At 73.3% G+C, this 56,835-nt stretch carries 49 protein-coding genes and 1 riboswitch (2 of these 50 only partly in view); of the genes, 15 read left to right on the plus strand and 34 right to left on the minus strand.

Annotated features, from left to right (window positions below; all coding sequences use genetic code 11):
- Both BJ981_RS26965 and BJ981_RS26970 read right to left on the minus strand, forming a co-directional pair.
- Window positions 1-520, minus strand: partial view of a cytochrome d ubiquinol oxidase subunit II gene (locus BJ981_RS26965; RefSeq protein ID WP_184614970.1) — the 5' portion only. 287 nt of this gene lie to the left of the window's left edge; 520 of the gene's 807 nt are visible here — the first part of the coding sequence; its start codon is at window positions 518-520; its stop codon lies beyond the left edge, outside the window.
- A 31-nt stretch (window positions 521-551) separates the two neighbouring features.
- Window positions 552-1,736, minus strand: a complete 1,185-nt coding sequence (locus tag BJ981_RS26970) for a cytochrome ubiquinol oxidase subunit I (RefSeq protein ID WP_184614972.1) — start codon at window positions 1,734-1,736, stop codon at window positions 552-554.
- A gap of 84 nt (window positions 1,737-1,820) precedes the next feature.
- Between BJ981_RS26970 and BJ981_RS26975 the strand changes: the two genes are divergently transcribed.
- Window positions 1,821-2,162 carry a PadR family transcriptional regulator gene (locus BJ981_RS26975; protein WP_184614974.1) on the plus strand — a complete coding sequence of 114 codons (342 nt, stop codon included), beginning with the start codon at window positions 1,821-1,823 and terminating at the stop codon, window positions 2,160-2,162.
- Between the two features lie 36 nt (window positions 2,163-2,198).
- Here the strand turns inward: BJ981_RS26975 and BJ981_RS26980 are convergent, their stop codons facing one another.
- Window positions 2,199-2,891 carry a permease prefix domain 1-containing protein gene (locus tag BJ981_RS26980; RefSeq protein ID WP_184614976.1) on the minus strand — a complete coding sequence of 231 codons (693 nt, stop codon included), beginning with the start codon at window positions 2,889-2,891 and terminating at the stop codon, window positions 2,199-2,201.
- 129 nt (window positions 2,892-3,020) lie between these two features.
- On the opposite strand from BJ981_RS26980, the gene BJ981_RS26985 reads away from it, so the two are divergent.
- Window positions 3,021-3,605, plus strand: coding sequence for a GNAT family N-acetyltransferase (locus BJ981_RS26985; RefSeq protein ID WP_184614978.1), 585 nt, complete (start codon window positions 3,021-3,023; stop codon window positions 3,603-3,605).
- 57 nt (window positions 3,606-3,662) lie between these two features.
- On the opposite strand, the gene BJ981_RS26990 is transcribed toward BJ981_RS26985, so the two are convergent.
- Both BJ981_RS26990 and BJ981_RS26995 read right to left on the minus strand, forming a co-directional pair.
- Window positions 3,663-4,775 (minus strand): Vgb family protein, encoded by a 1,113-nt coding sequence (locus BJ981_RS26990; protein ID WP_184614980.1) that lies wholly within the window; start codon window positions 4,773-4,775, stop codon window positions 3,663-3,665.
- A gap of 177 nt (window positions 4,776-4,952) precedes the next feature.
- Complete coding sequence (locus BJ981_RS26995; RefSeq protein ID WP_184614982.1) at window positions 4,953-5,582, minus strand: hypothetical protein; 630 nt, start codon at window positions 5,580-5,582, stop codon at window positions 4,953-4,955.
- A gap of 692 nt (window positions 5,583-6,274) precedes the next feature.
- On the opposite strand from BJ981_RS26995, the gene BJ981_RS27000 reads away from it, so the two are divergent.
- Both BJ981_RS27000 and BJ981_RS27005 read left to right on the plus strand, forming a co-directional pair.
- Entirely contained in the window at window positions 6,275-6,859 is a 585-nt protein-coding gene (locus tag BJ981_RS27000) for a hypothetical protein (protein ID WP_239139401.1), read from the plus strand.
- Entirely contained in the window at window positions 6,852-7,952 is a 1,101-nt protein-coding gene (locus BJ981_RS27005; RefSeq protein WP_184614984.1) for a hypothetical protein, read from the plus strand. The genes BJ981_RS27000 and BJ981_RS27005 overlap by 8 nt, the downstream gene beginning before the upstream one ends.
- A gap of 60 nt (window positions 7,953-8,012) precedes the next feature.
- Here the strand turns inward: BJ981_RS27005 and BJ981_RS27010 are convergent, their stop codons facing one another.
- From BJ981_RS27010 to BJ981_RS27045, 8 genes are all read right to left on the minus strand, one after another.
- Entirely contained in the window at window positions 8,013-8,390 is a 378-nt protein-coding gene (locus BJ981_RS27010; protein WP_184614986.1) for a 4Fe-4S dicluster domain-containing protein, read from the minus strand.
- Window positions 8,387-9,961 (minus strand): FAD-dependent oxidoreductase, encoded by a 1,575-nt coding sequence (locus BJ981_RS27015; RefSeq protein ID WP_184614988.1) that lies wholly within the window; start codon window positions 9,959-9,961, stop codon window positions 8,387-8,389. Before BJ981_RS27015 ends, BJ981_RS27010 begins: the two co-directional genes overlap by 4 nt.
- Window positions 9,958-10,941: an ABC transporter substrate-binding protein gene (locus BJ981_RS27020; protein ID WP_184614990.1), complete on the minus strand. Its 984-nt coding sequence runs from the start codon at window positions 10,939-10,941 to the stop codon at window positions 9,958-9,960. The genes BJ981_RS27015 and BJ981_RS27020 overlap by 4 nt, the downstream gene beginning before the upstream one ends.
- Window positions 10,938-11,282, minus strand: coding sequence for a 4Fe-4S dicluster domain-containing protein (locus BJ981_RS27025; RefSeq protein WP_184614992.1), 345 nt, complete (start codon window positions 11,280-11,282; stop codon window positions 10,938-10,940). The genes BJ981_RS27020 and BJ981_RS27025 overlap by 4 nt, the downstream gene beginning before the upstream one ends.
- Window positions 11,279-12,919 (minus strand): FAD-dependent oxidoreductase, encoded by a 1,641-nt coding sequence (locus BJ981_RS27030; protein ID WP_184614994.1) that lies wholly within the window; start codon window positions 12,917-12,919, stop codon window positions 11,279-11,281. The genes BJ981_RS27025 and BJ981_RS27030 overlap by 4 nt, the downstream gene beginning before the upstream one ends.
- Window positions 12,916-13,695: an ABC transporter ATP-binding protein gene (locus tag BJ981_RS27035; RefSeq protein WP_184614996.1), complete on the minus strand. Its 780-nt coding sequence runs from the start codon at window positions 13,693-13,695 to the stop codon at window positions 12,916-12,918. The genes BJ981_RS27030 and BJ981_RS27035 overlap by 4 nt, the downstream gene beginning before the upstream one ends.
- A 34-nt stretch (window positions 13,696-13,729) precedes the next feature.
- Window positions 13,730-14,584: an ABC transporter permease gene (locus BJ981_RS27040; RefSeq protein WP_184614998.1), complete on the minus strand. Its 855-nt coding sequence runs from the start codon at window positions 14,582-14,584 to the stop codon at window positions 13,730-13,732.
- A gap of 301 nt (window positions 14,585-14,885) precedes the next feature.
- A complete protein-coding gene (locus tag BJ981_RS27045) occupies window positions 14,886-16,370 on the minus strand; it encodes a pentapeptide repeat-containing protein (protein ID WP_184615000.1) in 1,485 nt (494 codons plus the stop codon).
- A gap of 208 nt (window positions 16,371-16,578) precedes the next feature.
- Here BJ981_RS27045 and BJ981_RS27050 point away from each other — a divergent pair, with 208 nt between their 5' ends.
- Together BJ981_RS27050 and BJ981_RS27055 are read left to right on the plus strand one after the other, a co-directional pair.
- Complete coding sequence (locus BJ981_RS27050) at window positions 16,579-19,011, plus strand: ExeM/NucH family extracellular endonuclease (RefSeq protein ID WP_184615001.1); 2,433 nt, start codon at window positions 16,579-16,581, stop codon at window positions 19,009-19,011.
- A gap of 175 nt (window positions 19,012-19,186) precedes the next feature.
- A complete protein-coding gene (locus tag BJ981_RS27055) occupies window positions 19,187-19,567 on the plus strand; it encodes a DUF8711 family protein (RefSeq protein WP_184615003.1) in 381 nt (126 codons plus the stop codon).
- A gap of 71 nt (window positions 19,568-19,638) precedes the next feature.
- Here the strand turns inward: BJ981_RS27055 and BJ981_RS27060 are convergent, their stop codons facing one another.
- The 5 genes from BJ981_RS27060 to BJ981_RS27080 form a co-directional block, all read right to left on the minus strand.
- Window positions 19,639-20,835 carry a cytochrome P450 gene (locus tag BJ981_RS27060; RefSeq protein WP_184615005.1) on the minus strand — a complete coding sequence of 399 codons (1,197 nt, stop codon included), beginning with the start codon at window positions 20,833-20,835 and terminating at the stop codon, window positions 19,639-19,641.
- Between the two features lie 35 nt (window positions 20,836-20,870).
- A complete protein-coding gene (locus BJ981_RS27065) occupies window positions 20,871-22,241 on the minus strand; it encodes an NAD(P)/FAD-dependent oxidoreductase (protein ID WP_184615007.1) in 1,371 nt (456 codons plus the stop codon).
- Window positions 22,231-22,440, minus strand: a complete 210-nt coding sequence (locus tag BJ981_RS27070; RefSeq protein WP_184615009.1) for a ferredoxin — start codon at window positions 22,438-22,440, stop codon at window positions 22,231-22,233. The genes BJ981_RS27065 and BJ981_RS27070 overlap by 11 nt, the downstream gene beginning before the upstream one ends.
- 185 nt (window positions 22,441-22,625) lie before the next feature.
- Window positions 22,626-22,970 carry a hypothetical protein gene (locus BJ981_RS27075; RefSeq protein ID WP_184615011.1) on the minus strand — a complete coding sequence of 115 codons (345 nt, stop codon included), beginning with the start codon at window positions 22,968-22,970 and terminating at the stop codon, window positions 22,626-22,628.
- Window positions 22,971-23,033: 63 nt separating this feature from the next.
- A complete protein-coding gene (locus BJ981_RS27080) occupies window positions 23,034-23,885 on the minus strand; it encodes an SDR family oxidoreductase (protein ID WP_184615013.1) in 852 nt (283 codons plus the stop codon).
- Between the two features lie 129 nt (window positions 23,886-24,014).
- Here BJ981_RS27080 and BJ981_RS27085 point away from each other — a divergent pair, with 129 nt between their 5' ends.
- Complete coding sequence (locus tag BJ981_RS27085) at window positions 24,015-24,977, plus strand: LysR family transcriptional regulator (RefSeq protein ID WP_184615015.1); 963 nt, start codon at window positions 24,015-24,017, stop codon at window positions 24,975-24,977.
- Window positions 24,978-25,079: 102 nt separating this feature from the next.
- A complete protein-coding gene (gene trxA / locus BJ981_RS27090; protein ID WP_184615017.1) occupies window positions 25,080-25,478 on the plus strand; it encodes a thioredoxin in 399 nt (132 codons plus the stop codon).
- A gap of 66 nt (window positions 25,479-25,544) precedes the next feature.
- Here the strand turns inward: trxA and BJ981_RS27095 are convergent, their stop codons facing one another.
- Window positions 25,545-26,885, minus strand: a complete 1,341-nt coding sequence (locus tag BJ981_RS27095) for a class II 3-deoxy-7-phosphoheptulonate synthase (RefSeq protein WP_184615019.1) — start codon at window positions 26,883-26,885, stop codon at window positions 25,545-25,547.
- Window positions 26,886-27,180: 295 nt separating this feature from the next.
- Between BJ981_RS27095 and BJ981_RS27100 the strand changes: the two genes are divergently transcribed.
- Entirely contained in the window at window positions 27,181-27,753 is a 573-nt protein-coding gene (locus BJ981_RS27100; protein WP_184615020.1) for a hypothetical protein, read from the plus strand.
- Between the two features lie 147 nt (window positions 27,754-27,900).
- Here the strand turns inward: BJ981_RS27100 and BJ981_RS27105 are convergent, their stop codons facing one another.
- The 9 genes from BJ981_RS27105 to BJ981_RS27145 all read right to left on the minus strand — a co-directional run bounded on the left by BJ981_RS27105 (window position 27,901) and on the right by BJ981_RS27145 (window position 38,403).
- On the minus strand, window positions 27,901-28,899 hold the full coding sequence (locus BJ981_RS27105; RefSeq protein WP_184615022.1) for a phosphotransferase family protein: 999 nt from the start codon (window positions 28,897-28,899) through the stop codon (window positions 27,901-27,903).
- 123 nt (window positions 28,900-29,022) lie between these two features.
- Window positions 29,023-29,913, minus strand: coding sequence for an aldose 1-epimerase family protein (locus BJ981_RS27110; RefSeq protein ID WP_184615024.1), 891 nt, complete (start codon window positions 29,911-29,913; stop codon window positions 29,023-29,025).
- A 290-nt stretch (window positions 29,914-30,203) separates the two neighbouring features.
- Window positions 30,204-31,400, minus strand: coding sequence for a cytochrome P450 (locus tag BJ981_RS27115; protein WP_239139402.1), 1,197 nt, complete (start codon window positions 31,398-31,400; stop codon window positions 30,204-30,206).
- A gap of 108 nt (window positions 31,401-31,508) precedes the next feature.
- The gene (locus tag BJ981_RS27120) at window positions 31,509-32,528 is read right to left on the minus strand and encodes a LacI family DNA-binding transcriptional regulator (RefSeq protein WP_184615026.1); all 1,020 of its coding nucleotides are present in this window, start codon (window positions 32,526-32,528) and stop codon (window positions 31,509-31,511) included.
- Window positions 32,529-32,556: 28 nt separating this feature from the next.
- Complete coding sequence (locus BJ981_RS27125) at window positions 32,557-34,014, minus strand: GH1 family beta-glucosidase (protein WP_184615028.1); 1,458 nt, start codon at window positions 34,012-34,014, stop codon at window positions 32,557-32,559.
- On the minus strand, window positions 34,011-34,883 hold the full coding sequence (locus BJ981_RS27130) for a carbohydrate ABC transporter permease (RefSeq protein WP_184615030.1): 873 nt from the start codon (window positions 34,881-34,883) through the stop codon (window positions 34,011-34,013). The genes BJ981_RS27125 and BJ981_RS27130 overlap by 4 nt, the downstream gene beginning before the upstream one ends.
- On the minus strand, window positions 34,880-35,845 hold the full coding sequence (locus BJ981_RS27135) for a carbohydrate ABC transporter permease (protein WP_184615032.1): 966 nt from the start codon (window positions 35,843-35,845) through the stop codon (window positions 34,880-34,882). The genes BJ981_RS27130 and BJ981_RS27135 overlap by 4 nt, the downstream gene beginning before the upstream one ends.
- A gap of 112 nt (window positions 35,846-35,957) precedes the next feature.
- Complete coding sequence (locus BJ981_RS27140) at window positions 35,958-37,298, minus strand: ABC transporter substrate-binding protein (RefSeq protein ID WP_184615034.1); 1,341 nt, start codon at window positions 37,296-37,298, stop codon at window positions 35,958-35,960.
- A gap of 388 nt (window positions 37,299-37,686) precedes the next feature.
- Complete coding sequence (locus BJ981_RS27145) at window positions 37,687-38,403, minus strand: CHAP domain-containing protein (protein ID WP_184616432.1); 717 nt, start codon at window positions 38,401-38,403, stop codon at window positions 37,687-37,689.
- Window positions 38,404-38,414: 11 nt separating this feature from the next.
- A riboswitch (cyclic di-AMP (ydaO/yuaA leader) is annotated at window positions 38,415-38,566 on the minus strand.
- Window positions 38,567-39,269: 703 nt separating this feature from the next.
- Here BJ981_RS27145 and BJ981_RS27150 point away from each other — a divergent pair.
- The gene (locus tag BJ981_RS27150; protein WP_239139404.1) at window positions 39,270-40,256 is read left to right on the plus strand and encodes a hypothetical protein; all 987 of its coding nucleotides are present in this window, start codon (window positions 39,270-39,272) and stop codon (window positions 40,254-40,256) included.
- Between the two features lie 14 nt (window positions 40,257-40,270).
- Window positions 40,271-41,536 carry a DUF6716 putative glycosyltransferase gene (locus BJ981_RS27155; protein WP_239139405.1) on the plus strand — a complete coding sequence of 422 codons (1,266 nt, stop codon included), beginning with the start codon at window positions 40,271-40,273 and terminating at the stop codon, window positions 41,534-41,536.
- Here BJ981_RS27155 and BJ981_RS27160 read toward each other — a convergent pair.
- Window positions 41,520-44,807, minus strand: coding sequence for an ATP-binding protein (locus BJ981_RS27160; RefSeq protein WP_184615040.1), 3,288 nt, complete (start codon window positions 44,805-44,807; stop codon window positions 41,520-41,522). The genes BJ981_RS27155 and BJ981_RS27160 overlap by 17 nt on opposite strands.
- Before the next feature lie 101 nt (window positions 44,808-44,908).
- On the opposite strand from BJ981_RS27160, the gene BJ981_RS27165 reads away from it, so the two are divergent.
- The gene (locus BJ981_RS27165) at window positions 44,909-45,550 is read left to right on the plus strand and encodes a hemerythrin domain-containing protein (protein WP_184615042.1); all 642 of its coding nucleotides are present in this window, start codon (window positions 44,909-44,911) and stop codon (window positions 45,548-45,550) included.
- Window positions 45,551-45,570: 20 nt separating this feature from the next.
- On the opposite strand, the gene BJ981_RS27170 is transcribed toward BJ981_RS27165, so the two are convergent.
- The 4 genes from BJ981_RS27170 to BJ981_RS27185 all read right to left on the minus strand — a co-directional run bounded on the left by BJ981_RS27170 (window position 45,571) and on the right by BJ981_RS27185 (window position 51,518).
- Window positions 45,571-46,839 (minus strand): polysialyltransferase family glycosyltransferase, encoded by a 1,269-nt coding sequence (locus tag BJ981_RS27170; protein WP_184615044.1) that lies wholly within the window; start codon window positions 46,837-46,839, stop codon window positions 45,571-45,573.
- 19 nt (window positions 46,840-46,858) lie between these two features.
- Complete coding sequence (locus BJ981_RS27175; protein WP_184615046.1) at window positions 46,859-47,803, minus strand: glycosyltransferase family 2 protein; 945 nt, start codon at window positions 47,801-47,803, stop codon at window positions 46,859-46,861.
- A gap of 70 nt (window positions 47,804-47,873) precedes the next feature.
- On the minus strand, window positions 47,874-49,931 hold the full coding sequence (locus BJ981_RS27180) for an N-acetylneuraminate synthase family protein (RefSeq protein ID WP_184615048.1): 2,058 nt from the start codon (window positions 49,929-49,931) through the stop codon (window positions 47,874-47,876).
- 231 nt (window positions 49,932-50,162) lie between these two features.
- Window positions 50,163-51,518: a sensor histidine kinase gene (locus BJ981_RS27185; protein ID WP_184615050.1), complete on the minus strand. Its 1,356-nt coding sequence runs from the start codon at window positions 51,516-51,518 to the stop codon at window positions 50,163-50,165.
- Between the two features lie 223 nt (window positions 51,519-51,741).
- On the opposite strand from BJ981_RS27185, the gene BJ981_RS27190 reads away from it, so the two are divergent.
- Entirely contained in the window at window positions 51,742-53,040 is a 1,299-nt protein-coding gene (locus tag BJ981_RS27190; RefSeq protein WP_184615052.1) for a right-handed parallel beta-helix repeat-containing protein, read from the plus strand.
- A 152-nt stretch (window positions 53,041-53,192) separates the two neighbouring features.
- Window positions 53,193-53,822 (plus strand): ACT domain-containing protein, encoded by a 630-nt coding sequence (locus tag BJ981_RS27195; RefSeq protein ID WP_184615054.1) that lies wholly within the window; start codon window positions 53,193-53,195, stop codon window positions 53,820-53,822.
- Window positions 53,823-53,846: 24 nt separating this feature from the next.
- On the opposite strand, the gene BJ981_RS27200 is transcribed toward BJ981_RS27195, so the two are convergent.
- Entirely contained in the window at window positions 53,847-55,136 is a 1,290-nt protein-coding gene (locus tag BJ981_RS27200; protein ID WP_184615056.1) for an ABC transporter ATP-binding protein, read from the minus strand.
- Between the two features lie 416 nt (window positions 55,137-55,552).
- Between BJ981_RS27200 and BJ981_RS27205 the strand changes: the two genes are divergently transcribed.
- A protein-coding gene (locus BJ981_RS27205) for an extracellular solute-binding protein (RefSeq protein WP_184615057.1) crosses the window boundary here: on the plus strand, window positions 55,553-56,835 show its 5' portion. Its footprint extends 7 nt past the window's final position; only the first 1,283 of its 1,290 coding nucleotides appear in the window; the start codon lies at window positions 55,553-55,555; the stop codon falls past the right edge of the window.

Here is a 56,835-nt window from a genome sequence, read left to right on the forward strand (position 1 = left end):
GGGCGTGGACGGCGAACACGGCGGCCACGACCGCGCCGTACAGCAGGCTGGCCACGTCGAAGGGCTGATCGGGCAGGCCCCTGACCAGCGCGGCCAGCGCCACACCCCAGGACAGGGCCAGGCCCCACGATCCGGCGCACAGCACCGCGTCCCAGAAGCCGCGCCAGCGGTCGCCGTCCAGGCGGCGGCGGAACCACAGGCCCGCGTCCCGCAGGATCCAGGACACCAGCAGCAGCACCACGACGGGGTAGAGGCCGTTGATGACCGTGCCCTCCAGCGCGGGGAACGCGCCGAACAGCGTCCCGGCCAGGGCGACCAGCCACACCTCGTTGGCCAGCACGTAGGGGGCGATCGCGGCGACCAGGCGGTCGCGCTGCCGGGCCCGGCCGCCGGGTTCCCCGGCGCGCTCGCCGGCGCGGGCGAGCCAGGGCAGCGTCATGCCGACGCCGATGTCGAAGCCTTCCAGGGCGAAGTAGCCCACGAGCAGCACGGCCAGGACCGCGAGCCAGATGATCTCCATGGGGGGAGCTCCTAGGGGTTGTCGGGGGCCGTCACAGGGCGAGCGCCGGGGCGGGGGAGGGGGCGCCCTCCTCGGCCGCGCCGAGCGCGACCTGCCCGGGGCCCCGCCGTACGGCCCGCGCGATCAGCAGGTAGTCGACGATGGCGAGCATGCCGAGGACGCCCGCGAAGGCGGCGAACGAGAGCGTCACCATGCCCGTAGTGAGGCCGGGCGACATGGCGTCCTGCACGCGCAGCCTGCCGTAGACGAGCCACGGCTGGCGGCCGATCTCGCGGGCCAGCCACCCCGAGATGGCGATCAGGAAGGGCAGTGGCGTCATGATCATGAGGATCGGGTGGATCCACCGCGAGCGGGCCAGGACGTCGCGGATCAGCAGCGGCAGCAGGACGAGGAACACGATCAGGTGCAGGATGTTGGCGAACCCGATCATGAAGCCCAGGGCCACGCCCGGGGCCGTGCCGTTGAACTTGCCGGGCTGCAGGTCGCCGATCGCGCCGAACTGGGCGTAGCCGGCGCCGACGGCGATGACGATGCCGATGTTGGCCCACACCACGCCGGTGCGCAGCGACCTGCGGAAGAACTCCTGCTCGGTGGTGCGGCGGAACAGGTGGTAGGCGCTCGCGCCGATGATCACGAGGCTGCCCGTGACCAGGCCCGCACCGATGACGTGCGGGAACGCCGCGACCAGGCTGGGGTTGGACAGGAGGGCGCCGAAGTCGGTGAGGGCCAGGCGGCCGTCCTTCAGGACGGTGCCCGCGGGGTTCTGGAGGAAGGAGTTGGCGACCATGATCCAGAAGGCGCTGGCGTAGGCGGTCAGGGTGACCAGCCAGATGCACGCCAGGTGCAGCTTCTTCGGCAGGCGGTTCCAGCCGAAGATCCACAGGCCGAGGAAGGTGGACTCCAGGAAGAACGCCACCAAGGTCTCGATCGCCAGCGGGGCCCCGAAGACGTCGCCCGCGTAGTGCGAGAGCCCGCTCCAGGTGAGGCCGAACTGGAACTCCATCACCAGCCCGGTGAAGACGCCCACCGCGTAGTTGATCACATAGATCTGGCCCCAGAACCGCGTCATCCGCTCGAACACCGGTTTGCCGGTGAGCACGTACCGGGTCTGCATGATCGCCACGAGGGGGGCCAGGCCCAGGGTCAGCACGACGAACAGGAAGTGCAGGCTTCCCGTCACCGCGAACTGGGACCGGGCGAGGTCGAGCACGTTCATCGTCACGTCCTTAGTTGTGCCTGTCTACATATAGACAGTCTACATGTAGACTGGCGTCATGAAGCGGCTCGATAGGCTCCCCGGATGAACACCGACGCGCTCCGCGGGCACATGGACGCTCTGCTCCTGTCCGTCCTGGAGCACGAGCCCCTGCACGGGTACGCGATCATCGAGGCCCTGCAGGTCCGCAGCGGCGGCGCGCTCACCGTCCCCACCGGCACCGTCTATCCGGCGCTGCGCCGCCTGGAGCGCCTGGGCTACCTCGTCAGCGAGTGGGCGACCGTGGGCGGGCGCAGGCGCCGCACCTACCGCCTGACGCCGGCGGGGCGGGCGGCGCTGGCGGGCGAGCGCTCGGCGTGGCAGGCGTTCACCGACGCCATCGGCAGCGTCCTCGCGCCCCGCTCCTCGCAGGACGGGGCCCGATGACCGGCGCCCCGCCGCGGCGTGGCCGGCCCGCGGCGGTCAGGCGGCGGGCTGCGGCGCGGGCGCGCGGCGCGTGACCAGCAGGCACCGCGTCGCGCCACACAGCAGCCAGCCCGCGACGGCGTAGCTGAACAGCGACGCGGCCGCGCCCGGCAGGAAGGTGGTGGTGTCCTCCAGCACGGTGCCCCGGCCGTACGTCAGCGCCGCGGACATGCCGATGATCGCGGGCACCTGGATCCACAGCAGCACGCCGATCGCCCGGGTCAGCATCATCGGCCTGCGGAGCCTGCGCGGCCCCCGGGTGAAGGCCAGCAGCATCAGGGCGCCGACGACGCCCATCGCGAACTGGAAGACGTCCAGGAAGTGCGCCAAGGGGGAGAACCAGGCGGGCTTCAGCGGCCCCCACTCGTCCCCCGGGTAGAACCGCCAGATCAGGCTCCACATCACCGTGTTCACCGGGACGGCGACGAACAGCGCCGCGGCGGTCCTGCGGCCCTGGGAGGCGGCCAGCTCCTCCTGGTACCCGGGCGCGATCTCGCCCACCGGCCCGAACTCGGCCACGGCCAGGCGCTCGGCCTCCGAGCGGTCCAGCCCCTCGGCGTGGTAGGCGTCGGCGGTGTCGGCGAGGCTGTCACGGGCCTCGGTGACCATGTCCCGCCGCAGCCGGAACGGCCCGCGCAGGGTACGGCGCAGCTCGGTCACGTAGTCGTCGATGACACCCGCGCTGGCCATGTGCTCCCCATGTGCAGACCGTGATGGACCAAGTCTCACCATTCTGGTGGGTACCCGCGCCGCCCGGGCATCCGGGGAATCCCTGACCCGTCCCTGGACACCCGGCGGGCGCGCGCGAGACTGCCGTCCATGAAGGATTCCGGCGGCGGTGGCCGTACGAAGGACAACGGACCGGACGGCGGCGCGGGCGGAGGTGGGGACGGTCGCCGCGTGACGGCGGAGCGCATCGGGACGGCGCGGCTCGCGCTGACGCCTCTGACGGTGCGGGACGCCGCCGAGATGGTGGAGGTCCTCGCCGGCGAGGACCTGTACGTCTTCATCGGGGGAGCGCCGCCCGGCCTGGACGACCTGCGGTCCCGGTACGCCAGGCTGGTCGCGGGGCGGTCCCCGGACGGCGGGCAGGACTGGCTGAACTGGATCGTGCGCCGGGAAGGCGACGGCCGGGCGGTCGGCACGGTCCAGGCCACCGTGACCGGCGCGGGGCGGCGGGCCGAGATCGCCTGGGTGGTCGGCACGGCGTGGCAGGGGCGCGGGTACGCCTCCGAGTCCGCCGCGGCGATGGCCGGGTGGCTCCGGGCTCAGGGCGTCACCGTCCTCCAGGCCCACATCCATCCGGGCCACGAGGCGTCCATGAAGGTGGCGGCCCGGATCGGCCTGCGCCCCACCGGCCTCGTCGAGGACGGCGAACGCGTGTGGCTCTGGGAACGGACCTGAGGCGCGGCCCCGGTGCGGGCGCCGCGGCCGGGAGGGCCGCGGCGCCCGCGGGGGCGGTCAGGGGGTGACGACGGCGAGCTGGTCGACGTAGTCCTCGGTGACCCACAGGTTGTCGTCGGAGGCGAGCGCGATCTGCAGCGGTCCCGCGACGCTGGTGGGCAGGGCGTACTCGCTGACCGTGCCGGTGGTGGTGACGCTGGCCACGTTGCCGGCGGACTGCTCGACGAACCACACGTTGTCGTCGGGGCCGAGCGTCACCCCCCAGGGGAAGGCGTTGGGATCGCCGAGGGAGTACTCGGTGAAGGTGGCGCCGGAGGTGTCGACCGAGCTGACCTTGCCGTTGCCGTCGGTGTACCACAGGTCGCCGTCCGAGCCGGTGGTGATGCCGAGCGGCACCGCGCCGGAGGGCGCGGAGTACTCGGTGACCGTCCCGCTGGTGGTGATCTTCCCGACGATGCCGGTGAGGGGCTCGGTGAACCACAGGTTCCCGTCCGGTCCCGCGGTGAGGAACAGCGGGTAGGCGCCGGAGGTCGGCACGGTGTACTCGGTGATGGTGCCCCCGGTAGTGATGCGCCCGATCTTGTTGCCGTCCGGTTCGGTGAACCACAGGTTGTCGTCCGGTCCCACGGCGATCGACCACGGGTAGGCGCCGGAGGTCGGCACGGTGTACTCGGTGATCGTGCCCGACGTGGTGATGCGCCCGATCCTGTTGCCGAACGCCTCGGTGAACCACAGGGCCCCGTCCGGCCCCGTGACGATGTGCGCGGGCTGGGAGTCGGCGTTGGGCAGGGAGTACTCGGTGAAGACGCCGCCCGTCGTGACCTTGCCGATCTTGTTGGCGTAGTTCTCGGTGAACCAGACGTTGCCGTCCGGGCCGGAGGTGATCCCGACGGGTGTGGACGGGGTGGTGGGGATGGAGATCTCGTCGATGCTCGGCGTCCGGAGGGCCCGCCGTGCGGCCTCGTCCGGCGCGAGCCTGGGCGCGGGGGGGAACACGCATCGGATCCGCTTGTGCCGCGGGTGCAGTTTGACCTTGAGGCACAGCTTCACCCAGGGACGCGGCGGCGAGGGATCGTGGGGTGGCGGTGCGGCGGAGACGGGCGCCTGGGCCGCGAGGATCAGTGCCATGACCATGAGCGGGTATCCGAGCGGTTTGAGGCTGCGACGCATGGCATACCTTCCAGAAACATCGACCGGGTTCTTTGGGAAAGCGGGCCGGCCCGGCCGCTTCAAATATCTCCCGGCGCCGCCGGTTCACCGTGAGCGTCTCTGTCCGTGGCCGGTCAGGAGTGCGCCAACCGACGGGCCGCTTTCGGCGCGGCGGGTAACCGGATCGCCGGGCGGGGTTCAGGCGACCTGGTGGGTGATGGTGCCGGAGTAGACGCCCGACACGACGGACGCGGGGATGGTGATCACGAGCGTCGGCTGCCAGCCGGTGACCTGGGTGAGCGGTGACTTGGTGCCCTTGAAGGCGACCTGGGTGGTCGACAGGGAGACGCGCTGGTCCGCGGTGGCCTGTCCCGGGGTCCGGGTGCCGCCGCCGGAGGAGACGGTGACCGGGCCGGACCAGTAGGCGACGTTGGCGCGGGAGATGGTCTGCGACGCCGACCCGGCGCCGGTGGTGAAGTTGGTGGACGACACCGTGGCGGTCCACCCGGCCGAGCCGTTGCGGGAGTCCTCCACGGAGACCGTGCCCATCCCGGCGCTGAGCGTGCGGCCGAGGATGCCGTTGCCGAGGTTCGCCGACGCCGGCACGGTGATCGTCAGGGTGTTGGCCAGCGCCGCGGTCCGGTGGCGGCGTGCGCCGGAGCGGCCGGGCCGCCTTTCCCGTACGGCGGGCGGGGTCTCGCCGAGCCCGGGTTCGACGCGTTCGGGGCGGGCGCGGCCGGGCGTCCGCCGCGCCTGGTCCTCGGGCCGGTCGCCTGGGTGCGGCGGGGCGGCCGGATCCTCCGAGGGGGCCGGGCCCGCGGATGGCATGGACGGGGACGATGCCGGGCCCGGGTCAGGCGATGTGGACGGCGATGCGGTGGGCGAGGCGCCGGGTTCGGGCTGCGCGGCGTCCCAGTCCGCCGCCGGAGAGCGAGGCAGGGGGTCCCGCGGCACGGCCGCGTCGGACGAGGCCGCCGGCGCGCTCAGCGCGCCGGCCAACGTGATCGAAGCCATCAGCCGGGCGCCGTGACGTCTCCTCATCGATTTCCCTTGGAAGCTCCTCGCACGCACCGCGCGATCTGGGCGCCGGTCCCGTGACCGGTCGGACAAAGCATTGGCAGCCTAGAGTTCCAGAGCGGGCAGTGTCACCTTCCTGTCCCCGCGTACCGCAAATACGGCGCAAAGAAGCCTCGAAACGCCCGCGCCACCGGGGTGAAGGGGGCCGTCATATAGCCATATCACCAGGTAGGGGCGGTAGATGAGGTTCGTGGGAAAATAGCTGGACGGGAGTGGCCCAGGACGTACCTCCCCGTCCGTTCCACGCTCGGCAAAACATCGCGAATCACGCTCCCGCCGCCCAAAACAATCCCCTTCCCCCGATGATTTCCGGGCCCTTCAAGAGGCGATCAAAAATTGACAGACGGCTCATCCCGCCGGTTTCGCCGAGGTGGCCGGGGAGCACTATCTGATCGCCTGCGAATGCCACCGGGCGGTGGCATGAATCAAGGGGGTCCGGCACCTTGCCTCACACACATCGTTTCGGCGCCGCGCTCGGCGCCGCCGTCGTCACCGGCGCCCTGCTGGTGGCCCTGCCCACCGCGCCCGCCGAGGCCGGCACCTGTCCCGCCTCGACCACCTGCCCCACCACCGTGACGTTCTCGGTGACGGCGCCGGACTCGCTCACGATCACTGTGCCCGACGGCCCGGTGAACATCGGCGGCAACACCCCGGGCAACCAGGTCACCGGGCAGCTCGGCCTGGTCACCGTCTCCGACCAGCGGGCCTCGCTCACCGCCACCTGGACCGCGACGGTGTCCGCCAGCAGCTTCACCACCGGCGGCGGCACCGCCGCGGAGACCATCCCGGCGAGCAGCGTGCAGTACTGGTCGGGTCCCGCCACCGCCACCACCGGAACGGGCACCTTCGTGCCCGGTCAGGCCAACGCGGCGGCGGCGGTGACGCTCGACCAGCCCCGCACCGCGTTCAGCAAGACCACCGGCTCGGGCGACAACTCGGCGACCTGGAATCCCACGCTGATCGTCACCATCCCCGCCCAGGCGGTGGCGGGCACCTACACGGGCACGGTGAGCCACCAGGTTGCCTAACCCACCCTCCCGGCGGCGCCCGCGCGCCTCGGCGCCACTCGGGGGCCTGCGCGGGGCGCTGCCGCTCATGCTCGCCGTCCTGGCCCTCGCGCCGGTCACCGCGCACGCCGCCGCCACGTCTCCACGCCTGGCCGCCACGTCTCCGCGCTCGGCCGGCACGTCTCCGCGTCCGGCCGCGCCGGGCGGCCGGATCGGCATCGGGCTGGCCGAGATCCCCGCCAGCCGGCTCGACGACCCGCGGGCCCGCGTCTACATCGACGACCACGTCAACCCCGGGACCACCTTCCACCGGCGCCTGAAGGTCTACAACATCTCCGCCAAGCCCCGGCACATCACGCTGTACGCCGGCGGCGCGGCCATCAAGGACCACCGCTTCACCTTCGGGCCCCCGTCCACCGGCAACGAGCTGGCCTCCTGGATCACGCTCGACCGCACCGAGCTCGACCTGCCCCCGTACCGCAACGGGCTGGTCAGGGCCACCGTCGCCGTGCCGTCCTGGGCCACGGAAGGCGAGCGGTACGCCGTCATCTGGGCGCGGGTCGCCACCGGCAAGCCGGACCGCACGGCGAACGTGGCGCTGGTCAACCAGGTCGGCGTCCGGGCCTACCTCCACGTGGGGCCCGGCGGCGAGCCCCCCACGGACTTCGAGATCGGCGAGGTCCGCCCCGAGACCACCGCGGGCGGCGGGCGGCGGATCGTGGCGGCCGTCACCAACACCGGCCGGCGCGCCATCGACCCCCAAGGGCAGCTCTCGCTGCTGGACGGCCCGAGCGGCCTCAAGGCCGGTCCCTTCCCGACGACCCGCGGCACCACCTTGGCCCCAGGTGAGCGCGGCCAGGTCGCCGTGCCGCTCGGACCCGACCTGCCCGACGGCCCGTGGAAGTACCGCCTGACCCTGCAGAGCGGCCGCGTCACCCACACCGCCACCGGCGCCCTCACCCTCGCGCGGCGCCCGGCCCCTCCGCAACGCCCGGCCGTGTCCTGGCGCCCCCTGGCGCTCCTGCTCCTCGTCCCCGCCGGCCTGGCCGGTGCGGCCCTGCTGCTCCTCCCCGGTCTGCGCCGCCGCGTCCGCACCGGCAGGGCGGCGCCGTGACCACGACGTCCCGCGGCCCGGCGGCTTCCGGGAACGCGGGAGCGGTGGCGCGCGGCGGGGTCAGCGCGGCGGCGTGGCGGGCTCGTCCGGGGGGCGGGCCGCCAGGCGGGCGGTGAACAGGTGGTTCTTGTCCAGGCGGCTGCCGGGGACGCGCCCGCGGCCCCAGCCGATCTGGTCGCGGTACCGGCCGAGCGCGCCGGACTCCGCCAGCGCCGCCTCGTCGGTGTACGGCGAGCCGGGCGGGGCGGGGCCGGAGAAGGGCGCGACGAACAGCGCGTCGGCCGGGCAGTGCGCCTCGCACATGAAGCAGGTCTGGCAGTCCTGCTGCCGGGCGATGACCGGCAGGCCGTCCCCGCCGGTCTCGAACACATCCATCGGGCACACCTTCAGGCAGATGTCGCATCTCACGCAGCGCTCGGCGCTCACGACCTCGATCACGCGGCGGCCTCCTCGGGCGCGGTCCACACCTCGTCCAGGCCCCCGGCACGGATGCGGTGGGTCAGGCGGGGGTCGGGGGCGGGCAGGTCCTCGCGCTGGTGCATGCCGCGCGACTCGGCGCGGGCCAGCGCCGCCCGGTACATCCAGCGCGCGTGGGCGACCATGGCCGCGGCCTGCCGGGCGCGCAGGGCGTCGCGTCCCTCGCCGGAGAGGTGGGTGGCGACGTGCCGCCACAGGCCGTCGAGGGTGTCCAGCGAGCGCCGCAGGCCCTCGGCGGTGCGGAAGTAGTTGCGCTCCAGCGGCAGCACCTCCTGCTGCACGGCCGCCACCACCTCGGCGGCGTCCGGCGCGCCCGGCGGCCCCGACGGGCGTAGCCCCGCGCCGCCCGCGGGCGCCGCCGAGGTGGGACGGCCGCGGGCCGCGTGCGCGGCGGCGGCGGCGCCGGCCCAGGTGCCCGAGGAGATGGCCCAGGCGCCGTTGTGGCTGCCCCCGCCGCTCACCGCGCCGGTGATGAGCTCGCGTGTGGCCACGTCGCCCGCCGCGAACAGACCGGGCACGGTGGTGGCGCACCCCTCGCCGGTGACGCGCAGCCCTCCGGTGCCGCGGACCGTGCCCTCCAAGACCATGCGGACGGGGTAGGCCTGCGTGAACGGGTCGATCCCCGCCTTGTCCAGGGGGAGGAAGTAGTTGGGCTGGGCCTGGCGCATCGCCGCGCGCAGCTCGGGCGGCGCCTGGTCCAGGCGAGCGTGTACGGGCCGGCCGTCCGCCAGCAGCCGGGCGATCGGGCGCCTGGCCATGCCGCCGACCTCCAGCGCGCGGCCGTCCTCGTCGTAGTAGGTGGCGAACTGCATCATCAGGCCCTTGGTGTGCGACCCGTAGGCGGGGGAGAGCGCGTAGGCGTTGGAGAACTCCATGCCCGACAGCTCGGCCCCCAGCTCGGCGGCCATCAGGTGGCCGTCCCCGGTGTCCACGTTGAGGCCGAACGCCCCGGAGAGGAACGCGCACCCGCCGGTGGCCAGCACCACCGCCCCGGCCCGCACCTCCCACGGCGCGCAGCCGAGCTGGCGGCGGATCCCGGCGGCGCCGCCCGCGGCGCCCTCCGGCGTGACCAGCAGCTCCAGGGCCGGGTGGTGGTCGAGGATCCGCACGCCGGAGCGGTGCGCCCTCCTGCGCATCCGGCGCATGTACTCCGGGCCCTGCAGGCTGCCGCGCCGCTCGACGCCGTCCTCGTCCTCGGGGAAGGGGTACCCCCAGTCGGCGAGCCGGTTGACCTGCCGGTAGGTCTCGTCCAGGACGCGGGCCATCCACCGCCGGTCGGTCAGGTGGCCGGCGAGCGTCTCGCGCGCGGCGATCGCGGCCTCGCGGCGGGCCGGGTCGGGCGGCAGGTACCACAGGTTGTTGCCGCCGGAGGCCGCCGAGCCGCTGGTGCCGCAGTACCCCTTGTCGGCGAGCACGACCTCGGCCCCGGCCTCGGCGGCGGCCACGGCGGCCCATGCCCCCGCGGGCCCGCCGCCGATGACCAGCACGTCGGCCTCGGCCACGAGCGCGCCGCCGGGGGAGGGGCGGCTCATCGGCGCGCCCCGGGGGCGATCCAGTCGTCGATGGCGAAGTCCTTCTTGACGAAGGCCTGCTGGACCAGGAACTTCTTGGTGTTCTCCAGCAGCGTCAGCCCCTGCGGGGTGAACGGCTGCTCGGGAAGCTGGCTCGCGAGCGTCGTCTTCCTGGTCACCTCGGCGGGGAAGCCGCCGACCTTCTCCGCGAACGCCAGGTAGCCCTGCCAGTCGGCCTTGGCCTGCCGGGTGCCCTCCGCCTGGGCCGCCTGCCAGGCGGGCACCAGGCCGGCGTGGTCCTTCAGGAACGCCTCGGGCACGACGGTCGCGCTGGTGCCGAGGTAGGCCGGGTGGTCTTCCGAGGCCACGTCGATCACGGGGTAGCCCTTGCTCCTGAGCAGCTCCAGGTTGGCGGCGGGCACGGCCGCCGCGTCCACGTCCCCGCGCTCCAGGGCCGCCTCGACGTCGGTGTTGTAGATGTGGACGATCTCGGCGGGCCTGACGCCGAGGTCGCCGAGGGCGCCGAGCAGGTACCGGTGGATGTAGGAGCCCTTCTGCGTGGCGACCTTCCGGCCGGCCAGCCCGGCCAGGGACGTGGGGCCGCCCTGCTTCTTGGTCACCACCCCGGCGTCGATGCCGACCGTGCTCTGCGCGATGAGCCGGGTGGGCTGCCCGGCGCCCCGTGCCACCAGGGCCGGGGTGTCGCCGTAGGAGGCGACGTCCAGCTCTCCGGCGACGAGGGCCTGGTTGAGGTCCGGGCCGTTGGGGAAGGAGTAGACCTCGATCTTCCGCACGCCCGCCCCGGTGAGCAGGGGCAGCAGCTTGCCCTTGTCCTGCAGGTAGCCGAACACGCCGGTCAGCTTGTTGCCGCTGCCGATGACGCCGATGCGCAGGGTGTAGCCGGACGAGGCCGCCGCGCCGTCGCCCGCCCCGGCCTGCCCGCACGCGCTCAGGGCCAGCACGGCGGCCAGCAGCACGGGCAGTGTCCGCCGGGCGCTCATCGGGCGCCGCCCCTCGGCAGCTCCGGCCCGACGGCCCGCACGGCTCCGGGAGTGCGGCCGTGTCCCCATCCGATCTCCTTCCGATAGCTTCCGAGCAGTCCCGTCGCCGCCAGGTGCCCCTCGTCCCGCAGCGGCGACCCGGCGGGGGCCGGCGAGGTCTGCGGCGCCACGAACAGCGCGTCCACCGGGCAGTACGCCTCGCACATGAAGCAGGTCTGGCAGTCGTCCAGGCGCGCGATCACCGGGACGCCGTCCCGGCCGCGGTCGAACACGTCGGTGGGGCACACCTCGACGCAGCGGTCGCACGCGACGCAGCGGTCCCGCGACACGATCTCGATCATGAGGCGGCCCTCGCGACGTCGCGGGCCAGGGCGGCGTACTCCAGCGGGCCGACCGGGGCCACCGGGTCGGGACGCACGTGGATCTCGTCCAGCCCGCCCACCAGGAGCCGGTGCCGCAGGGCCGGGTCGGCGGCGGGGTGGTCCTGCCGCTTGTGCATGCCGCGGGTCTCCGGCCTGGCCAGCGCGGCGGTGTACATCCAGCGGGCGTGCGCGGTCATCGCCGCCGCCTGCCGGGCCCGCACCCCGTCCGCGCCGTCCGCGCGCAGCGAGGAGCGCAGCCGCGCCCAGGTACCGTGCAGCGACGCCAGCGCGGGCGCGAGCCGGTCCCCGTGCCGCAGGTAGTTCTTGTCGTAGGGGTGGACCTCGGCCTGGACGGCCGCGACCACCTCCCGGTACTCCTCCGCGCCGCCCGCGGAGCCGGTGGGGCGCAGGCCCGCGCCGCCGGCCGCGGTGAGGGGCCGCCGCGTGGCCGCGGGGCCGAGGGAGGCCGCGTGCCGGGCCGCGCCGCGCCCCGCCCACGTGCCCGACGAGATCGCCCAGGCCGCGTTGTGGCTGCCGCCGCCGGTGAAGCCGCCGCAGATCAGCTCCCGCGTCGCCGCGTCCCCCGCCACGTACAGGCCCGGGACGGTGGTCGCGCAGTCGTCGCCGGAGACGCGGACGCCGCCGGTGCCGCGCACGGTGCCCTCGAGCAGCAGGGTGACGGGGAAGCGCTGGGTGAACGGGTCGACGCCCATCCGGTCGAACGGCAGGAAGAAGTTGGGCTGCCCGAGCCGCATCGCCGTGCGCGTGGCCTCGTCGGCGCGGTCCAGGCGGCAGTACACCTTGCCGGTCAGCAGCTCGCGGGCGATCACCGAACGGCCCTTCTGGCTGCCCGCGCCCTCCAGCACCGTGTCGTCCTCGCGGTAGAACGTCGCGAACGCGTAGTAGGCGGTCTTGGTGACCGAGGAGAACTCGGGCGCGATCGCGTAGGCGTTGGAGAACTCCATGCCGGACATCTCCGCGCCCACCTCGGCGGCCATCAGGGCCCCGTCGCCGGTGTTGACGTCGCAGCCGAGCGCCCGGCTGAGGAACGCGCAGCCCCCCGTGGCGATGACGACGGCGCCCGCGGCGACCGTGAACGGCAGGTCCTGCCTGCGCCGGTGGCCCGCCGCGCCCGCGACCGCGCCGCCGGGGTCGGTGAGCAGCTCGGTGACCGGGCTGTGGTCCAGGATCCGCACACCGGCGCGGCGCAGCAGGATGCGCATGCGCCGCATGTACTCCGGCCCCTGCACCCCGCGCCGCAGCGGCGTGCCGTCGTCGCGCACCGGGAACGGGTACCGCCCGACGACGGCCAGCTCGTCGACGCCCTCGTAGGTCTGGTCCAGGACGCGCGTCATCCAGCGCCGGTCGGCCAGGTGGCCGCCGAGGCCCTCCCGGCCGGCCATCGCCTCCTCCCGCGCGGCGGGGGCGGGCGGCACGTACCACACGCCCGTGCCCGCGGAGGCGGTCGCGCCGCTGGTCCCGCAGTAGCCCTTGTCGGCGAGGACGACGTCGGCGCCCGCCTGCGCGGCCTTGTAGGCGGCCCAGGCCGCGGCGGGGCCGCCGCCGACGACCAGGACGCCCGCCGTGAGCCGCAGCGTCTCCCGGGGTGTGCTCATGAAAGCTCCTCAGCTTGCTCTTCGTGTCCGAGGTCGGGGTTCACGCCGAGGCCGAGGAGCAGCCGGCGGCGCAGGGTCGCGAACCGGGGGTGGTCCAGCGAGCGGGGCCGGGGGATGTCGATGACGAACTCCTCGGCGACCTTCCCGTCCGCCAGCAGCAGGGCGCGGTCGGCGAGCAGCAGCGCCTCCTCGACGTCGTGGGTCACCAGCAGGACGGCGGGGCGGTGCTGGGTCCACAGGCGCGCGACGAGGGCCTGGGCCTTCAGCCGGGTGAGCGCGTCCAGGGCGCCGAAGGGCTCGTCGAGCAGCAGCAGCTCCGGGGTGCGCACCAGCGCGCGCGCCAGGGCCACGCGCTGGGACTCCCCGCCGGACAGGGTGGTCGGCCAGGCGTCGGCGCGGGCGGCCAGGCCGACCTCGGTCAGCGCCTCCAGCGCCCGCGCGCGCAGGCCGGGGCCCGACAGGCCGAGCGTGACGTTGCGCCACACCTTGGACCACGGCAGCAGGCGGTGCTCCTGGAAGACGATGGCCCGCCGCTCCGGCACGTCCAGGCCGCCCTCGGCGTGCGGGTCGAGCCGGGCCACGGCGCGCAGCAGCGTGCTCTTGCCCGAGCCGCTCGCGCCGAGCAGCGCGACGAACTCGCCGGGGGCGATGTCCAGGTCCACCGCGTCGAGCACGACGCGCCCGGAGAACGCGCGGCGCAGGCCGCGCACGCGCACACCGTGCCCGGCGAAGGAGACGGCGGGGGGCGGCGCGGCCGTGGCGCCGTGGGCGGTCATGCGGCGGCCTCGCGGGCGGCGGTCATGGGGCGGCTCATTTCGCGGTGAAGCCCCGGCGCCAGGCCAGGGCGTGGCGTTCGAGGACGCGGACGAGCAGGTCGGTGGCCAGCCCGAGCAGGGCGTACACGGCGAGGACGACGAACACGACGTCGGTGCGCAGGAACTCCTTGGCGTCGGTGACCAGGAAGCCGATCCCGGCGGTCGTCGCGGTCTGCTCGGCGACGACCAGGCTGAGCCAGCCGATGCCGAGCGCCTGCCGGAGGCCGACGAGGATCTGCGGCAGCGCGCCGGGCAGGATGACCCGGCGGATCAGGGCGAACCCCTTGACCCCGCAGGAGCGCGCCGACTCCACGAACCGCTCGTCCACGCTCCTGATGCCGTGGAAGACGTTGACGTACAGCGGGAAGATCGGGCCGATCGTGATCAGCGCGATCTTCGAGGTCTCGCCGATGCCGAACCAGATGATGAACACCGGCACGAGCGCGAGGTGGGGGAGCATCCGCAGGGCCTGGACGGGGGCGTCGATGACGTCCTCGAACAGGCGGACCAGGCCCGCGGCCAGGCCGAGGACGAGCCCCGCGCCGAGGCCGAGCGCGAGGCCCTTGGCCACCCTGCCGAGCGACACGGCGAGGTGGTGCTGCAGCTCGCCGGTGCCGATCAGGTCGAGCGCCGCCTCCCACACCCGGGTCGGCGGCGGCGTCGTCGAGCCGAGCCAGCCGCTGGAGGCGCCGATCTGCCAGAGGACCAGGATCGCCGCGAGGCCGGCGAGCCTGCGCGCCCGGGCGGTGAGCCGGGCGAGGACCCCGGCGATCGGGGATCGCGCGGCGCGTGCCGGGGGATCGCCGGGGATCTCCAGGGACGCGGGGGCGTTCAGGACCGGTGAAGTCATCGAGAGCGGCTCCTTGGGCGGGTCCGCGCGCGCCGGAGGGACGCGCGGCCGTGCCGGGGGGACGTCGGCCGGCGTGGGGCGCCGGGCCCGGGGGACGATGCGGGACGGTGACCGGAGGGCCGCGCGGGGCGCGGCGTCGTACGGCGGCGGGGACGCGCGCCGGGAACAGGATCGCTATGGCGTCGAGCCCGATTTGGGGGGACTCGTCATACCGACACCCTAATTCCGGTATTACCTACTGTCCAGACTGGAAATAGAGGTTAAGTGGCCGGCTTCCCTTACGCGCCCGCCCGGAGCGGGGTCAGCGTGCCAGGGTGATGAGCCGGTGGACGGCCGGGGGCGGGACGGCGGGGCGGTGCGCCGAGGGGGTGGGATGGCCGATCGGGCGGCGGGCGGGCTGCGCCGCGGCGGTCCAGCACAGCGCGCCGGCGGTGACCGCCGCGGCCGCCGCCACCCACCCGAGCGTGCGCCCGATCCGCAGCCCGTACCCACAGGCCAGCCAGTACAGCGACAGCAGCAGCCTCGCCCTGCCCGGCGGGCTCGCCAGCCGCCGCATCTCCATGGCGCCGAAGCGGAAGTCCGCCGAGGTCCGCGCGTCGTCCACCGCCGGGCGCAGCCGCTCGTACAGGACGGCCAGGCGTCCCGGATCCGCGGCCCGCTCACCGGTCAGGGACCAGCCCCGCCAGGCGTGCTCGTCCGCCAGCACCCGCCGCCTCGTCCACCACCGGATCGGCGGCCAGCGCAGGCCGAGCCGCACCCCCGGCGGCGTGCGCGCGAACAGGCAGCCCGACAGCCGCAGGCCCTCGGGACGGCGCAGCCCGCCGAGGCCGCACGCGCGCAGGTCCACGCCGGTCAGCGTGAGCGCGGGCGCGTCCAGGCGGTCCAGGGAGATGACGCGCAGCCGTCCCGCGTGCCGGGTCAGCGCCGCGGGACCCGCCAGCGCCGCGTCCCGCAGGTCCACGTCGGCGTCCGACAGGCGCGCGGCGAACCGCCCGCCGAAGTCGGCCGCGCGCAGGTCCACCCCGCAGCCGCCCGTGTCCACGCTCAGCGCCGCGAACGCGCGCGCCTCGGTCAGCGACAGCCGCCGTCCGACGCGCATCGGCCCGAGGTAGGCGGGGCCGTGGAACCGTACCCCCTCGAACCCCGCCGTCCCCCCGCAGGCGGCCGCGCGCAGCGACAGCGCCCTGCGGAAGCGCGCGCCGCGGAAGATGGCGTCGCCGTCGAAGGTGGTGCCGTCGAACGCCGCGAACCCGTGGAACTCCGCGCCGCGGAACGAGGCGTCCCTGCCGAACCGGGCCTCCCCGAACAGCGCGTCGCTGCCGAAGTGGGCGCGGTCGAAGGCGCCGTGGCCGCGCACCCGTGATCCGTGCATCGTGAACTCGCGGCGGAAGCGCGCCTCGCCGAAGGACACGTTGCGCGTGAAACGGGTCCCGAAGAACGAGGCCAGCCGGTCGAACCGCGCGCTGTCGAACGTCGCGTCGCCGGTGAAGACGACCTCGCCGAAGCGCGCGGGGCCGGTGAAGAGGGCACGGTCGAACCGCGCCCTGCCGAGACGGTGCTGCACGGCGTCGAGCACCCGGGTGAGCAGGTCCTCGTCGAGCGACGTGCCGCGCAGGTCCACGCCCTGGCCGGGGGCCAGGCCGCGTAAGACCTCCTCCACCTCGGCGGGGGCGAGATGGGCCAGGCAGCGCGCGTACGGGCCGGCGGCGACGCCCACGCACTGCGGCGAGGCGTCGCACGTCCTCCATTCGACATCGAGGGGGATGATTTTCAGCGGGGATCCCATGGCAAACTCATACCCAATGTCAGGCAACGGGTAGCTAAATCGTGATGGAATGGTGACACACGGTCGCCGATGATTCCGTTGACCCTGGTCGGAACCCCACAAGGGGACGGCTCGTCACTCCACATCCAGTGTCAAGATTCTCCCTTTTCACCTTCTATATAGGTCTAGTACGAGATAGAGCGAGTTATCGCGCTTACGCTGCCGGATCATGCGTGCTCTATCCCGGGCGCTCGCCGCCCTAGCCGCCGCCGGCGTGGCCATCGCCGGTGCCGTCGTCCTCGCCACGTCCCCGGCCGCCGCGGAACCGGGGACCGTCGTGATCAGCCAGGTGTACGGAGGTGGCGGGAACTCCGGCGCCCCGCTCACCAACGACTTCGTGGAACTGTTCAACCGCAGCGGTTCCGCCGTCCCCCTCGACGGCTGGTCCCTGCAGTACGCCAGCGCCACCGGCACGGGGAACTTCGCCGCCAACAAGCTGAACCTCGCCGGTTCGCTGGCCCCCGGCCAGTACCACCTGGTGCAGCTCGCCGCGGGCACGACGCCGTCCGGATCCCTGCCCGCCCCCGACGCGACCGGCACGCTCAACCTGAGCGGCACCGCCGGCAAGGTGGCGCTGGTCCGCTCGCCCGACGGCCTGGCCTGCAACGGCGGCTCGGCCCCCTGTTCGGCCGAGCAGCGGGCGCTGGTCGCCGACCTGGTCGGATACGGCACGGCCAACTTCTCCGAGGGCACGCCCGCCCCGGCGCTGACCAACGCGACCGCGGGCCTGCGCGGCGAGCACGGGTGCGCCGACACCGACGACAACGCCGCCGACTTCACCACCGGCGCCCCCGCGCCGCGCAACTCGGCCACCACGCCCGCCCCCTGCGGCGCCGAGCCGACGCCGTCCCCGACGCCGACCGGCAGCCCGACCCCGACGGACTCGCCGACCCCCACGGACTCGCCCACCCCGACGGTGACGCCGACGCCCACGCCGACCGAGACCCCGACGCCGACCCCCAGCCCCACGGGCGCGCCGTGCGAGCTCCCCGCCACCCACCAGATCGCCCAGATCCAGGGTGACGGCGCCGCCAGCCCCCTCGCCGGCGCCGCCGTCCGCGTCGAGGGCGTCGTCACCGGCGACTACCAGGGCGCCGGCCAGTTCGGCGGGTTCTACATCCAGGATCCGACCCCTGACGCCGACCCCGCCACCTCCGACGGCCTCTTCGTGTTCACCACCAGGCCCGCCGCGACCGGTGACCGCGTCCTGGTCAGCGGCACCGTCACCGAGTTCAACGGCCTCACCGAGCTGTCCCCGGTCACCGCCGTCGACGTCTGCGGCGCCGGCACGGTCAAGCCCGCCAAGGTGAGGCTGCCGATCGCGGAGGGCGCGAGCCTCGAACCGCTGGAGGGCGTGCTCGTCACCTTCCCCGAGAAGCTCACCGTCTCCGAGGTCTACAACCTCGGGCGCTTCGGCGAGATCACCCTGTCCTCCGAGGGGCGGCTGTTCCAGCCCACCGACCGCGAGGGCGTGGACCCGTCCCTGAACGCGCGCCGCACGATCCTGCTCGACGACGGCTCCAACACGCAGAACCCGCCCACGCTGCCGTACCACACCGCGGGCTCGAACACCGTGCGCGTCGGTGACACGACCACCGCGCTCACCGGCGTCCTCACCTACGGCTTCAACGTCTACCGCGTCCAGCCGGCCCTGCCCGTCGCCTTCCAGGCCGACAACCCCCGCCCGGCCAAGCCGGAGAAGGTCGGCGGCGACGTCCGGGTGGCGAGCCTCAACACCCTCAACTGGTTCACGACGCTGAACAAGCGCGGCGCCAACACCGCCGAGGAGCGCGCCCGCCAGCTCGCCAAGCTCGTCGCCACCCTGCGCGGCCTCGACCCCGACGTGGCCGGGCTCATGGAGGTCGAGAACAACGGCGCCACCGCGCTGAACACCCTGGTCGACGCCCTCAACGCCGAGGTCGGCGCGGGCACCTACAAGGGCGTCGTCGCCCCCTACACCGGCACGGACGAGATCCAGGTCGCGCTCATCTACAAGCCCGCCGTGGTCAAGCCCATCGGCCTCCCCGCCTCCTCCGGCGACCCGGTGTTCCGCCGTCCGCCGCTGATCCAGCAGTTCCAGCGGGCCAAGGGCGGCGACGGCACCTCGTTCACGCTGATCGTCAACCACTTCAAGTCCAAGGGCTGCGACGGCGCCACCGGCCCCGACCAGGACCAGGGCGACGGCCAGAGCTGTTTCAACGCCGAGCGCGTCCGCCAGGCCCAGGCCGTCCTCGGCCTCGTCGACACCTACAACCTGCCCAACCCCGTCGTGCTGGGCGACCTCAACGCCTACGGCGAGGAGGACCCGATCCACACCCTTGAGGACGGCAAGCTGGTCAGCGTCAGCAAGAAGTTCCTCACCAAGAAGGACCGCTACAGCTACGTCTTCGGCGGCCTCTCCGGCGAACTCGACCACGTCCTGGTGGGCAAGAAGCTCCTCAAGCTCGTCACCGGCGCCACCATCTGGCACATCAACGCCGACGAGGGCAGATTCCTCGACTACAACACCGAGTTCAACCCCCCGTACCTCTACTCCCCGGAAGCCTTCCGCTCCTCCGACCACGACCCCCTCCTCTTCGGCCTGGACCTGAAGAAGAACTGACCCCGCCAGACGAAGGACCCCGGCCCCGGCCGGGGTCTTTCTCGTTCACCGCGCCGTGCGCGGGTACGGCGGGCGGTGTGGGGCGGTGGCCTGCCGTGCAGGCGGGATGTAAGCGGGTTGTAAGGGGGCGTCCCTAGCGTGGTCCTCGTTCGAAGATCACAAGGAAAGGCACATAATGTCCCTCAACCTCCCCCGTCACGCTCTCGCCGTCGTCGCGACGGCGGTGCTCGTCTCGCTCACGACGGGATGTGGCGGCGGTAGCACCAAGGCGGTCTGCGAGGACGCGCTGAAGGCGTTCCAGGACTACAGCACCCAGGCCGCCGCGGGCGCCGGCAACCTGGAGGCGTTCAACACGGCGACCGCCGGCCTGGCCGCCAAGCTCAAGGACCTGTCCGGCAAGGCCGACGGCGACCTGAAGGCCACCCTGACGGACCTGTCCACCACCTGGGGCGGCATCAAGATCGACGTCTCCAACCCCACTGCGGCCACCGAGCTGACAAAGCTCACCACCCAGGCCACCGACGCCACCCAGCGCCTGGCCAAGAACTGCTCGTAGCGCCCCGCGTCCCCACGAAGAGCCCCGGCCACCGCCGGGGCTTCCTCATGTCCCGGCGAGCCGAGGAGGCGTCACAGTTCGACGGGGAGGTGCCGGGGGCCGCGGAGCATGGCGTTGTGCCGGTAGGCGGGCGGGTCCCGCAGGAGCGTCGCGGCGCCGAGGTGGGGGATCAGAGCGCCGAGTGCGGTCTGAGCCTCGACCCGGGCCAGCGGCGCGCCGTAGCAGAGATGGACGCCGCCGCCGAAGCCGAGGTGCTGGTTGTCGGTGCGGGCGGGGTCGAACCGTTCGGGATCGGGGAACCGCTTGGGGTCGCGGTTGCCGGAGGCCAGCACCAGGATCAGGGGCACGCCCTTGGGGACGGTGACGCCGGCGACGTCGATGTTGGCCAGAGGGGTGCGCCTGCGGATCTGGACCGGGGGCTCGTACCGCAGCAGTTCCTCCACCGCCGCGGGGAGCAGATCGGGTTCACGGCGCAGCCGGTCCAACTGGTCGGGGTGGCGCAGCAGGGTGAGCACCCCGTTGGCGATCAGGTTGACCGTGGTCTCGTGCCCGGCGACCAGCAGCAGCACGGCGGTGGCCGCGAGCTCCTCCCGGGTGAACGCTCCGCCCGGCTCGTTGACGAACGCCGAGAGCATGTCGTCGCCGGGGTGGCCGCGGCGCCCCTCGGCGAGGTCCACCAGGTACCGGCCCATCTCCGTCAGAGCCTGCTCGCCGGCCGTCCGCCGTTCGCCGGGGTCCTGGCCGGGCGTGATGTCCGCGACATCGACGATCGCGGCGGACCACTCCCGGAACACCGGCTCGTCCTCCCGGGGCACACCGAGCAGCCGGCAGATGACGGTGACCGGCAGCGGGTAGGCGAAGTCCTCCACGACGTCGATCCGCGTGCGGCCCTCCAGCGCCTCGGCCAGTTCCGCGGTGATCGAGGCGATCTGGCCGCGCATCGCGTCCACCCGGTGCGGGCTGTGCGGAGGGCCGAACGGCCGCATGGCCAGGCCGCGCAGCCGGTGGTGCTCGGGGTCGTCGAGCCGGATGAAGGAGAGCTGCCCCGCCTCCGGGACCACCTCGCGGTATGGAGGGGCGAGGTTGCGGGGGTCGGAGCTGACCCGCGGATCGTGCAGCAGCGCGGCGATGTCGTAATAGGTGCCGACCAGGTAGCTTCCATCGGTCTGCCGAACCACCCCCGCCTCGCGGAGCTCGGCGTACAGCGGGTAGGGGTCGGGGCGGTTGGCGTGGTCGGTGATCCGCTCCAGCAGGGTGTCGACGGCCATGCGGGCTCCTGGTGGCAGGGAAGGGACGGCGAGGATCAGCCGCCGGGCCGGACCAGAGTCAGCCGGCGGTCGGGCAGGTGGCCGGTGAGCGCGACGGTGGGACCGTGCAGGAGCCCCCGAGGGTCGGGCACGTTGGAGGGGACCGGGAACTCGGTCACCAGCGGGTGGCCGTCGGCCGCGCCCGGACCGGGCGGGAACGGGGCCGCGGTCTCGATCAGGCCCTGGTAGTGCTCCAGCCACTTGGCCATGTTCACGGTGACCGCGGCGGTCACGCGGCCCCGGTAGCCGTAGACCGCCACCAGACGGCGTTCGCCGAGCGAGCCCTGGGCGATGACCACCTGGTCGGAGAAGGAGGGGACGCCGACGGACTTGACGTTCACCCCGAACTGGCTGGACCAGAAGACCGGGACCGCCAGGTGCGGGCGCCGCAGCGGCCCCGGACTGACCATGTTGTGGGCGGCGACCCCGGCCTGCGCGACCGCGTTGCCCCAGTGCTCCAGGGCGAGCATCTGGTACTCGAACAGCGGGTGCGGGAAGCGGGCGACGTCGCCGGCCACGAAGACGTCGTCGGTGACGATGCCGTAGGCGTCGAAGACACGGCACCCCGCGTCGCAGGCGACCCCCAGCCGGCCCGCGGCCAGCCCGGAGTCCGCCAGCCATTCGGTGTTGCGGACCGCCCCCATCGCGACGACGCACACGTCCGCGTCGACGCGGTCGCCGTCCGACAGGTCCGCGCCGGTGAAGCGGCCGTTCCCCCGCAGCGCGGTCACCGTCACCCCGCAGCGCAGGTCCACCCCGTGCGCCCGCTGCAGCCCTGCCGCGAGCTTCGCCAGCGTCCCGCCGAGCGCGCCCACCAGCGGTGCGGGGCCACGTTCCGCGACGGTGACCTCGATGCCCCGCTCCCGGCAGGCCGAGGCGATCTCCGAGCCCGTGAAGCCCCCGCCGATCACCAGCACCCGGCGCGGCCCCGCGGCCAGCCGCTCGGCCAGGCGCGCCGCGTCGTCGGCGGTGCGCAGGGTGAGAACCCCGTCCAGGGCCGCCTGCGCCGGGTCGGGCCAGGGCCGTGCCCGCGTCCCGGTGGCGATCAGCAGCCGGTCGTAGGGCAGCGACTCGCCGTCGGCCAGCAGCACCCGCTTCCCCGCCGCGTCCAGACCCGTGGCCGCCACCCCCAGCCGCCAGTCCGCGTCCAGGCCCCGGCGCGCGGGAAGCGCGGTGGCGTCCGCCGCGGCCTTGCCGAGCAGCACCTGTTTGGACAGCGGCGGCCGGTCGTAGGGCGGGTGGGGCTCGTCTCCCACGACGGTCAACGAGCCGGTGAAGCCCTCCTCGCGCAGCGTCTCGGCGGCCCGCAGCCCGGCCAGCGACGCGCCGACGATGACGATGCGGCCCTGGTCGAGATCACGGGGCATCGGCCCTCACCTGCTCACCCACGAGGATGGCCTGGACGGGGCACGCCGCCGCGGCCTGGCGTACCCGGTCGAGCAGGCCGGCGGGCACGTCAGGGTCGTACAGCAGCGCCTCCTCGCCGTGCAGCTCGAACACCTGAGGGGCGAGGAACACGCACTGCGCGTAGCCCTGGCAGCGGGTGAGGTCCACCACGATCCGCATCCGCGCCACCCCCTGAGTCGCCGGGCGCCCGGTCGTCTGTCCCGGGTTCGGGAAGGAACGTCGGTGAGCAGTCTCGCGCGTCCGGTCCTGGACACCGGTACGCCGAGCCCGGCCTTTGCCCCAACTCAGACGATTCATTGGACCGGACGAGACCGGTGCCGCCGGCCGGGGCATCACCGGCGGGGTCACCCGTGGGGACGGTGAGTGAGGAGCTCGTTGAAGATCCTCACCACCTCGGGGCGGTGGAGGGGGCCGACGTGGGGCGCCGCGACGCTGCGTACGTCGGTCGGGTTGTCCGGCGTGAGACGGTCGGCCTCGCTGATGAACCGGTCCTGTAGCGCCGGGGGAATCAGCCGGTCGAGGGTGAAACGGACGTAGGTTCGCGAAATGCGGCCCCAGGTGTGCGCCTCGCCCCGCGCCTCGGCCATGGGGATGGTGGCGGTCTCGTCAGGTTCGAGCATGTTGAGCAGCCGGCTCACCCCCTCGTCGGTGAAGTCGGCGGCGAGGGCCTCCTTGACGCCGCGGAACACGGCCGGGTCGGCCGAGCGCCAGTTGAGCCGGTCACCTTCCGGCGGAGGTCTCCGGGTACGGCACTAGGCACCGGCGGCGGTCAGGTCGTCGCGGTCGGTGGTCATGGCGATCGGGCGCTGGGCGCGTACCGCGCTCAGGCGGGCGTGCAGGGCGTCGTGGACCAGTCGGTAGGCGTCCGAGCCGAGCAACTGGCGGCGCGGCGGGTCCGCGTGGACGCCGATGCGGATCATCGCCTGGGCTACCTTGCGCGGATCGCCGGGCATGTCCCGCAACGCGACGGAGGACTCGCCGTGGGTGAAGGCGGCGGCCTGGGTCCCCGCGTAGGCGGCGAGCTCGGAGGGCGCGACGTCGGCGGACGCGTAGAAGCCGGTGGCGACCATGCCCGGTTCGATGAGGGTCGTGCGGATGCCGAATGGTTCGACCTCCTGCGCGTAGGCCTCGAAGAACCCCTCGATCGCCCACTTGCTCGCGTGGTACAGCGACAGCGCGGGGTAGGCGATGTGCCCGCCCATGCTGGAGGTCTGCAGGATCCGGCCGCCGCCCTGCTCACGCAGGTGCGGCGTGACCGCGCGGACGAGCTGGATCGGGGCCGTGACGTTGGTGTCGAGCTGGCGGCGGATCTGCTCGTCGGTGAGCTCCTCGGCCAGGCCGATCAGTCCGTGGCCGGCGTTGGACACGACGACGTCGATCCGCCCGAGGTCGGCGAACGCGCGGCGGACGACCTCGCGCATCCGCGCGGTGTCGGTGACGTCGAGCTCGGCACGCCACAGCCGGTCGGTGTGGCGGTCGGCCAGTTCGTCGAGCCGGGAGGGATCGCGCAGGGTGGCGGCGACACGGTCACCGCGCCCGAGCAGGATCTCGGTCATTTCCCTGCCGAAACCGCGGGACGTGCCGGTGATGAACCAGGTCCTCATGTCAGTGCTCCTCCGATCAGGGTGCCGGTCTCCGAGCCGGTTTCCGATGTCCATGACATCGCCGAGCGCGGACCGGCATCAACGACGAACACCGGCATGTCCGACAGGCGGAGCCTGTCACTATGGGGTATGGAGCTTCGGCAGTTGGAGTACGCCGTCACCGTCGCGGAGGAACTGCACTTCGGCCGGGCCGCGGCGCGGTTGCACGTCACCCAGCAGTCCGTCAGCGAGCAGATCCGCCGCCTGGAACGCGAACTCGGCGCCCCCCTGTTCACCCGCACCAGCCGGCGGGTGACGGTGACCGCGGTGGGGGAGGTGTTCCTGCGCGAGGCGCGCGGTGCGGTGGCCGCCGTGCGCCACGCTCTCGACGTCGGCCGCCGCGCCGCCGCCGGCACGCTGGACGACGTGAGCGTCGGCTACGCCGAGGACCTCGGCCCGCGGCTGTTCCAGCTCGCGGTGCCCGCGTTGCGCGCCCGCCTTCCCTCGGTCCGGCTGGCCCCCTGCCCGATGACCACCCCCGACCAGCTCGCCGCGCTCACCGGCCGCCGTCTCGACGTCGGCTTCTGCTGGACCGCCGAGCTCCCGCCCGGCCTCGACTCGCTCCTGGTGACCCGCGAACCTCTCGTGGTCGCGCTGTCCGCCGGTCATCCCCTCGCGGGCTCCGACACGATCGATCCCGCCCGGTTGTCGCACGAGCCGCTGGTCACCGTCGAGCGCGCCGTCAACCCATGGCTGCACGACCACTTCGTCGGCCAGCTCGAGGCCCGCGGCGCCACGGTGACCATCCACCGGGAGATATCCAGCCTCGACCGGCTCCTGCCGTTGGTGCTCACCGGCTCCGCCGTCGGGCTCACCGTCGTCGGCGCCGCCGCGGCCAGGCCCTTCGCCGGAGTCGTCTACCGCCCCTTCAGCGAGCCGAGCCCCTACGCCGACCACAGCGTCGTCTGGCGGCGCGACGCCGCCGGACCCGCCGTCGCGGCCCTCGTCGACGTCGTCCGCGAGCTACGCGACGCCGGAGCCTTCATGCCCCCGGAACTCGGCCGGCCGCATCAGGAACCGGTCCGTGGCGACAGGATTCTCGGCGACAATTGACCGCATCCGGCTACGGACCGGGCGGGTTCGTGTGCGGAATGCGGTGAACGGGTACATGGTTATGCCGTTCGACACGACGAGAGACGAGACGAGGAGCCATCTGTGGCGACGATCGCGGTGACCGAGTCCAACTTCAACGAGATCGCCGACGAGGGGATCGTCCTCCTCGACTTCTGGGCCGCCTGGTGCGGGCCGTGCCGCACCTTCGGGCCCATCTTCGAGAAGGCGTCCCAGAAGCACGCGGACATCACCTTCGGGAAGATCGACACCGACGCCGAGCGGGCGCTGGCGGAAGGGTTCGACATCACCTCGATCCCGACCGTGATGGCCATCCGTGACGGCATCGTGGTCTTCGCCCAGCCGGGCGCCCTCCCCGCTCCCGCCCTGGAGGACCTGATCACCCAGGTCCGCGCGCTGGACATGGACGCCATCCGCAAGGAGATCGCCAACGACATCGACTCCGGCCGCGCCGAGGGCCCGGAGGACGGCCGCCGTCCGTGAGGATCGCGCCCCCCTGAACATGACAGAGCCGGCCTTCGCTTCCGCGGGGGCCGGCTCTTCGTGCGATCAGCTCAGGCGGTACAGCTCGGCGACGCGGAAGGCCAGGTCCAGCGACTGGCCGCGGTTGAGGCGGGGGTCGCAGGCGGTCTCGTAGCGCAGCGCCAGGTCCTCCTCGACGATGGGGTGGCCGCCGCCGACGCACTCGGTGACGTCGTCGCCGGTGAACTCGATGTGGATGCCGCCCGGGTGGGTGCCGAGCGCGCGGTGCACCTCGAAGAAGCCCGCCACCTCGTCGAGCACGTCGTCGAGCCTGCGGGTCTTGTGCCCGCTCGGGGCCTCGAAGGTGTTGCCGTGCATCGGGTCGCAGATCCAGGCGATCTGCGCGCCGCTCGCGCGGATCTTCTCGACCAGCGGCGGCAGGGCGTCGCGCACCTTGGAGGCGCCCATGCGCGCGATGAAGGTGAGCCGCCCGGCCTCGTTGGCCGGGTTGAGCTTGTCGATCAGCGCCAGCGCCTCCTCGGGGGAGGTGGTCGGGCCGAGCTTGACGCCGATGGGGTTGCGGATGCGGCTGAAGAACTCCACGTGGGCGCCGTCGAGCTGGCGGGTGCGCTCGCCGATCCAGACCATGTGGGCCGACACGTCGTACGGCAGGCCGGTGCGGGAGTCGACGCGGGTGAGGGCGCGGTCGTAGTCGAGGATCAGGGCCTCGTGCGAGGAGTAGAACTCGACCGTGTGGAACTCCTCGGGATCGGCGCGGCAGGCGTGCATGAACGCCAGGGCCTGGTCGATCTCGCGGGCGAGTTGCTCGTAGCGGCGGCCCGCGGGGGACTCGGCCACGAAGTCCTGGTTCCAGGCGTGGACCTGGCGCAGGTCGGCGTACCCGCCCTTGGTGAAGGCGCGGGCCAGGTTGAGCGTCACCGCGGAGGAATGGTACGCCCGCAGCAGGCGCACGGGGTCGGGCGTGCGGGACTCGGGGGTGAAGTCGAAGCCGTTGACCATGTCGCCGCGGTAGGCCGGGAGCTCGACGCCGCCGCGGGTCTCGGTCGGCTTGGAGCGCGGCTTGGCGAACTGCCCCGCCAAGCGGCCGATCTTGACGACGGGGACGCGGCCGGCGTAGGTGAGCACGATGGCCATCTGCAACAGCGTCTTCAGCTTGTTGCGGACGTTGTCGGCGGTGGCGCCGGCGAAGGTCTCGGCGCAGTCACCGCCCTGGAGGACGAACGCCTCGCCCCGCGCGACGGCGGCGAGACGGTCCTTGAGCTCGTCGCACTCTCCGGCGAACACGAGCGGCGGCAGGCCGTGCAGCTCGGCGACGACGGACTCCAGCGCGGACCGGTCGGGCCAGTCGGGCTGCTGGGCGGCGGGGAGGTCCCGCCAGCTATCGAGGTTGATCGGTTCGGCGCTCACCCTGAAAGGCTATTGCACGCCGTGGGGTCCCACCGAGGTCGTGTCCACAGGGTGAGAAAGATTTCCGGGGCCGGGTCCCGCGGGATGCCGGGCGCGCCGGGGATTCCGGGGGTGCCTCTGGGGTCCGCGCGTGGCCGGAAGGCGCTACGGGGCCGATGGAACGCCGCCCGCGCGCCGGCGACACCGGGCGGGGCGCGGCAGGAATAACCGGGGGCTTCGCGGGCAGTCGGAGGGCGCCCCCTCAAGGGGCAGGCACCGAGCGACGTGGAGTTGAGGTCACATGATCATACTGGGCATGTTACTTGTCGTGCTCGCCGGAGCCGCTCTGGTGGCGGTGGCGAACGACGGCGCCGGCGGCGTTGCGGCGATCACCGTGCTGGGCCGGACGATCGAGATGTCCGCGCTGGAGCTGTTCCTCGCCGGCGCGGCGACCGCGGCGGTCTTCCTCATCGGCCTGATGGTGCTCACCGGCGGCATGCGCCGTTCCGGGGCCAGGCGCAGGCGGCTGCGCGAGGCCCGCGCCGAGGCCGACAAGGTCGCGCGCCTGGAGGAGGAGAAGCGGACGCTGGAGCGCAGGCTGGAGGCCGAGTCCACGGCCCCGGCGACCGCGCCCCGCGCCACCGGCTACGTCCCGGCCCAGGCCCCCTCGCCGGACTCGGCCGGGAGGCCGCTCGGCCGCCACGCGCACGCCCCGGACAGGGACGGCGACGGCGTCGACGACCGGGCCGAGGCCAGGACGGACAGCACCGACCGTGCCGACCGCGCCGACCGTGCCGACAGGGCGGATCGCGTGGGCGCGGGCGCGCGCCGGCCGGCGGAGCCGCACGACCGGCTCGTGGCGGGCGACCGTGTGGACGAGGGACGCTGACCCGGCGATGGCGACACGCGAGGACGGGCCGGCCGTCCGGGGACCGGGTCCCTGGGCGGCCCTGCCCGCGCGCCGCCGCCTGTCGCGTCCGGTGCGCCACCGCTGCGTACGCCGGCACGTCCGGCCCGGCGCGCGGGAAGGACGTGCTCAGCGCCTCGTGAGCACGTCCAGGCTCCTGGTGAGCCCCTCGGTGGCCAGGCCCCGGATCCGCCCGTAGGACTCCTCCGGGTACTGCCGGGGGCCGTTCTCGACCAGCAGCACCAGGTACAGGTACACGCGGTACATCGCCTCCCGGGTGCGGGCCCCGGGCGTGAGCTCCACCTTGCCGCCCGCCTCGCGGTAGCCGGCGAGGACCGGATCGTCGTCGTCCAGCTCACCGAAGATCGTCGGCGCGACGAAGTCGGCCAGCGGATCGCCCCAGAACGCCCGCTCGTAGTCGATCAGGGCCTGGATGCGCGGCGGCCCCTCCGAGGGCGGGGTCAGGAACACGTTGCCCGGCCAGAGGTCGAAGTGCACCAGCGCGGGCGCGGTGACCTCCTCCAGCGCGGCGGCGTTGGAGTAGACGGCGCCCGCGATCTCCACCAGCGTCCGCGGCAGCGGGGTCGCGTACCGCACGGCGTCGTCCAGCAGCGCGCCGGTCATGGCCAGGAACGCGTCCCGCCAGTTCGTCCCGGTGAGCGCCGCGTAGGGGTAGCCGTAGACGCCGTCGCCGGGGATGCCGTGCAGCGTGGCGATGTGCCCGCCGAGCTGGTGGCGCAGCGACCGCTGGTCGGCCTCGCCGAGCGAGGACGCCTGGTTCCACGGCACGCCGTCCAGCGCCGACATGATCAGGTAGTCGCCGCCGAGCTCGGGGTCGTCGAAGCCGGACTGCAGCAGGCGGGGCAGCGGCAGCCCCGTGGGCGTGGCCAGGTGGTACACCAGCGCCTCGGTGCGCAGCAGGTCGCGCTCGTAGCGGAGCGCCTCCAGGCCGGGCGGCGGGCCGGCCTTCAGCACGACCTGGCGGCCGTCCTTCAGGGTCAGCCGCCACACCGCGTTGGCGAAGCCGTCCAGGAGCTCCTCGGCGGAGCCGACCTCCGCGCCCAGCGCCCTGGCGGCGAGCGCGTCGAGTTGGGCGGGGGTCAGCCGGCGCTTGGTCCTGCTCTCCATTCGGTCACATCACTTAGGTCGGGGGATGAGGGGGGATCGGCGGTGACGCCGGCCGTCACTCGGCGTGGCGGGACGGCGCGCGGCCGGGCCGGTTCCCGGCCGGTGGAAGCCGGGAAGGGACGCTCAGAGGGCCGAGATCGTCCAACCGGCTTCGTGTGCGGCTCCGGGGTCGAGCACCACGAGGTCCGTGCCGGAGTTGAAGGCGTCGGCGGGGCAGGTCATCGGCTCGACGGCGATGCCCCGGTGGCCGAAGCCGGTGCCGGTGCAGACCTGGGCCCACGGCAGCGCCGCGGGGTCCCAGGCGATCCGCACGCCGCCGCGCGGGCCGCGCAGCCGCACCTCGGTGCGGCCGTCCGGCCCCGCGGCCAGGCCGGTGAAGGCGTTGTCGGCGGAGGTCTCGCCGATCGGGCGCGGGAGGCGGAAGTCGAACGGGGTCTCCTCGACCGGGCGCAGGGCGGCGGGCAGGAGCTCCTCGTCGGTGAGCAGGACCCGGTCGGCGGGCAGCGCCAGTTCCCAGCCGCTCTCGGGGCCGTCGCCGGCGATCAGCCAGGGGTGGGTGCCGCAGCCGTAGGGGGCCGGGCGGTCGCCGGTGTTCTCGGCGGTGAGGGTGGTGGTGAGGCCGCCAGGGCCGAGGGCGTGCCGGACCTCCAGGCGCAGCCGGAACGGGTAGCCGGGGGAGGGCTCGACGGTGTGGGTGAGCCGGACGGAGGCGTCGCCGTCCTCGTGCGGCCCGGCGGCCCGCCAGCCGGCGAAGGCGACGAGGCCGTGCAGGGCGTGGCCGCGCTCCGGCTCGTTGACGGGCAGCCGGAAGGTCTCGCCCCGGAAGGTGTAGCGCGCGTGGGCCACCCGGTTCGGCCACGGCGCGAGCAGCGTGCCGCTGTAGAAGGGGACGGGGCCGTCCTGCGGCCAGCTCGTCACCAGATCGCGGTCACCGTGCCGGAGGATCCGCAGCGCGCCGCCCGAGCCGGATATCACGGCGCGGTAGTCGCCACCCTGGATAACGTACTGAGGCACGGGGATCCTCTCATCGGCCGGTGAAATCGCCGCGAACCGGGAGAAACCCGGGCGGCAGCCTCCATCATCCCCGTTGCCACGCGGTGATCAAAATTTAGCCATGCTGTGAAGGTATGGCAAGGGAGCGCTCCCACGGCCCGGGCCCGCGTAATTGTCAAGTATGGTGTCGGATTTTCTGGCACATCATGTCAAGTCTCCTCGTGATCGTGCCCGCGGTGTGGAATCGCTCCCACCGGCCGTGCCCGTCCGCGGCCCGCCGGGGGGAGCGGGCCGTACGCGCGCGGGCCGCCCTACCAGGCGACCGGGAGCGTGTGGACGCCGTAGATGGCCCTGCTCGTCCGGGTCGGCACCTGCTCGGCCGGCAGGTCCAGGCGCAGGCCGGGGAAGCGCCGCAGCAGCGCGGGGTAGGCCACGCGCATCTCCATGCGGGCGAGCTGCTGGCCGAGGCACTGGTGGACGCCGTGCCCGAAGGACAGGTGCCCGGCGGCCTGCCGGGTGATGTCCAGGCTCTCGGGGTTCTCGAACCGGGCCGGGTCGCGGTTGGCCGCGGGCAGCGAGAGCGTCACCGAGTCGCCCGCCAGGATCACGTGGCCGTCGATCTCGACGTCCTCGCGCGCCGCGCGCACCGGCCCGAGGTGGACGATCGTCAGGTACCGCAGCAGCTCCTCCACCGCCGAGCCGATCAGCGCGGGGTCGGCGCGCAGGGCGGCGAGCTGGGCGGGGTTGCGCAGCAGGGTGAAGGTGCCGAGCGCGAGCATGTTGGCCGTGGTCTCGTGCCCGGCCACCAGCAGCAGCACCGCCACGCCGGTGACCTCGTCGGTGGTGAGCCCGCGGTCGGCGGCCAGCGCGCTGATCAGGTCGTCGCCCGGCTCGGCCCGCTTCAGCGCCACCAGCTCGCGGGTGAAGTCCATCAGGTCCTCCAGCGCCTCCCGCACCTGATCGGGCGTGGAGGACAGGTCGAGCAGCGCGGCCGAGCGCCGCTGGAAACGCTCGTGCCCGCTGTAGGGCACGCCGAGCACCTCGCAGATGACCAGGGACGGGATGGGCAGCGCGAACTCCCGCACCAGGTCGGCGGGCGTGCCGGACGCCTCCATGGCGTCGAGGTGCTCGCCGGTGATCTCGGCGATCCTGGGCTCCAGCGCCTGCACCCTGCGCACGGTGAAGTGGCCCGCGAGACGGCCGCGGAAGCGCGTGTGCTCGGGCGGGTCCTTCTGCAGGAAGAACCCGGGAACGTCCTCCAGGATCCGCTGGGTCGCCCGCTGGCCGATCGGCGGGTGCAGCAGCTTGGTGTCGGTGGTGAACCGCGGGTCGGCCAGCACGGCGCGGGCCGTGGAATAGCCGGTCACCAGCCAGCCGACGTGGCCGTCGGCGTAGAGCATCGGGCGAATGGGTCCCTCTTCGCGCCATCGGCGCAGCGCCGCGGGAGGATCGAAGGGGTTCTGGCGGCCGAGGGGAAGGGTCACGGGGCTCGACATGGCTTGGGTCACGAGGCGCTCCTTCCAGTCCTGCTAAGACCGTACAAGCCATGAAATTTCGGTGAATTAAGGCAGTTATCGGAAGTCGTAAAGATTGCGCAGGCGCCCGCGCGCCGGATCTCAGGCCGAGCCGCGCTCGACCAGATGGGTGTCGAGGATGACCACCGGCTGCTCCAGGCGCTCGCCGTTGATCCGGGCGACCAGGAGCTGCGCCATCTGCCGCCCCATCAGCTCGGTCGGCTGGTGGACGCTGGTCAGCGGCGGCACGGTCTGCGCCGCGATCGCCGAGTCCTCGAAGCCGATCACCGCGACGTCGCCCGGGATGGACCTGCCGTGCTCCTTCAGCACCCGCATCGCGCCGATCGCCATGGCGTCGGAGGCCGCGAAGACCGCGTCCAGGTCCGGGTGCGCCTCCAGCAGGCGCTCGGTGGCCGCGACCGCGCTGGCCTCGCTGAAGTCGCCGAACGCCACCAGCTCCTGCAGGCCGGTGGCGAGCAGCGCGTCCCGGTAGCCGGCCAGGCGGTCCACGCCCACGCCCATGTCCTGCGGCCCCGCGATCGTGGCGACGCGCCGCCGCCCCTTGCCGAGCAGGTACTTCACCGCCTGCCGCGCGCCCGCCCTGTTGTCCATGTCGACGTAGCTGTAGGGGGTGAACCCGACCGGCCGGCCGCCGAGCACGGTCGGCACGCCCATGTCCTCCAGACGGCCCGGCAGCGGGTCGGCGCCGTGCAGGGAGATCAGCAGCACGCCGTCCACGTGCTGCCCGGTCAGGTACGGCTCCAGGCGCTCGTGCTCCTGGCGCGACTGCGCCATGGTGAGGATGAGCTGGAGCCCCGTCTCGGCCAGCGACGAGCCGATGCCGCGGATGATGCCCGCGAAGAACGGCTCGTCGAACACCCGCTGCTCGGACTCCGAGACGACCAGCGCGACCGTGTCGGTGCGCCGGGTGACCAGGGTGCGCGCCGCCCGGTTCGGCACGTAGCCGAGCTCGTCGATCGCCTGCCGCACGGCCTCGCGCGCCTTCTGGCTGACCTTCGGCGAGCCGTTGATGACGCGCGACACCGTGCCCCGGCCGACCCCGGCGCGCGCCGCCACCGCCTCCAGGGTCGGTCGCGCTCCCGAGCGGCGGTCCCCGTTCATTGAAGGTGCCCCCTCCTGGCTTTTCGGCTTATTCTGCCGGACCCCGCAGGCCGCCTCGGCGGATCGCGCGGGAGTACCAGCGCGCGCTCGCCTTCGGCGTCCTGCGCAGGGTGTCGTAGTCGACGTGCACGAGCCCGAAGCGCTTGCCGTAGCCCCAGGCCCACTCGAAATTGTCCATCAGCGACCAGGCGAAATACCCCCGCAGCGGGATCCCCGCCGCGATCGCCGCGTGGCAGGCGCGCAGGTGGGCGTAGAGGTAGGCCACGCGCTCCCGGTCGTCCACCACCCCGCCGGACACGACGTCGTCGAACGCCGCGCCGTTCTCCGACACGACCAGGGGGATGGCCGGGTAGCCGAGGGCCACCCGCTGCAGCACCTCGTACAGGCCGAACTCGTCGATCTCCCAGCCCATGGAGGTGACCGGCCGCCCGCTGCGCACGAAGGTCACGTGCTCGCTGCCCGGCCACGGCGAGCCCGCGCCCGTCGGCGCCGCCGAGGCCGACGACGAGCCCTCCGCCGACCCCGACACGGTGTAGCGGCTGTAGTAGTTCACCATCAGCATGTCGAACGGCGTGGACACCACCTCCATGTCGCCGTCCCTGACGAAGTCGAACCCGGTGACCCCGGCCAGGTCGGCCACGACGTCCTCCGGATAGGAGCCCTTCAGCAGCGCGTCCAGGAAGAACCGGTTCTGCAGGCCGTCCACGCGCCGGGCGGCGTCGAGGTCGGCGGGCGCGCCGGTGGCCGGCGTCACCGCGTACAGGTTCACCGAGCCGCCGATCCGCGCCTGCGGGTCCCGCGCCCGGATGGCCTGGGTGGCGAGGCCGTGCGCCAGGTTGAGGTGGTGGGCGGCCCGCACCGCGGCGGCCGGCTCGCGCCGTCCGGGGGCGTGCTCGCCCGAGGCGTACCCCACGAAGGCCGCGCACCACGGCTCGTTCACCGTGGTCCAGTGCCGCACCCGGTCGCCGAGCGCCTCGTGCACGCACGTCGTGAAGTCGGCGAAGCGCGCCGCCGTGTCGCGCTCGGGCCAGCCGCCCGCGTCCTCCAGGACCTGCGGCAGGTCCCAGTGGTACAGCGTCAGGTAGGGCTCGATCCCGCGGCCGAGCAGCTCGTCGACCAGGCGCCGGTAGAAGTCGAGCCCGGCCTGGTTCACCCGGCCTGAGCCCTCGGGCATGATCCTCGGCCAGGAGACCGAGAACCGGTAGGCGGTGAGGCCCAGCTCGGCCATGAGCGCCACGTCGTCGCGGTAGCGGTGGTAGTGGTCCACCGCGAGATCGGCGTGGTCGCCGTTCACCACGCGGCCGGGCTCGCCGACGAAGGTGTCCCAGATGGACCGGCCGCGCCCGTCGGAGTCCGTCGCGCCCTCGATCTGGTAGGCCGAGGTGGCCGCGCCCCAGACGAAGCCGGGCGGGAACGCCAGGGCCGGGGCGTCTGTGCTGAGCTCTGTGCCGGGCTGGGCGCCGGGTTGAGTGTCCTGCGTGGTCACGCCTTGACCGCACCTTCCATGAGACCGCCGACGATCTGCCGGCCGAACGCGAGGAAAACGACGACGAGAGGGAGCACCGACAGGGCGGTGCCGGTGAAGATGAGCACGTAGTCCGTGCTGTGCGCCGCGGTGAGGAAACTGATCGACACCTGCACCGTGGGGTTCTCGGGGGTGAGGACGATCAGCGGCCACATGAACTCGTTCCAGTTGAGCATGAACGTCTGCAGCGCGAGGACCGCCATGCCGGGCCGCACGGCGGGTAGGATCACGTTCCACCAGACGCGCAGCGTGGACGCGCCGTCCACCCGGGCCGCCTCCACCAGCTCCTCGGGCACGGCCTGCTCGGTGTACTGCGTCATCATGAACACGCCGAAGCCGTTCAGCAGGTACGGCAGGATCACGGCCTTGAGCGACCCGACCCAGCCGAGCTCCACCATGAGCTGGTAGAGCGGCACCACGCCCATCTGCTGGAGCGGCACCATCATCGTCAGCAGGATCGAGCCGAGCAGCAGGTTCCTGCCGCGGAAGCGCAGCCGGGCGAACGCGAAGCCCGCGAACGTCGAGATGACCACGACCGACACCGTCACGGCCGAGGTGACGACCAGCGAGTTGAGCAGGCCGGCGAGGAAGTGGGCGTCCTCGGTGGCGAGCACCCTGCGGACGTTCTCGCCGAGGTTGCCGCCCGGCAGCAGCGGGGGCGGCACGTCCACGGCGTCGGAGTTGGTCCGCGAGGCGATGATGATCATCCAGTAGATCGGGAAGATCGACAGGACGAGCGTGACGCCGAGCCCGATTTTGGTGAGCGGCGTGGCGCGGAACGGGTCCCGCCGGTCGCGCGTCCCCGCCGCGGGGGAGGTGATCGCGCTCATCGTGAGCCTCCGATCCTGCGGGCGAGCGTGTAGTTGAGCCCGACGCCGAGGAGGATGAGGACGAACAGCAGCCAGGCGGCGGCCGCCGCGTAGCCGTAGTCGAAGTTCCTGAACCCCTGCTCGACGATGTACATGGCGATCGTCTGGAACTGGCCGGTGGTGCCGCCGTCCATGCGGTTGCCGGCGAACATGACCGGCTCGGCGAACAGGGTGAGGCCGCCGATCGTGGACACGAAGACCGTGAACAGGACCGTGGGCCGGATCATCGGCAGCGTGATGCTCCAGAACTGCCGGCGGCCCGAGGCCCCGTCGATCGCCGCCGCCTCGTAGAGCTGGCGCGGGATGGTCTGCATGGCGGCCAGGTAGATGATCGCGTTGTAGCCGGTCCACCGCCAGTCCACCATGGTGGCGATCGCCGTCCAGGACGACCACCGGGCGCTCTGCCAGTCGATGTGCCGGTCCAGGCCGAGCACGTCGAGCAGCCAGTTGACCATGCCGTAGTCGCGGCCGTAGAGCTGGGTGAAGACGATGGCCACGGCCACCACCGAGGTGACCAGCGGCACCAGCACGCCGAGGCGCAGCAGCAGCCGTCCGCGCAGCCGCTTGTTGAGCGCGTTGGCCAGCAGCAGCGCCAGCAGGAGCTGCGGGACCGTGGCGAGCGCGAAGATGCCGACCGTGTTGACCACCGCGTTCCAGAAGTCGGCGTCGGACAGCAGCGCGGCGTAGTTGTCCAGCCCGGTGAAGGTCGCCTCCCCGCCGGCCAGGCCGTAGTCCCGCAGCGAGACCCACAGCGTGAACACCAGCGGGAACAGGCCGAAGACCGCGAAGAGCAGGAAGTACGGCGAGATCAGCAGGTAGGGGGCGGCCTTGACGTCGAACCTGGACCAGGTGAGGCGCGGGGCGCGCGGGCGGGGCTCGGGCGGCGCCGGGCCCGCCCGCCGGGTTTGGGTGTTGACGCTCATCGGCGGTGCGGGGCCCCGCCCGGCCGCGGGTTCCGTGGCCGGGCGGGGGAGCCCTGGACTCCTTCGTTCGTCGGTGACGGTCGATGGGCGGAGCCGGTGGCGGGGGCGGCGGTCAGCGCGCCGCCTTCTCACCCGCGGCGACGAACTTGTCCCAGGCCTCGGCGTACGGCACCGAGCCCTGGTCCATGCCGGTGATGACCTGCTCCACCTCGCGCTTGACCTGCGCGTGCCGCTCACCGAGGAACGTCGGCTGGAGCGACTTGATGGACGGTCCGAAGATCTTGCCGAGCGGCGCGTCGTTGAAGTAGGGGTTGGTCGCGCTCTGCAGCGCGGGGTCGTCCTGCGCGGCCAGCGTGCTCGGCAGGTTGCCGCCCTCCTTGAACGCCATGAGCTGGGCCTCGGGACCGGTCAGGTAACTGGCCAGCTCGGCGGCCTCCTTGGGGTGCTTGGACTGCTTCGGCACGGCGAGCCAGGAGCCGCCCCAGTTGCCGCCGCCGCCCGGGACGGTGGCGACGTCCCACTTGCCCTTGAACTCGTCGCCCGCGGTGCCGGAGACGACGCCGAGCATCCAGCCGGGGCAGCCGAGGGTGGCGAACTGCGACTTCACGAAGCCGGTGTTCCAGGGGTCGGTGAAGTTCTGCAGCTTGGCCGTCAGCCCGGCCTGGCTGATCTTCTGGGTGAGGTCGAAGGCCGTCTTCACCGCCGGGTTGGTGCCGGCGATGAGCTTCTGGTCGCGGTCGAAGTAGGTGACGTTGCCGTTCTTGGCGGCCTCCTGCGACAGCACCACGTTGTAGATGGTGTTGACGCTGTCCACGAACTTGGTGTCCTTGACCTTCGCCTGGAAGTCCTGGCCGGCCTTGATGAAGGCGTCCCAGCCGCCGCTCCACAGCTTGGAGACCTCGTCGCGGCCGGTGGGCAGCCCGGCCTTCTCGAACAGGTCGGTGCGGTAGCAGATGCTCATGCCGCCGACGTCGGTGCCGAGGGCGAAGAGCCTGCCGTCGGCGGTGAGGCCGTTCTCCCACTTCCAGGCGGGGAAGTCGGCCTTGCGGGAGTCCAGCCCGTACTGGCCGAGGTCGGTGAAGAACTGCGGGCGCGCCTTGGCCAGGCCCATGCCGCCCTCGTCGATGCCCACGACGTCGCCGGCGCCGGTGCCCGACTGGAGCCACTGGAGCATCTGGGGCCAGTAGACGTTCTCGAAGCTGTCGGTGAGGTTGGTGTACTTGACCTGGACGCCCGGGTGCTCGGCGTTCCACTTCTCGACGGCGGCCTTGTAGCCGAAGTTGGTGCCGCCGCCGAAGGTCTGCAGCGTCAGCGTGATCTTCTCCGCCGGCGCGGCCGACGAGGTGCCCTCGGCGGCGGTGCCGCCGGAGGAGCAGGCGGCGGTGACGCCGAGCGCGGCGGCCATCGTCATCGCGGCGGCGAGCTTCCCGCCGCGGCGCGCCTTGTGGTTCATTTCCGGACCCCTCTCGGTGGTTGCCCGTCAGTGGGAGGTGCATCGAGGGCCGGCCCCGGCGGTCGGGCCCCGCGATGTGGCTGGAACCTCGTCCGTGGTCCCACGAGCGGCCTCGTGGGCGAGGTTTGGGAGCGCTCCCACGAAGGGTCGCCGATCCGCAACGCCGCCGTCAATACGCTGAAACATAACTGTTACGCCGGGTTATGCGCCGGGCCGCACGCGCTTCCCGGAGTTTCTGGGAGCGCTCCCATAGCTCGTGGTGAAAAAGGCCGTACGGCCCGGCGAAGCGGGAAACGCCGGGCCGTACGGCCGGGGAGGACGGGCGCTCGCGGGGAGGCGGGGCGCGCCGCTGGTGGTCCTGGGGGCCGCCGCGCGGGCGGCCGGGGGCTCAGGCGGCGTAGTTCGGGTAGCCGTACCCGGCGACCGAACCGGTCGAGCGGGTGCGGACCTCGACCTTGCCGTTGCCCGTGTTGCCCTCGATGGTCTTGATGGTGCCGTCGCCGTTGTCCTTGACGACGAAGCCGACGTGCTCGATCGCGTCGACGCTCTTGGTGCCGTTCCAGGCGAAGAACGCGACCGCGCCGGGCCTCGGGGTCTCGCCGTAGCGGCCCTGCTGGGCGAACCACTTGGCGTGCGCGACGGTGTAGGCGTCCGAGCCCATGGTGTCCTGCATGCCGAGCTGCTCGCCGACCCAGGAGACGAACATGTCGCACCAGGGCGCGTTGGCGTAGGCGCCGATCGTGCCGCCGTCGCGGGCGACGGTCTCGCGGGCCCGCGGGCTCTCCATGTACCAGCTGTGGAACTTGGTGCCGCCGCCGTAGGCGTTCTCGCTGATGCCGACCTGGCTCTCGGCCAGCGTCAGGAGCTGCTGCGCCGAGACGTGCCGTGCCCCGGAGGGCGCGTGGAGGCCCTCGGCCAGGTGGGCGGCCTCGTTGCCGGCGACCTTGGCGACGCCGGTGCCCCCGGGCCCGGTGTCGGCGTTGGCGGCGAAGGCGGCGCCCGTCACGAGCTGGGCGGCGACCAGGCCGGCCAGCGCGTAGGCCTTGAGGTGGTTCTTCGGGGCATCCTGAAGCCGATGTACGAACTTGTCGAAGTTGTCGAACATGGACAAGTGGAGACTCCTTCCACGGCCGCCTACCGGGTTAGCTGACGGGTTCGGGCGTGGAAGTTCGCCCTACGGAGCGTCCGTGGGAATGGCGCCCCGATTCACCCCGGGGAGATAAGTGGGTCCCCGGCTCCGCACAGGGCGGACTCGGCGGTGCGCGCGCCGGGGGGAGAGGGATCTCCCAGAGGACCGGCCGCGCTATGCAAGCTCCACGGCATGAAGAGGCCGTCCGATCCGGACGTTCCCCCGCCAGGAGTCCACCCACCGTAATACATCGGACAAACAGATGCAAACAGGACAAATCTCTGGTCTGGATCGGGGATCCGGGACGCCAAGCAGCGCGGGGCCGGTGATCGTGGGCCGCGCACGACCCGCTCTTTACCTGCGACGATCCGCCCATCGTACGGATCAGGCGCCGGCCGCCGAGCGCTCTGGGACTGATGTGACCTGCGAGACACGGTGGCAGGAAATGGATATCCGGGCGGGGCGGCCATCGGATTGTCAAGGCCCCGGCGAACGTCCCGAGGGGGTTGCCGGACGGCCCGGCGTCGCCTATGACGGAAGGGCGGGGACGCCTCCCGGCCGCCCCCGCGCGTGTGACCCCCGAAGCCGGGAACGGAGGTGATTCACCCCCCGAAGGGGCTCCGAGGACGGGTTCGGCACCGGCCGGGCGGTTCGGCCGTTTCCTGTCGTATGAGGCCCCTGTGGCGCCACGCGCACGGTCCCGCGTCCGTTGATCTGGACCTGGTCCAGCGGCCGTAAGACCGTGTTCACCGGTTGTTACCTCACGCGTCGCGTCACGCGGCTACCTTGCTTGCGTCGTGAAAGCGTCAATCCCCGGCGTGGAGAGGAACGGTCGAAGCCGCGTGCGGGAGCAGGGGTCGGCCGTCGCCTGGGTGGAGTCACCCCTCCAGCTGCTCTGCGCGGTCGAAGCGCGGCACGCCGGAGTGGCGGGACCGGAGATGCGCGTGGTCACCCGCGCCAAGCTCCCGGCCCTGCGTGTCACGCGCACCGAGCTCACCTCGCTCGACCTGCCGCCGGGACTCGCCATCGAGACCGCCTCCGGCCGCATGCCCCGGCCGGGACGCCGCGCCGCCTGGGTGCTCGGGGACGCCTTCTCCGGCCGCGTGCAGCTCACCTCGCTCACCGCCCTGCCGTCGCGCATCGTGCTGGTGGACGACGGCCTCGCCACCATCCGCGTCCTCGAGCAGCTCACCTCCCGCGCCGGCACGTCCCTGCTGCGCGCCCGCGTCCAGGCCACCCCGTCGCGGCGCGCCCTCGGCCTGGCCGCCGCGCTGCGCCTGCGGGCCGCCGCCCGCGCCGGGCGTCTCACCGTCTTCACCGCGCTGCCCGTCCCCGCCGGCCTGGCCGCCGCCGTGCGCCGCCTCGGCGCCGAGCTGATCACCCACGACTTCGCCTGGCTGCGCTCCCAGCCCGCCGCCCGGCACCCCCGTCCCCGCGAGGACACCGTCGTGCTCGGCACCTCGCTGGTGCGCAACGGGCTGATCCACCGCGACCGGTACCTGTCCTGGCTGTTCGCCCTGAAGGGCCCGCTCGCCTACTACCCGCACCGCCGCGAGGACCCCGGCGACCTCGCCGCCGTCCGCGACCACCCCGGCGTGACCGTGTACGACGGCGGCGTCCCCGTCGAGATGACCCTGCGCGACCTGCGTCCGGGGCAGCGCGTCCTCAGCCTTCCGTCCACGGCGGTGACGTCCCTGCGCGTCCTGTTGTCGGCACGCGGCGTCCCCGTCGAGACGGTGGACGTCCCCGACGACTGGTGGACGCCCTCCGCGTCGGTCTCCCTCCGATCACACCTCCAGATGTTCGCGCACGAAAGGGCTGCTCCTTGAGCCGGGTTCTCGCCGTGGCCGATTCCGATTCCTACCTCAAGTGGGCGGCGGGCCTGCTCGACCAGTTGCCGGAGGGGTGGTCCTCGACGCTCGCCGTCGTGCGCACCCCGATCGTCCCCTCGCCCGCCCAGATCGCGGCGGCCGTCAGCGGCACGCGCGCGGCCGGCGGCGAGCCTCCCGCGGTGGTCTCGGCGCGGGCCGTCCGGCGGCTCGCCGAGCGGCTCAGGCCCGATGCCATCCTCGTCGCCTGCACGGGTCCCGTCGTGGACGTCCTGGTCAGCGACGTGCTGGACGACCTCAGCCCGCGGCCGGTGTTCGTGTCCGGCCTGCCGGGCATCTCGATCCCCGCCACCGAGAAGGCGTGGATGTTCCGCGGCGGCTGCGACCTGTTCGTGGTCCACAGCGGGCACGAGGTCGAGGAGTTCGGCCGCATCGGCAAGGACCTCGGCGCGGCCGGCGTCACGGCCCTGGCCCGCCTGCCCTACCTCGACGGGCTCCTGAAGGCCGCCACCCCAGCCCACCCCGTTCCCCTGGACGCGGCGCCCTCCCTGGCCGCCTCCCTCGCCGAGGACCCGGTCACGCCGGCCGGGCGGCGGGTGGTGTTCGCGACGCAGGCCAAGGTGCCCAAGCGCCGCGAGGACCGCGAGAGCGTCCTGCTCGCCCTGAACGACCTGGCCGCCGCGCGCCCCGACCTGGACGTGGTGGTCAAGCTGCGCGCCCTCACCACCGAGCGCCAGACCCACAACGAGCGCTACCACTACGAGAGCCTGTGGGCGTCCCTGGAGGCCGCGGGCGCGGTGCGGCCGGGGGCGGTGCGGTTCGCCGTGGGGCCGATGCACGAGCACCTGGCCGAGGCGGCGGGCTTCGTCACGGTCAGCTCCACGGCCGCCCTGGAGGCCATCGCGGGCGAGGTCCCGCTGCTGGTGCTGTCCGACTTCGGGGTCAGCGCCGAGATGATCAACCTGGTGTTCGAGGGCAGCGGCTGCCTCGGCACCCTGGAGGACCTGGCGCGCGGCGGGTTCCGGCGGCCCACGGCGGCCTGGTGCGACGCCAACTACTTCCACGACCGCGCCGCGAGCGACTGGATCGCCCGCCTGGACGCCCTGGTGGAGCAGGCCCGCACCACCGGCCTGCCCCCGGTCAGGCCGCTCCTGGACGGCCCCGCCCACGCCGCCTCGCGCCGCCGCGCCCGGCTGCGCGTCGAACTGCCCCCGAACGTCCTGCGCGCGGGCTACCGCGCCAGCCGCCGCATGCGCCGCTACCTCAAGGCCCTCCGCTAGCGCGGTGACCGGTAACGATCACTCGCGGCACCGTGGTCGTTCGCGACCGGGCCTCGGCGGCCCAGTGGGGCGCGTTCCAGCGGTCGGCGATGGCGGCGGCCCTGGCGAAGTGGGCGGCGGCCTCGTCGTCGCGGCCGAGCAGCAGCGCCAGCTCGCCGAGCGTGTGGGCGACCGGGCGCACGGCCAGCGACAGGCTGGTGGCGCCGGCCGGAGGACCGTCGCGATGGGGGAGCAGGGCCGCGTAGCACTCCTCGGCGGCGCCGGTGTCGTTCAGGGCGATGACGGCCATGGCGCGCAGGGTGGTCAGGAAGGTGAAGAAGAAGTCGGGCCGGATCGGGCTCGGTGACGTGCGGGCCCGGCGTGCCTCGTCGCCGCGGCCGGCGGCGTGGAGGGCGAGCGCGAGCAGGTCGGCGACCATCGGGCCGAACGCCTCGTGGAGAGCGCGCACGTCGTCCAGGTGGTCGCCGAGCGTGCCGTCGTTCAGCCAGATCGCCGCCCGCGCGAGGCCGATGAAGCCGGCGTGCACCGATCCGGCGCGTTCCATGCGTTCGGTGGCCTCCCCGTAGAGGCGCTCGGCGTCGGCGAGCCGGCCCTCGATGAGCACCAGGGCCGCCAGCGCGATCTCGGCGGCGCCGATCGCCTCCGGCATCCGGTAGGCGCGGGCGAGCTCGAGCGCCTCCTCGGTCACGCGGCGCATCGTCGCCGGGTCGTTGGCCGCGGCGGCGTTGGCGGCCTGGCTGAGCAGCCCGGTGACGCGGTAGACGGGCAGGTCGTGCTCGACGCCGATCTCCACCAGCTCGCGGGAGTACTCCTCCCGCCCGGGGTCGCCGGCGAGGACCAGGAGCGCCGCGGCCCGGAGGCGGGGATCGGTGGCGAGGTCGAGGGCTTCCCGCGCCGCCGCCATGGCCGTCGGATCGTCCTCGCCCACCAGCTCGTTGGCGTACGCGATGAGGAGGCGGGACCGCACGCCGGGGGCGAGGCCGGTCCGCTTGAGCAGGCGGCCGAGGCGGCCGACGACGGGACGGTCGACCGTGCCGTACGTGCGCGCCCGCCAGGGAGTGGGCTCGGTCCAGGCGGTGAACGCGGCGATCATCAGGTCGTCGCGGCCGATCGACTCGGCGTACTCCACGGCCTGCCGGCGCGTGTCCCTGGCCGCGGCGACGGCTCCGGCCCTGATCTGCGCCCGGAGCAGCCTCCCGAGCAGGCCGACGCGCTCGTCCGGTTCGCTGGAGTTGGCGACCGCGTCGGTGAGGAGGGCGGCCGCCACGTCGTGCGCGTAGCGCGCCTCGGCCAGCTCGGCGGCCCGCACGCAGTAGCCGGCGGCCTTCGGCGATCCCGCCCGCGCGTAGTGATGGGCGAGCGCCGCGACGTCGCCGGTGCCCTCCAGGGCGGCGGCGATCCTGGCGTGCATCCTCGCGGCGCGCAACCGGCTGACGTCGGCGACCAGCGTGTCCCTGACCAGCGCGTGAACGAACCGGACGCGCCCCGGCGCCGGCTCGTCGAGCAACCCGGCGATGACGCCCGCGTCCAGCGCGTCCAGCACGCCGTCCCCGTCGGAGTCGGCGGCCCGCACGAGCACGTCCACCGAACTCTCCCTGCCGGCCACCGCCGCCAGCCGCAGGACGGACACCCCGCTCTCGGGAAGCCGTGCCAGCCGGCGCCGCAGCACGTCCCGTACGCCCTCGGGGACCTCGGAGAGCGCGACCAGCGCGCCCTCGCCGTTCAGCAGCCGCGCGCTCTCCCGCACGTAGAACGGGTTGCCGCCGGTGCGCTCGGCGATCCCCGCCACCGTCGCGTCGTCGGCCTCGCTCTCGGCCCGCACGAGCGCGGCCACCGCCGCGCCGTCGAGCCCGGGCAGCGCGATCCGGAGCGGCGCGGTGCGGGCGAGCGCGCCCAGCGTCTCGGTGAGGTGCTCGCTCTCGTCCTGGCGGTACGCCGCGACGACCAGGATCGGGGCCCGCACGCCGACGCCGCCGCCGAGCAGCCCCAGCGTGGTCGTGTCCGCCCAGTGCAGGTCGTCCAGCACGACGGCGACCGGCCGATCCGTGGCGGCCGCCGCGAGCCAGCCCCACACGGCCCGGCGCAGCCGGAACCGCCCGGCGGCGGCGTCGCCGTCCACCGGTATGGAGTCGGAGAGCAGCGGCGCCAGGTCCCCCGCGAACTCCCCCGGAGCAACGGCCGCGGCGACGGCGCGCAGCGCCTCGACCCACGCCCACGCGGGCGGCGCGCCGTCGACCTCGGGACAACGCCCGGCGGCGACGAGCCAGCCGTCGCGCTCCAACCGCGCGCCGAGGTGCTCCAAGAGCGTCGACTTGCCCAGCCCCGCCTCCCCGGTGACAAGGGCGACGCGCGCCCCGTCGTGGGCGGCCTCCCCGGCGGCCGAGACCAGCGCGGCGAGCTCGCCCTCCCGCCCCACGAAAGAGGCGGCGCGACGCGGGATCGCGTCGTGCAGGCGCGCCGGTGCGGGCCTGGCGTGTGGAGGCTTGGCGGCCATGGGTGGGGGGACGGCCGTGCGCAGGACGTCGAGGCGCTGGTTGAGGATCGCCTCTTCCAGGGCGACCAGGTCGGGGCCGGGGTCGAGGCCGAGTTCGTCGGCGAAGGTGGCGCGGGCGCGGCGGAGCGCCGCCAGGGCGTCGCCGCGGCGGGCGCTGCTCCACAGCGCCAGGGCGTGCAGGCGCCAGCCCTCTTCGCGCAGGGGTTCGTCGCGGGTGAGGCGCTCGGCCTCGGGGACCACCAAGGCCGGGTCGCCCGACCGCAGGCCCGCCGCGACGTGGAGCTCGCGGGCGACCAGGCGCAGCTCGTTCAGGCGGGCGGTCTCGGCGGCGGCCCACGGCTCGTCGGCGACCTCGGCGAACGCGGGTCCCTGCCATAGGCGCAGCGCCTCGGCCAGCCGGGCGCGGGCGGCCCGAGGGTCGGTGAGCGTGCGGGCCTCGTCGAGCAGGTCCTCGAAACGCCAGGCGTCCACCGACTCCGGCGGCAGCCGCAGCGCGTAGCCGGGGGAGGCGCTCACCAGGAGGCGGGCCGGGGTCCGGGGCGGGCGGCCGGGCTCCAGCAGCCGGCGCAGGTTGGAGACGTACGCCTGCAGGGAGGCCAGCGCGCGGGACGGCGGCTCACCGCGCCAGAGGTCCTCGATCATCCGGTCGACCGACACGACCTGTCCGCGCGCCGCGACCAGGAGGGCCAGGACGCCGCGCTGCCGCGGCCCGCCCAGGGGGACGGACTCGCCGTTGCTTTCGGCACCGAAAGAGCCCAGAACCCGGATCAAGACCATGACGTGGCACATCCTACGCGCGGCCTCCATGCCGGTTCCAAGTGCCTTCCAAACGCCGGGAGCAGGCTTGACACGTCCAACCGATGAAGGGCAGGAACGAAATGAGCGTCGACACCCAGGACATGGAGATCGTCCACCGCGCCTTCCGTCGCGAGTCGCGGCTGCTGATGGAGCTCGTCGCGGCGGTCGCCCCCGGTGACACCGCGCGCGCCAAGGTGATCGCCGGCCACTTCCGCGACTACCGGCTGGGACTGAAGAACCACCACGAGGGCGAGGACGAGCTGCTGTGGCCGCCGCTGCTGTCCCGGGTCGATCTGGAGGCCGACATCGTGCTGCGCATGGAGGCCCAGCACGCGCGCGTCGCGGCCACGCTGACCAGGCTGGACGCGGCGGTCCCCGCCTGGGAGGCCGCCGCGGGGGCGGACGAGCGCGACACGCTCGTGGCCGCCCTGGCCGACCACCGGGCCGTGCTCCTCGAACACCTCGACGACGAGGAGGCCACCCTCCTTCCACTCGCGGCCGAGCACATCACCGAGAAGGAATGGGCCTCCCTGGGCGACCACCTGGTGGCCCACACGCCCAAGCTCACCCTGTTCACCCTCTTCGGCCTCGTCCTGGAGGACGCGAACCCGGCCGAGCGCGCCACGCTCCTGTCCGCCCTTCCCGCTCCGGTACGCGGCATCTGGCACATCATCGGCCGCCCCCGCTACGCCCGCCACATCAGCCGCGTCCGCGCCGCCTGACGCCACCGTGGCGTCGCGGGTCAGCGTGACAGGACGCGGCGTAGCCGGCCGAGGGGCGAGCGCTTCTGGGACGGGGCCGCGGGGGTCAGGCCCACCGAGGCCAGGCGGCGGTTCTTGAAGTAGCGGGCCTGCGCGCCGTTGGCCGCGATGTAGTCCGCGGCGACCTCGCGCAGCTGCGGGTAGTGCTCGCTCTGCATGCAGAAGCCGACCGCCTGGACCAGCGCGGACAGGTCCACCGGGGGCGGGTCGGAGATGGAGCCGTCCTCGTCCAGCCGCGGCACGGTGGCGTCCACGATCGTGACGGGCACCCGGTTGCTGTTCTCGTACGGCGTCAGCCGCTGCAGGACCAGATCGCAGCCCATCGTGGCGACCGGGATCCCGAACAGGCGGCGGGCGGTCATCAGCGCCGTGGAGAAGCAGCCCACCACCAGCTCGGGACGCGCCGCCAGGAAGCACAGCTCGGCGGGCACGGTCTCGCCCGCCACCGAGAGCTTCACGCCGAGCGCGTCGGCGGCCTCGCGCATCTCCTGGCCGTGGCGGCGGCCCGCCGCCGGGTGCGGCTTGAACAGCACGTCGGTGATCCCGCGCGCGGCCAGCCCCCGCAGCATCGCGGCGTGCAGCCCGGCCTCCTCCTCGGCCGTGACGATGTCCAGGGCCGACAGGTACTGGCCGAGGATCACCGCGCGGCCGGACAGGCCCTCCGGGAGGGGCATGCGCTCCAGCACGCCGAGGAACGCGGCGTCCGGCAGCGGGTCGGGCTGGACGCCGACCTCCGCCAGCAGCAGCGGGGTCAGCTCCGGGACCAGGTCCAGGTGCAGCAGGCGGGTGATGCGGCCGGAGATCTCCTGCGGCAGCGGGTCACGGGTGGGCCCGTAGCTCATCAGGCCGTCGGAGTAGACGGTCATCGGGCAGTCGCGGACCAGGGCCGCCACCGTCCGGGCGGGCGGCACGGCCACCGACTCCACGACCAGCTCGGCCGGGCCGTCCTCCAGCCGCAGCGCCGCGGTGATCAGGCGCGACAGCATCGGCACCTCGATGATCCGCGCCTTCCAGTCCGACGGGTGCAGCGGCGCGATGATCTCGTTCCACGAGCGGACCTCGTCGAACCGGGACCGCAGCGCCGCGAAGCCGGGCGCCTCGTCCAGCGACGGGGTGACCTCGGGGATCGCGGCGTTGTTGGACACCAGCAGGACCCTGCGGCCGTCGTGGCCGCCGAACCTCCCGGCGTCCATCGCGGCGGCGAGCGTCATCGCCCCGAAGAGCGTGGAGCTGTAGAAGACCTGGGTCACGACGGGGCGCTCCTTGGGGTCATCCGCGATGCGTGGGGGGTAGCAGCGGGCGCAGCAGCTCGGCGCGCTCGGGCTCCATGCCCGTCTCGTCCACCATGCCCGGCGGCAGCGTGGCGAGGACCTCCCGCGCGCGGGCCGTGAAACGGGCCAGCAGGTCGGGGGAGAAGCGCTCGCTCAGCTCCAGGTGGTGCGCGAGCAGCGCGCAGAAGGTGCGCACGGCCTTGGGCAGCAGGTCGGGCTCGTTCTCGACCTGCTCGAAGACCAGCTCGAACGCGTTGAAGAAGTGCAGCTGGCGTTCGTCGCCGATCTGCGTCAGCGACGTGGACACGAGCCGCCGGTAGAACACCCCGGCCAGCGAGACCACCGCGAAGGACCTGGCCTCGCGGTGCAGCCGCCAGATCCAGGGCCGGTCCTCGGCGGTGTGCAGGTGGCCGGGGAAGGTGAGCAGGTCGCCGAGCTCGCGCCGGTAGACGCCCGCCCAGGCGTAGGGGTAGTCGACCATGGTCTTGGCCCCGGCCGGCAGGATGCGGTCGCGCGGCTTCAGCACCACGCCGCGCCGCGCCTCCGGCGCGCGGTGCACGACGCGCTTGCGCCCCTCCACCTGGACGTGGTCCACCCGGACGAAGTCGCAGCCGAGCCCCTCGATGGCGGCCACCAGGGCGGCCAGGTACCCCCGCCCCACCCAGTCGTCGCCGTCGAGGAAGGTGACGTACCGGCCGGAGGCGAGGGACAGGCCGTGGTTGCGGGCGTCGGCCAGCCCCACGGCGGTGGCGTTGCGCAGGACGGTCAGCCCCGGCAGCTCGGCGCGGAAGTCCTCGATGATCCGCGGGGTCGCGTCCACCGAGCCGTCGTCGACGACGATGAACTCGAAGTCGGGCCGGGCGTTGAGCCGGAGCGAGGTGAGCGCGTCGGCGATGTACGGCTCGGCGTCCCGTACGGGGACCACGACGGACAGCGTGATCACGGGCGGTCCTCGGCGTGCGTCACTGCGGGGCTTCTCCTGGTCGTGCGGGAGGGGGAGGGCGGCGCGGGGGTCAGGCGGTGACGCGGCGGAGGCGCGACTTCGGGGCCTCCTCGCCCGGGAACACCCGCTTGACCCCGTCGCCGAGGGCCGACTCGATGATGCGGATGTCGCGGACCAGGTGCTCCAGGCCGCTCGGCTCCAGCGAGGCGGCGTGGTCGGAGCCCCACATCGTGCGGTCGAGCGTGATGTGGCGCTCCACGGTCACCGCGCCGAGTGTAACGGCGGCGAGCGAGATCTGCAGGCCCCGCTCGTGCCCGGAGTAGCCGACCGGCACGCCGTACCTGTCCTGCAGCGTGAGGATCGTGCGCAGGTTGGCCTCCTCGGGAGGCAGCGGGTAGGTCGAGGTCGCGTGCATGATCACCAGCTTGGAGGTGCCGAGGACGTCCACGGCCGCGTCGATCTCCTCCAGCGTGGACATGCCCGTCGACAGGATGACCGGCTTGCCGGTGGCGGCGAGGCGGCGCAGCAGCTCGCGGTCGGTCACGCTGGCCGAGGCCACCTTGTGGCAGACGACGTCCAGCTCCTCCAGGAAGTCCACCGAGGGGACGTCCCACGGCGAGGCGAACCAGTCCAGGCCGCGCTCGGCGCAGTACTTGGCGATCTGGGTGTACTCGTCGAGGCCGAACTCCACCCGGTGCTTGTACTCCAGGTAGGTCATCTCGCCCCACGGCGTCTGCCGGATCTGGTCGCGCTGGTGGACCGGGACGGCGATCTCGGGGGTGCGCTTCTGGAACTTCACGGCCTGGCAGCCGGCGTCGGCGGCCACGTCGATGAGGCGGCGCGCGATGTCCAGGTCGCCGTTGTGGTTGATGCCGATCTCGCCGATGAAGTACACCGGCTGGCCGGGGCCGACCAGCGACTCGCCGATGCGGACCGGCGCGCCCTTGGCCCGCAGGGTGGCCCGGGACGTCACGGCCGGCTCCTCGGGGACCGGCCGGGCCTGGAGCACCCGGTCGGCCAGCTCGCGGACGGCGCCGGCGCCGCCCGGGCGGGTCAGCACGGCCCGCGCCGCCGCCCGCACGCGGGGCTCGGCGGCCGCCACGGTCACCGGCCAGCCCACCAGGTCCATGCAGCCGAGGTCGTTGAGGTCGTTGCCCAGGTAGGCGACGCGGGCCGGGTCCAGGCCCTCCACGCGCAGCCACTCGCTGAGCGCGGTGTGCTTGGAGGCCAGGCCCTGCAGCACGGGGACGCCGAGCTTGCGCGCGCGGGCCGCCACGACCGGGTTCCGCTCGGTGGACAGGATCAGCACCTTGACCCCGGCGCGCCGGAGCAGGGAGATCCCGAGGCCGTCGGAGCGGCTGACGGTGACGGTCTCGTGGCCGTCCTGGTCCACCTGGACCGAGTCGTCGGTGTGCACGCCGTCGAAGTCGGTGACCACGGCGTCCACGTCGATCGGCCCGGGACGGTCGGCCAGCGGCGCCAGCGCCCGGACGATCTCCAGGTCCTCGGGGGAGTCCACCTCGACCGCGGTGAGGGACGGCACGGGCTGGACGGCGACGGCGCCGAAGAAGCGGTGCCCGTGCTCGCGCAGGCCGGCGGCGCGGATGACGTAGAACGCGCCGGTCTCGCGGAAGTCGGGCTCGCGGTCCTGGCGGCGGGGCCGGTGGACGGGGTCGTGGTTGACGCCCTGGGCCGCGCCGTCGCGGACCGCCCAGACGAACTCGTGGGTCCGCAGGCCGGAGAAGACCACGTCGGCGGCGCCGTCCAGCACCTTGGACACCGCGGCGTCGAGGTCGGCGGGGTCGATGAACGCGCTGGTGCACTGCACCAGGACGACGACCTCGGGGTCGGCGCCGAGCTGGTCGAGGGCGTGCAGCACGGCCGACTCGCTGGAGGCCGTCGCGCCGCTCAGCTCGTCGGGGCGGCGGACGACCCGGGCGCCCGCGGTCTCGGCGGCGGCGGCGATGCCCTCGTGGTCGGTGCTGACGACGACCTCGTCGATGAGCCCGGCTGCCGCGCAGGAGGCCACCGCGCGGGTGACCAGGGGCGTGCCGCCCACCTTGGCCAGGTTCTTGAGCGGGACGCCCGCAGAACCTCCGCGGGCGGGAACGACGGCCAGGACTCGCAAGATGACTCCTTGGTGTGCGACGAGGCGGCGCCCGCCGGAACGGGCACGGCGCGTGAGGATGTCGAGCACGCTAACCACCGGTACTGCCCGGAAAGGGGTGGCGGAGCTGAACGCCTGACGTCGCTCCTGTTAACTCTTGGGGGCCGTATGAACTGCGGTCATCCGGCGGTAAGCCCCTGGTCGGCGCGGGTTCACCGGGGCCCGCGCGCGTTCACCTGGAGACGCGCGCGTTCACCCGGCCGTCGGAAGCCGCAGCACGAACCTGGTGCCCTCGGGGACGTCCTCGGCGTGCAGCGTCCCGCCGTGGGCGATGGCGACGTCGCGGGCGATGGCCAGGCCCAGCCCGGTGCCGCCGCGGTCCCTGCTGCGGGAGTCGTCGAGCCGGGCGAACCGCTGGAAGACCCGTTCGCGGTCGGCCTCGGGGATGCGGTCGCCGTCGTTGGTGACGGTGAGGACGGCGGTGCCGTCGCGGGCGCGCGCCTCGACCCTGACCATGGCGTCGGCGTGCCGCTGCGCGTTGTCCAGCAGGTTGCCGATCACGCGGGAGAGCTGCGTGCTGACGCCGAGCACGGCCACCTCCTCGTGCAGGACCGCCTCCACCGGGACGCGCCCGCGCCGCCGCTCGATCTCCTCGGCCGCCAGCCGGGCCAGGTCCACCCGCTCCTGCGCCGCCGGGCCCCCGGAGCCGAGCCTGGCCATGAACAGCAGGTCGGTGATGATGTTCTGCAGGCGGTCGGTGTCGCGCAGCGCGCCGCCGACCAGGACGGCCAGGTCGGTGTGCTCGGGGTGCAGCCGCGCCTCCTCCAGCTGGGCGCGCAGCCCGGCGATCGGCGTGCGCAGCTCGTGGGAGGCGTCGGCGGCGAACCTGCGCTGCTGCTCCACCGAGTTCTCCAGGCGCGCCAGCGTGGTGTTGACGGTCCTGGCGAGCCGGGCGATCTCGTCGTCGCCGCGCGGCTCGGCGACGCGCCGCGACAGGTCGCTCACCGTGATGTGCGCCAGCTCGGCCTTGATGTTGTCGATCGTGCGCAGCCCCCGGTCGGACGCCTTCCAGGCCACCCAGCCGACCAGCGCGGCCAGGGCCGCCGTCTGCAGGCCGATGGCGGCCTCCAGGGCGGGGGTGGAGACCAGCAGCGGCGCCCGCTTGGCCGCGTACACCAGCGGCGCTCCGGGAGCGGTTCCGGCGAGCATCGCGGTGACCTCGTAGCAGCGCGCCGCGGCGCCCGGGCAGGCGGTGAACTGCGCGACGCGGCGGTGCGCGGCCGGGCGCGTGGTGCTGATCGGGGCCAGGTCCGCCGCGCCGTCGCTGGCGGCGAGCACGTGGCCGCCCGGCCCGATCACCTGGATCAGGTCGGCCCCCGCGGGCACGGGAGAGATGGGATTGCGCAGCGTCGAGGCGCGAATGGCCGAGGCGGCGCGGGAGGCGGCCTCCCTTGTCTCCCGGGCCAGCGACGTGGCCACGGCGTGCCGGATGACCGTGTCGGCCGCGACCGCCAGAGGGATCAGGAACAGGCCGGCCACGCCCAGGGCGACAAGGGTGACCCGCCCCCGGATCGAACGAGGCCAGACGGCGGCCCGGCGGAGGGACATTGGCAAAGGCTAACCGCGCGGATCTCCGCCGAGATCCGCGCGGCGGGAAAGAGGTGTCCAAGGCCTGGCAAACTCCTCCGGCCGCGCCGCTGCCGGGTCCCGGGCGCGGCCTACCGTCCCGCGTGCCGGATCACGATTCCGGTCCCCGGCGGTCCGAGGTCTCCCGCCGGGGCCCCACGGCCGCTACGGTGTGCGGCAGCGATCGATTACTGGGTGTGGTCACATGGCGCGGTTCCTCCGCTTTCTGCCGTCCCCGCTTGCCCTCGTGCTGCTCGCCGTCCCCGTGGCGGTCCCCTCGGGGCGGGCCGCCGCGTCGGGGGCCGTGCCGGCGGCGGGGGCGGCGCGGATCTTCTACGTGGACGCCCGCGAGGGCGACGACGACGCGCCGGGCACCGCGCCGGGCAAGGCGTGGCGGTCGCTGGAGCGGGCGGGCAGGGCACGGCTGCGGCCGGGGGACGCGCTGCTGTTCCGGCGCGGCGGCCGGTGGAAGGGGACGCTGACGCTGTCGGGCGAGGGCACCGCCGCGCGGCCCATCACGGCCGGCTCCTACGGCGAGGGCCCGCGGCCGGTGATCACCGGCGGGGAGGAGGCGTGCGTGGTGCTCGGCGGCGCGCGCTGGCGCGTGTCGGACCTGCGGGCCACCTCGTGCGGCTGGGCGGGGTTCCGCCTCGAGGGCCGCCACAACGACCTGTGGGACGTCCTCGCCGACCACAACGTGGCGGGGGTGTGGGTGACCGAGACCGGCGCGCACAACCTGATCCGTGACAGCCACATCGCCGAGAACAACCGCATGAGCGTCGACGACGACGTGCCCGACAACGACTCCGGCGCGTTCGGGGTGCTGCTGAACGGCGACGACAACCGGGTGATCGGCAACGTGATCACCGGCAGCTACGCGCCGAGCCACGACTACGTCTACGACGGCGCGGCCGTGGAGATCTACGGCGGCGACCGCAACCTCGTCGCGCGCAACGTCGCCCGCGACAACGAGACCTTCACCGAGCTCGGCCACGAGCCCGGCGGCACCGCCCGCGGCAACGTGTTCGCCACCAACGTGGTGACCTCCTCCCACGATCGTGGATCGTTCCTCATCACGCGCGGCCGGGGTCACGGCGTCGGGCCGGTCACCGGCACTCTGGCCGCCGGGAACTCGGTCTACCTGCCGGGACGGCACACGATCGGCGTCTCGTGCGCCGACGGCTGCTCGGCGAAGATCCTCAGGCTGCGCAACAACGTCGTCAAGGTCGGCGGGCTCGTGGGGTTCGAGGACGGCTCGGGCGCCGACGACGCGGGCGGCGTCTACGACGGCAGGCGGGGCCGGTTCACCCCTGGCGCCCGCTCGGTGCGCGCCGACCCGCGCTTCCGGGGGCACGACGACCTGCGGCTGCGGCCGGGTTCGCCGGCGATCGGCAGGGGAGTGCCGATCGGGCCATCCTGGTACGGCGGCGCGGCGCTGGCGTACGACGCGGCGGGGCGGCGAATCCCGCTGAAGAATCCAGACTCAGGCGCGTATCAATACTGATTTCGTCTTATTTCGGACATTTTCGTGGAACATCCGCGAAACCTCGGTTCGGCATGCTGTGTGGCGTGGTGCAGTAGATGAAAGAAATACCAGGTCGGCCCGTACGCGGGGCGGCTCGCTCACGGCGGCACGCGCGAACAGAGGTGGTCACGATGATGCTACGGGTACGAGTCTCGCTGCCCGACCGTCCGGGCGTGCTCGGGCAGGTGGCCCGGGCCTTCGGCGTACTCGGGGCGGACATCCTCCAGGTCACGGTCCTGGAGCGGGAGGGCGGCCGGGCGGTGGACGACTTCACGCTGTCCTGGCAGGGCGGGGCCGGTGCCGACGAGCTGCGCGAGCGCCTCGCGGTCGTGCCGGGCGTGCGCATCGAGGGCGTGTGGCCGACGCGCGAGTCGCCCGGCGTGAGCCCCGACTACGACCTGCTCGGCCACGTCGCCTCCGACGCCGCCCGGGCCTTCGTCACGCTGGTGGACGCCGCCCCCGACCTGGTCGGCGGCGAGTGGGCGGTCGCGGTGGACTCCCGCACCGGCGCGGTGGTGCACGGGAGCTGGCAGGCGCCGGGCGTGGCCGGGCTGCCCGAGCTCACGCCGCTGCGGCCCTCGGCCTTCAGCGAGGGCCCGCTCCACCTGGTGAGCCTGCCCGTGCACGGCGCGGGCCTGCACCTGGTGGTGGCCCGCGCCCAGGGGCCCGCCTTCCACCAGGTCGAGCTGGACAAGATCGTCCGCGTCGTGGAGATCGTCTCGCTGCTCGCCGCCTCGGACGCCGACCGCACCGTGGCCTGAGCCGCGCCCGGCGGCGGAGGGTGCTCAGCGGCGGGGCGGGTCGATCCTGTTGCCCTCCACGGTGAACAGCATGAGCCTGCTGAGGTCCACCGACACCCTGCCGTGCTCCCCGGCCCGCCAGGCCGGGCGGGCGCCGAGCCGCACGACCAGGTCGGCCCTGCGGTGGTGGCCGCTGCCCACGGCGATCTCCTGATCGGGGCGCTCGTCGCCGGTGGCCAGCAGGCGCCGCATCATCGAGCGGATCCTCCCGCCGCCCGCGTCGCCGTGGCCGTTGCCGTCGCCGCCGCCGTTGCCGTTCTGGCGGTGCGGCGGCTCCGGCGCGGGCACCGCGGGGATGCCGACCTCCAGGTAGGCCAGCCACTCGTGGCCGTGGTACTCCAGCGTCCTGACCCGCCCGCTGAAGAAGGGGCCGTCCACGCCCTCGCCGATCGGCGTCAGGCCGTCCGGGCGGATCCCGACGATGATCTGGCTGCCGGTGTGCTGGGAGACGGCGTAGGCGCGGGGGTCGGTCCACGGCATCGTGATCTGGTGGAGGCCGAAGTCCAGCATGATGTACTGGTTCTGCGGGGTGCGCACCGTGGCCGAGAGCAGGTTGAGCTGCTGGGAGCTGAGGAAGGAGGCCACGAACGCCGTCGCCGGGTCGTTGTAGATCTGGCCGGGGGTGCCGACGTCCTGCAGCACGCCGCGGTTCATGATCGCGATGCGGTCGGCCAGCGTCAGGGCCTCGACCTGGTCGTGCGTCACGTAGATCGTCGTCACGCCGAGGGCGCGCACGAGCGAGGAGATCTCCATGCGCAGCTCGGTGCGCATGCCGGCGTCGAGGTTCGACAGCGGCTCGTCCATCAGGAACAGCGACGGCTGGCGCACGATGGCCCTGCCCATGGCCACGCGCTGCCGCTGGCCGCCGGAGAGCGTTCCAGGACGGCGGTCGAGGGTCTCGTCGATGTGCAGCGCGCGAGAGAGCTCGACCACCCGCTCCCTGACCAGCGCGGGGTCGGCCTTGGCGATCTCCAGGGGGAACGAGAGGTTGCGGCGCACGGTCCTGTGCGGGTAGAGCGCGCCGTTCTGGAAGACCATCGCGACGTCGCGGTCCCGTGGGACGAGATCGTTGGCGTGCCGACCGTCGAGATAGAGATCGCCGGACGTGATCTCCTCAAGCCCGGCGATCATGCGCAGCAGCGTCGACTTGCCACAGCCGGATGGCCCGAGCAGGACGAGAAGTTCCCCCTCTTCCGCGCGCAGGCTCATTCGATCGACCGCGAGATGCCCCCCCGGGTACACCTTCGTCACGCTGTCGAGAACGACGGTACTCATCGTCACTCGTTCCTCCCGGGCGTCTCGCCCGGATCCCAGCCGTCATTGTGATTGATGAGGTAGTACATCGCGTTGCGGGGCGCCGTGTCCATACATGGGGTGAGAAAACGCTCATCCGCCGGTTACTTGACCGTCGCCTCTCCGTCGACGTCAGGACAGGCGCAAACGTCCTCCTGCGACCGTCGCCGGGAGCGTGTGCGCGAAACGGGTCGCGGGTCGCTCGCACGGAGCATCTAAGGGCGCGCGGGCCGGGTACTTGCCACAGTTTGCGGAAAGTTTCTGAAAGGTCTTTCAGAGTCGTTCACACGACTGTTACGTTCCGCCTACCCCGGTGATGCCGCCCGCTCGGGGAGGAACACGGGGCGGCGTGCGCCGATCCACTGAGCGATGAAGCTGAGCGAGGAGAGTGCACGAACATGCGGCGAGGCATCTCGGCCGCGGCGGTCGCCGCGGCGCTCGCGCTGGCGGTCTCCGCCTGCGGCGGCGAGGAATCCCCCCGGCAGGCCGCACCGGCCTCCGACCCGGCCGCCGTCTCCGGCCAGGTGACATGGTGGGACACCTCCGACGCCACCAACGAGGCGCCGGTCTTCCAGGAAGTGCTGAAGGACTTCACGGCGAAGTACCCCAAGATCAAGGTCAACTACGTCAACGTCCCCTTCGCCGACGCGCAGAACAAGTTCAAGACCGCCGCGCAGAGCGGCTCCGGCGCCCCCGACGTGCTGCGCGCCGAGGTCGGCTGGGTGGCCGAGTTCGCCTCCCTCGGCTACCTGGCGCCCCTGGACGGCACCCAGGCCCTCGACAAGCCCGAGGAGTTCCTGCCGAGCCCGGCGGGCAGCGGGAAGTACGCCGGCAAGACCTATGCCGTGCCCCAGGTCACCGACACGCTCGGCCTCCTCTACAACAAGGAGCTGCTGAAGAAGGCCGGGCACGACGCCCCGCCGAAGACCTTCGCCGAGCTCAAGCAGACCGCCCTGGACGTCAAGACCAAGGCCGGCGCCGACGGCCTCGCGCTCAACGTCGACGCCTACTTCCTGCTGCCGTTCATCTACGGCGAGGGCGGCGACCTGCTGGACGTCGCCGGCAAGAAGATCACCGTGGCCGCGCCCGCGTCGCTGGCGGGCGTCAAGGTCGTCGAGGACCTGATCGCCTCCGGCGCGGCGGCCAAGCCCGCCATCCAGGACAGCTACACCAACGCCGAGACCGCCTTCAAGGAAGGCAAGGTCGCGATGATCTTCAACGGCCCGTGGTCGAACACCGACAACCTCGGCGGCGCCGTCTTCAAGGACAAGCCGCACGACTTCGGGATCGCGCCCGTCCCCGCCGGATCGGCGAAGGCGGGCTCCCCGACCGGCGGCCACGACTACGCGGTCTACGCGGGCTCCGGCGATCTCGACGCCTCCTACCTGTTCGTCCGGTACATGGCCTCCGCGGAGACCCAGGCGAGGATCGCCGGGAAGCTCGGCCTGCTCCCCACCCGCCGCCCCGCCTACACCCTGCCGGAGGCGCAGGCCAACCCCATGATCGCCAAGTGGCAGGAGCCGATGGCCGCCGCGGTCGAGCGCCCCTGGATCCCCGAGGGCGGCCAGCTCTTCCAGCCGCTGCTGGAGGGCTACCAGAAGCTCGCCGCCGGGCAGCGGCCCGCCGAGCCGATGCTGAAGGACGTCGCCAAGGCGTACCAGGGGCTGCTCAAGGGCTGGAG

The sequence above is a fragment of the Sphaerisporangium krabiense genome (assembly GCF_014200435.1).
Classification (GTDB): Bacteria; Actinomycetota; Actinomycetes; order Streptosporangiales; family Streptosporangiaceae; genus Sphaerisporangium; species Sphaerisporangium krabiense.

Coding starts and splice junctions, on each gene's coding strand:
- BJ981_RS26970 (WP_184614972.1), bottom strand. CDS start 1,736: ATGAACGTGCTCGACCTCGCCCGGTCCCAGTTCGCGGTGACGGGAAGC.
- BJ981_RS26975 (WP_184614974.1), top strand. CDS start 1,821: ATGAACACCGACGCGCTCCGCGGGCACATGGACGCTCTGCTCCTGTCC.
- BJ981_RS26980 (WP_184614976.1), bottom strand. CDS start 2,891: ATGGCCAGCGCGGGTGTCATCGACGACTACGTGACCGAGCTGCGCCGT.
- BJ981_RS26985 (WP_184614978.1), top strand. CDS start 3,021: ATGAAGGATTCCGGCGGCGGTGGCCGTACGAAGGACAACGGACCGGAC.
- BJ981_RS26990 (WP_184614980.1), bottom strand. CDS start 4,775: ATGCGTCGCAGCCTCAAACCGCTCGGATACCCGCTCATGGTCATGGCA.
- BJ981_RS26995 (WP_184614982.1), bottom strand. CDS start 5,582: ATGCCATCCGCGGGCCCGGCCCCCTCGGAGGATCCGGCCGCCCCGCCG.
- BJ981_RS27015 (WP_184614988.1), bottom strand. CDS start 9,961: ATGAGCCGCCCCTCCCCCGGCGGCGCGCTCGTGGCCGAGGCCGACGTG.
- BJ981_RS27020 (WP_184614990.1), bottom strand. CDS start 10,941: ATGAGCGCCCGGCGGACACTGCCCGTGCTGCTGGCCGCCGTGCTGGCC.
- BJ981_RS27025 (WP_184614992.1), bottom strand. CDS start 11,282: ATGATCGAGATCGTGTCGCGGGACCGCTGCGTCGCGTGCGACCGCTGC.
- BJ981_RS27030 (WP_184614994.1), bottom strand. CDS start 12,919: ATGAGCACACCCCGGGAGACGCTGCGGCTCACGGCGGGCGTCCTGGTC.
- BJ981_RS27035 (WP_184614996.1), bottom strand. CDS start 13,695: ATGACCGCCCACGGCGCCACGGCCGCGCCGCCCCCCGCCGTCTCCTTC.
- BJ981_RS27040 (WP_184614998.1), bottom strand. CDS start 14,584: ATGACTTCACCGGTCCTGAACGCCCCCGCGTCCCTGGAGATCCCCGGC.
- BJ981_RS27045 (WP_184615000.1), bottom strand. CDS start 16,370: ATGGGATCCCCGCTGAAAATCATCCCCCTCGATGTCGAATGGAGGACG.
- BJ981_RS27050 (WP_184615001.1), top strand. CDS start 16,579: ATGCGTGCTCTATCCCGGGCGCTCGCCGCCCTAGCCGCCGCCGGCGTG.
- BJ981_RS27055 (WP_184615003.1), top strand. CDS start 19,187: ATGTCCCTCAACCTCCCCCGTCACGCTCTCGCCGTCGTCGCGACGGCG.
- BJ981_RS27060 (WP_184615005.1), bottom strand. CDS start 20,835: ATGGCCGTCGACACCCTGCTGGAGCGGATCACCGACCACGCCAACCGC.
- BJ981_RS27065 (WP_184615007.1), bottom strand. CDS start 22,241: ATGCCCCGTGATCTCGACCAGGGCCGCATCGTCATCGTCGGCGCGTCG.
- BJ981_RS27070 (WP_184615009.1), bottom strand. CDS start 22,440: ATGCGGATCGTGGTGGACCTCACCCGCTGCCAGGGCTACGCGCAGTGC.
- BJ981_RS27080 (WP_184615013.1), bottom strand. CDS start 23,885: ATGAGGACCTGGTTCATCACCGGCACGTCCCGCGGTTTCGGCAGGGAA.
- BJ981_RS27085 (WP_184615015.1), top strand. CDS start 24,015: ATGGAGCTTCGGCAGTTGGAGTACGCCGTCACCGTCGCGGAGGAACTG.
- BJ981_RS27100 (WP_184615020.1), top strand. CDS start 27,181: ATGTTACTTGTCGTGCTCGCCGGAGCCGCTCTGGTGGCGGTGGCGAAC.
- BJ981_RS27105 (WP_184615022.1), bottom strand. CDS start 28,899: ATGGAGAGCAGGACCAAGCGCCGGCTGACCCCCGCCCAACTCGACGCG.
- BJ981_RS27120 (WP_184615026.1), bottom strand. CDS start 32,528: ATGAACGGGGACCGCCGCTCGGGAGCGCGACCGACCCTGGAGGCGGTG.
- BJ981_RS27130 (WP_184615030.1), bottom strand. CDS start 34,883: ATGAGCGCGATCACCTCCCCCGCGGCGGGGACGCGCGACCGGCGGGAC.
- BJ981_RS27135 (WP_184615032.1), bottom strand. CDS start 35,845: ATGAGCGTCAACACCCAAACCCGGCGGGCGGGCCCGGCGCCGCCCGAG.
- BJ981_RS27140 (WP_184615034.1), bottom strand. CDS start 37,298: ATGAACCACAAGGCGCGCCGCGGCGGGAAGCTCGCCGCCGCGATGACG.
- BJ981_RS27145 (WP_184616432.1), bottom strand. CDS start 38,403: ATGTTCGACAACTTCGACAAGTTCGTACATCGGCTTCAGGATGCCCCG.
- BJ981_RS27160 (WP_184615040.1), bottom strand. CDS start 44,807: ATGGTCTTGATCCGGGTTCTGGGCTCTTTCGGTGCCGAAAGCAACGGC.
- BJ981_RS27165 (WP_184615042.1), top strand. CDS start 44,909: ATGAGCGTCGACACCCAGGACATGGAGATCGTCCACCGCGCCTTCCGT.
- BJ981_RS27185 (WP_184615050.1), bottom strand. CDS start 51,518: ATGTCCCTCCGCCGGGCCGCCGTCTGGCCTCGTTCGATCCGGGGGCGG.
- BJ981_RS27190 (WP_184615052.1), top strand. CDS start 51,742: ATGGCGCGGTTCCTCCGCTTTCTGCCGTCCCCGCTTGCCCTCGTGCTG.
- BJ981_RS27195 (WP_184615054.1), top strand. CDS start 53,193: ATGATGCTACGGGTACGAGTCTCGCTGCCCGACCGTCCGGGCGTGCTC.
- BJ981_RS27200 (WP_184615056.1), bottom strand. CDS start 55,136: ATGAGTACCGTCGTTCTCGACAGCGTGACGAAGGTGTACCCGGGGGGG.